Below are 56786 nucleotides of genomic sequence, written 5' to 3'. Positions count from 1 at the left end.
AAAATGTCAAGAATGTATTATTGGTAAACACTTTTCAACTTCGATTTTTTGGCGTATAATTAAATTATAGTCAAAGATAGTCAAAGTCAAAAGAAATCACAAACGTGCATGCGAATTGATTGAACAGACATCTTGAGCAAGACGTTCTTGTAAACTCTTTTGTTCAGGCATATTTCATTAAATGGATGACGTGTAGGAAGAAGGGAGTTTTTAAAAATGAGCAACATTTCAGATGTGATTGAAGCTTACCTTAAGAAAGTGTTACATGCGACAGGGAATCATGCAATTGAAATTAAACGAAGTGAAATTGCCGATCAATTCCAATGTGTACCATCACAGATTAATTATGTCATTAATACGAGATTTACAACGGAAAAAGGGTATATAGTGGAAAGTAAGCGCGGGGGCGGTGGATATATTCGAATAATGAGGGTAAAGCATAAAGATAAAGCAGATTTAATCGAAGAAATTATAAAAATGATAAACCCTCACGTATCACAACAAGCCGCTGTACATGTATTGGAACGGTTAAAGGAAGAGGAAATTATTACGAATCGTGAGGAGAAGCTTATTTTTAGTGCGATTGAACGATCGACTTTACCGTTTCCATTACCAGAACGTGATGAAATCCGTGCCCGAATTTTAACAGCAATGCTAAATACTTTAAAATATTACAGTTGACTCTTTGAGGAGGGGGAGAAGCGTGCGATGTCAAGAGTGTGAAGAACGACAAGCTACCGTTCACTTTAAACAAATTATTAACGGTGAGAAAAAGGAGTTCCACTTATGTGAGGTCTGTGCCCAAGAAAAGGGATACATGCAAATGCCGAATCAAGGTTCCAGCCTTCATGATTTATTGACCGGCTTGTTCAATTTTGATAGTGCTCCCTTAGGTGCCCAGACAGCTAGTACGCAACAATTAAAAGAATTGCAATGCCCTAGTTGTCAGTTAACCTTTTCTGCTTTTAAGGAGATGGGAAAGTTTGGCTGTGCAACGTGCTATGAAACTTTCTCTGGAAGAATTGATCCAATCATACGTCGAGTCCATGCAGGGAATGCGAAACATGCAGGGAAAATTCCTAAAAGAACAGGTGGCAGTATTCAAAAGAAACGTCAATTAGAGGAATATCGTGCTCAGCTGAAGAAATTAATAAGTGAGGAAGCGTTTGAGGATGCCGCTGTTCTAAGAGATAAAATAAAAGCATTAGAAAAAGAAGGACTAGACAAGAGGGAGGCAAGCGAAGAATGACGATGGAGCATTTTCTAAACGAAGCAATCAGTCCTTGGATGCGTGAAGAAGGTGCCGATAACGATATCGTTCTTAGCAGCCGTATTCGCTTGGCGCGGAACTTTGCAAACGTCACTTATCCGGTCCTCGGAAAAGAATCTGAACTAAAAAAAGTTCATGACTTTATGAAAGAGACGTATGATAAAACGTCATTCCAAGATTATAAGAACTTTCACTTTATCAATTTAAAAGACCTTTCGGAAATTCAAACGCAGATTCTTGTGGAAAAGCATTTGATCAGCCCTAATTTAGTCAGGTTTCCTGAGGCAGCAGTACTCATATCAGAGAATGAGCAAGTTTCGATTATGGTGAATGAGGAAGATCACCTTCGCATCCAGCTTTACTTGCCGGGAATGAAGCTTGCCGATGGTCTTGAAGAGGCGTTTGCTCTAGACGACTGGATAGAGGAAAGGATCGATTACGCCTTTGATGAGAAGTTTGGTTATTTAACGAGTTGTCCGACTAATGTCGGTACTGGGATGCGGGCGTCTGTGATGATGCACTTGCCAGCCCTTGTCATTACAAAACAATTGAACCGGATGATTCCTGCAATCAACCAGCTTGGTTTAGTAGTTCGGGGAATTTACGGGGAAGGCAGTGAGTCTCTAGGGAATATATTTCAAATTTCCAACCAAATCACCTTAGGTAAGTCAGAAAAGGATATCGTCCTTGATCTTGCAAGTGTAGTGAATCAACTGATTGAACAGGAGAGGCTTGCAAGAAATTATATTACGGAACAACTTGGAGTCAGCTTAGAAGACCGTGTTTTTAGATCGTATGGAATTCTTAAAAATGCACGGATCATTGAATCAAAGGAAGCATCGAAATGTATTTCTAATGTGCGCCTGGGCATAGACTTAGGTATTATTAAGAATACATCAAAGAATATTTTAAATGAACTCATGATTTTAACTCAACCAGGCTTCTTACAACATTATGCGAAAAGACGATTAACACCACGTGAACGTGATGTGTTTCGTGCTTCATTAATTAGGGAACGACTCGAAATGGAGAAATAGGAGGGACGCCATATGATGTTTGGGCGATTTACAGAAAGAGCGCAAAAAGTGCTTGCGCTATCACAAGAAGAGGCGGTACGTCTCGGTCATAATAATATTGGAACAGAACATATCTTGTTAGGCCTAGTCCGCGAAGGAGAAGGCATTGCAGCTAAAGCATTACAATCATTAGGTGTACAGGTGGAGAAAATCCAAGAAGAAGTAGAGAAATTGATTGGAGTCGGCAAACAACCGATGCAATCCATTCACTACACTCCTCGTGCGAAAAAGGTAGTAGAGTTATCTCAAGATGAAGCGAGGAAACTTGGTCACTCTTATGTTGGAACAGAACATATTTTACTCGGACTCATCCGTGAAGGTGAAGGAGTAGCAGCCAGAGTTCTCAATAACCTCGGAATAAGCCTAAATAAAGCCCGTCAGCAAGTTTTAAAACTTCTTGGGAGTAATGAGTCGCAAGCAGGGAGAAGAGGGCGTACAGGGCAGCAATCAAACGCGAGTACGCCGACGTTGGATTCGTTAGCCAGAGATCTAACCGTCAGTGCAAAAGAAGGGAAGATAGATCCTGTTATCGGGCGTGCAAAGGAAATTGAGCGTGTGATCCAAGTATTAAGCCGCCGGACAAAGAATAACCCTGTATTGATCGGTGAACCTGGGGTCGGTAAGACGGCAGTAGCTGAAGGGTTGGCCCAGCAGATTGTTGATAATGAAGTTCCAGAAACGTTAAGGGATAAACGTGTGATGACACTTGACATGGGAACAGTAGTTGCCGGTACAAAATATCGTGGTGAATTTGAGGATCGGTTAAAGAAAGTGATGGAGGAAATTCGTCAGGCGGGGAATATCATCCTTTTCATTGATGAATTGCATACATTGATTGGTGCTGGTGGAGCAGAAGGTGCCATTGACGCATCCAATATTCTAAAACCTTCACTTGCTCGGGGAGAGCTTCAGTGTATTGGAGCTACTACAATTGACGAGTATCGGAAGTACATTGAAAAGGATGCTGCCCTAGAACGCCGCTTCCAACCGATTCAAGTAGATGAGCCGACGGTAGAAGAAACAGTTCAGATCCTGGAAGGCCTTCGTGACCGTTATGAAGCACATCACCGAGTGACCATTACAGATGAGGCAATCGATGCCGCAGTTACTTTGTCTGACCGTTATATTACCGATCGTTTCTTACCAGATAAAGCAATTGATTTGATCGACGAAGCAGGTTCTAAAGTGCGTCTCCGCTCTTACACGATTCCACCGAACTTAAAAGAGTTGGAACAAAAACTTGAGGAAGTAAGAAAAGAGAAGGATGCGGCTGTACAGAGTCAAGAATTTGAGAAAGCAGCATCTTTACGAGACACCGAGCAGCGTTATCGTGAAGAATTGGAGAAAACCAAAAATGAATGGAAACAAAAACAAGGCCAAATGGACTCTGAGGTAACAGTTGAGGACATCGCGAGTGTCGTTTCCATCTGGACTGGTGTACCTGTCTCGAAATTGACGAAAGACGAAACTAATCGTCTCTTGAACATGGAAGAAATCCTCCATGAACGGGTGATTGGACAGGAAGAGGCAGTTAAAGCCATTTCTACTGCAATCCGTCGTGCCCGCTCTGGCTTGAAAGATCCTAAACGTCCGATCGGGTCATTCATTTTCCTAGGCCCTACAGGTGTAGGTAAAACAGAACTGGCAAGGGCGCTTGCCGAGGTTATGTTCGCTGATGAAGATGCCATGATACGTGTGGACATGTCCGAGTATATGGAAAGGCACTCTACTGCACGATTAGTCGGCTCACCTCCAGGTTATGTCGGGTATGATGAAGGTGGCCAATTGACGGAGAAAGTACGGAGAAAGCCATATTCGGTAGTTCTGCTTGATGAAGTGGAGAAGGCCCATCCAGAAGTATTCAATATTTTACTGCAAGTTTTGGAAGATGGACGTTTAACCGACTCTAAAGGCAGAACGGTCGATTTCCGAAACACAATTATTATAATGACTTCGAATGTTGGCGCGAGTGAATTGCGCAGAAATAAATTTGTTGGTTTCAACGTAGCTGATGAAAACCAACAGCATTCCGATATGAAATCAAAAGTAATGGATGAGTTGAAAAAAGCGTTCCGCCCAGAATTCTTAAACCGGATTGATGAGACAATCGTATTCCATTCCTTGGAGAAGAAGCATATGAAGGATATCGTGGTACTCATGCTTAAGGAATTGAAGGAGAGATTGGCAGATCAAGAAATTGAGCTCACGATGACAGATAAAGCAGTCGATAAAATTGCTAATGAAGGCTTTGACCCAGAGTATGGAGCGAGACCATTACGCCGTTCCATTCAGCAAAATATTGAAAATCTGCTTTCTGAAGAGTTATTAAAAGGAACGATTGAAAAAGGACAACAAGTAAAGATTGGTTTAAATAATAAAGGTGAATTTATCATCTTAAAGTAATCAACAAAAGCTAGAAGATTTATTTCTTCTAGCTTTTCCTGCAATTTTTCGTTTTTTGTGGCATAATTTAGGAAAAAAGTATCTAAATTGAAATTATTGTGTAACCTACAGAAGGTTAAAATCGTATACAATAAAGAAGGGACCGAATACGTTTGGCAAAGCGAAAGAATACATTTGTATGCCAGGACTGTGGCTACGAGTCACCGAAGTGGATGGGGAAATGTCCAGGCTGTGGTAATTGGAATACGATGGTTGAAGAAATTCAAGCATCTGCCCGTGGTGCCCGTCATGCTGGTGGTACGAGCCGCACAATCAGTAAACCAGAACGGATCACGCATCTTGAATCACAGAAAGAACCACGCATTACAACTGAGATGAGGGAATTTAACCGAGTGCTTGGTGGGGGAATCGTTCCAGGTTCACTTATATTAATTGGAGGAGACCCGGGAATCGGGAAGTCGACTTTGCTGTTGCAAATATCCGCTCAGCTTGCAAGGAAGCTTCGTGTCCTCTATATATCGGGAGAGGAATCAACGAGGCAGACGAAACTCCGTGCGGACCGTCTAGGTATTCAGGAAGAGGAACTCTATGTCCTCAGTGAAACAAATTTATATGATATTAGTCAGCAAATCGAGAAGCTGGAACCAGACCTTATCATCGTGGACTCTATTCAAACAATTTATCGTGAAGAAGTCACCAGTGCACCAGGTAGTGTCTCCCAGGTTCGGGAAAGTACCGGAGAATTGATGAAAATCGCAAAAACAAATAATATTGCTATTTTCATTGTTGGCCATGTGACAAAAGAGGGTGCGATTGCTGGTCCTAGGTTATTAGAGCATATGGTAGATACGGTTTTATATTTTGAAGGGGAACGCCATCATACGTATCGGATTTTACGCAGTGTTAAAAACCGTTTTGGAAGTACACATGAAATGGGTATTTTTGAAATGCGTGAGGAAGGACTGCGTGAGGTGATAAATGCCTCCGAAATATTTTTGGAAGAGCGGAAAGAAGGAACAGCCGGTTCCACAGTAGTTGCGTCCATGGAAGGGACTAGGCCAATCTTAGTTGAAATCCAAGCGTTGATTGCACCATCCAGTTTTGGAAATCCGAGGAGAATGGCTACTGGTATCGATTCAAACCGCGTGTCTTTAATAATGGCTGTATTGGAAAAACGAATGGGGTTCATGCTCCAGAACCAAGATGCTTATTTGAAGGTTGCAGGTGGAGTAAAACTAGACGAGCCGGCAATTGATTTAGCCATTGCACTTAGCATTGCATCCAGTTTTCGTGATCAGCCGACGGCATCGAAGGACATTTTTATTGGTGAGGTTGGGCTGACTGGAGAAATCAGAAGGGTATCCCGAATTGAACAACGGGTGCAAGAAGCGAGTAAGCTTGGTTTCGAGCGGGTTATTTGTCCAAAGAATAATTTGGAAGGCTGGACAATACCTAAAGACATTCAAGTGGTTGGTGTGTCGACTATTCAAGAAGCTTTTGAAGTGGGACTAGCAAGGTAATTTACACTTTTAATGAATTTTAAGGATTCGTCGTTATTCTATTCGTTAATGGTTATAAATAGTAAATAAAGGTAATAATAAACGTTAGGAGGTGAAAGTATGCTGAAAAAGGTTGTTCATATCTTTTTTATCGTCCTTGGTGGAACGATTGGGTATCTATATATTCCGGTTATCATAAATTTATTGAACCTAGATATGGACTTATTGAAAAATCCTTACCTTGGGATGGTTGTTGGTGCCCTTATTTTATTTTTACTCTCATACTTTATTGTTGATTATGTAGTGAATTTCTTCAAATGGATAGAAGAAGCTCTCATCAAACTACCTGCTATGGATTTGTTTTTTGGTAGTTTAGGGATGATCGTTGGACTTGTTATTTCTTACCTTGTTACGATGCCGCTACAAGATATCAACATTCAAGTAGTCTCTCAGGTGCTTCCAATCTTCATTACAATTATCCTAGGTTATTTAGGTTTTCGCGTAGGCTTCCGTCGTCGAGATGAGTTTTCCAATCTATTGCGGGCTGGTAAAAAAGAGAAGCCCAAAAATACAAATAGTGAAGATGCAGATGATGTGGTTCAAGATATACCGAAACCGAAGATTCTCGATACAAGTGTAATCATTGACGGCAGAATTGCCGATATTTGCAGTACGGGATTTTTAGAGGGGACACTGGTAATTCCTCAATTTGTTTTAGGTGAGTTGCAACATATCGCTGACTCCTCCGATGCATTGAAGAGGAACCGCGGCAGACGCGGGTTAGATGTCCTAAACCGTATTCAAAAGGAATTGCCGATTCAAGTAGAGATTTATGAAGGAGATTTTGAGGATATTGCTGAAGTAGACAGCAAGCTTATCAAACTCGCGAAGGTGACAAACGGAATCGTCGTTACAAATGATTTTAATTTAAACAAAGTATGTGATTTGCAGCGTGTGCCAGTTCTAAATATCAATGACTTGGCAAATGCGGTCAAACCTGTTGTCCTTCCTGGTGAAGAACTCGTAGTCCAAGTGATCAAGGACGGGAAAGAACAGAGACAGGGTATCGCATATTTGGATGATGGAACGATGATTGTTGTGGAAGAAGGTCGGGATTATATCGGCAAGACGATTGAGGTCATCATCACAAGTGTGCTGCAGACCTCAGCAGGCAGAATGATTTTTGCCAAACCAAAAACACTTGAAAAAGCACTGTAAAAAAGGTATAACTTATTATGGATAAGAGTTTAAAAGTGATAACACAAATTGTTATCACTTTTCTTGCATCAATCAACACAAAATCCAGTCGAGAGTAAAGCATTTCTGCTGGGTGGGCTGTTAATGTATAATTTAAGGCTATTTTTAGAAAAGAGGGGAAGCATCATGACGAATGAGGTTCGTGTTCGCTATGCACCAAGCCCGACAGGTCATTTGCATATTGGAAACGCTAGAACAGCATTATTTAATTACTTATTTGCCAAACATTACGGTGGAGACTTTATTATCCGTACAGAGGATACAGATGAAAAACGTAATGTTGAAGGTGGCGAAGAAAGCCAACTTCAATACCTGAAATGGCTGGGAATTGAATGGGAAGAAGGCCCAGATGTCGGTGGAGACTATGGTCCATACCGTCAGACAGAGCGTCTGGATATTTATCAAAAATATGTGGACGAGCTACTTGAGCGTGGGCTTGCTTATAAATGTTATATGACGGAAGAAGAACTGGAAAATGAACGTGAGGAACAAAAAGCAAAAGGCCAGGTTCCGAAGTATTCTGGTGCACATCGTGATTTGACGGAAGAGCAAATCGCAGCTTTTGAAGCGGAAGGAAGATTGCCTAGTATTCGTTTCCGTGTTCCGGATGATGTTACGTATACATTCAATGATCTTGTGCGGAAAGATATTACGTTTGAATCCAGTGACTTTGGTGACTGGGTCATTGTAAAGAAAAATGGCATCCCAACATATAACTTTGCGGTTGCTATTGATGATCATCTTATGAATATCACTCATGTTCTTCGGGGGGAAGAGCATATTTCAAATACACCAAAACAAATGATGATTTATGAAGCGTTTGGATGGACGCCGCCGAAGTATGGTCATATGACACTCATCTTAAATGAAAACCGTAAGAAATTAAGTAAGCGGGATGAACATATTCTGCAATTCATTGAGCAATACCGTAATCTTGGTTATTTGCCAGAAGCGATGTTCAACTTCATCAGTTTACTTGGTTGGTCTCCAGTTGGTGAAGAAGAGATTTTCGATAAAGCAACATTGATTGAGATTTTTGATCCAGAGAGATTATCCACATCTCCAGCAATCTTCGATCAGCAAAAATTAAAATGGATGAACAATGAGTATATTAAAAACTCAGAGTTGGATAAGGTCATTGACCTGGCTATGCCGTATTTAATTAAAGCTGGGAAGCTCTCAGAAGATATGGATGAAGAGCAAAGAAACTGGGCTGAAAAAGTCATTTCACTCTATCGCGAGCAGCTGCGCTATGGTGAAGAAATAATTGAATTGACGGAACTGTTCTTTACAGACGATATCACGTATGACGAAGCGGCTACGAATGTGTTGGAGGAAGAGCAGGTGCCGGAAGTCCTTTCGACTTTCAGAGATAAGTTAAGTCAATTGGATGATTTTACAGCTGATGAAATCAAGGCTCAAACAAAAGCAACTCAAAAAGAAACTGGCCATAAAGGTAAAAAATTATTCATGCCTATCCGTGTCGCAACGACCGGTCAAACACATGGCCCCGAACTGCCACTGGCAATTGAGCTTTTAGGTAAAGACGTCGTCATTACACGTCTTGATAAAGTGTTACAGGAGTTATCTTCAAACTAAAAAAACTTCTTTGATACGCTTACGCATAAGGCTTCACAAAATTTAAAAACTGTAATATAGTAATAATAAATATTGGAACGTTGAAGAGGAAAAGTAGGAAGTCTTTCGTTTATACAGAGAGAATCACCTTGGCTGCGAGTGATTTTAAGCGAAATTTCCGAAGTGCCCCTCGGAGTCTATCATGGAAACCTTAGTACATGATAGCGGTCCTCTACCGTTAACAAGAGCACGAGTTGGAAGGAAGTATATGTTTCTTTCAAACAGAGTGGAACCGCGCAAGGAAAATGCGTCTCTGTATTTGCAGAGGCGCATTTTTTTGTTGTTTTTTTGGGCAACTTGGAACGATCCTAAGAAAGGTGGTAACGGGTAATGGGTATTTTTAAACGCATGAAGGAAGATATGGATGTTGTGTTTGAACAGGACCCTGCTGCACGAACATATTTTGAGGTTTTCTTAACATATTCAGGCCTCCATGCTGTATGGTTTCACCGGATAGCCCATGCGTTTTATAATAAAAGATTATTTTTCCTCGCACGAGTCATTTCACAGGTTAGCCGATTCTTCACCGGAATTGAAATACATCCAGGTGCAAAGATAGGCAGACGGTTGTTCATTGACCATGGTATGGGCGTCGTGATCGGGGAGACATGTGAAATTGGTGATAATGTAACCATTTATCAGGGTGTGACCCTCGGTGGAACAGGAAAGGAAAAAGGCAAGCGACACCCGACGGTAAAAGATAATGCACTTATTTCTACAGGAGCAAAAGTATTAGGTTCCATCACCATTGGAGAAAATGCTAAAGTCGGGGGAGGCTCAGTTGTCCTTAAAGATGTTCCGGCAAACTCAACAGTCGTTGGGATTCCTGGAAAGGTTATTGTGCAAGATGGTGTGAGGGTGAAAGATTTAGATCATCATAAGTTGCCGGATCCAGTAGCTGATAAAATGAAGGAAATGCAAGAACAAATAGATGCACTTCAAGCTGAATTAGTGAAACTCAAGGAAAGGAGTCAGCTCCAGAATGTCGATTAAAATATATAATACGTTAACAAGAGAAAAAGAAGTATTCAACCCAATTGAAGAAGGTAAGGTAAGAATGTATGTTTGTGGGCCGACGGTTTATAACTACATTCACATTGGAAACGCCCGCCCGGCAATTGTATTTGATACTGTGAGACGCTATTTTGAATATAGAGGCTACGAAGTGAATTATGTACTTAATTTCACGGATGTCGATGATAAAATCATCAATGCCGCGAGGGAAAGCGGCGAGGATGTCCGCACATTGGCAAACCGTTTTATTGATGCCTATTTAGAGGATGTGCAAGCATTAGGTGTGAAGAAAGCGACCCATCATCCCCGGGTTACAGAAACGATGGATGATATCATCACCTTTATTCAAGGATTGATTGATAAAGGATATGCATATGAAGCAGCAGGTGATGTGTATTTTAAACCGCGTGCGTTTGAAGAGTATGGTAAGCTTTCGCAACAATCTATTGACGAGCTGCGTGCTGGGGCGCGGATTCAAGTCGGTGAAAGGAAAGATGACCCGCTGGACTTTGCGCTCTGGAAGAAAGCCAAAGACGGAGAAATCGCATGGAACTCACCTTGGGGTGAAGGAAGACCAGGCTGGCACATCGAGTGCTCAGCGATGGCAAAGAAATATCTTGGCGAAACGATTGATATTCATGCTGGCGGACAGGATTTAACGTTCCCGCACCATGAGAATGAAATAGCTCAATCCGAATCTTTAAACGAAAAGCCGTTTGCTAATTACTGGATGCATAATGGCTATATCAATATCGATAATGAAAAGATGTCCAAATCATTGGGGAACTTCGTGTTGACTAGAGAACTGATTGAGCAGCACGATCCTCAAGTATTACGATTCTTTATGCTAAGTGTGCATTACCGTAATCCGATCAACTTTACGGAAGAACTCCTGGAGAGTGCGAAAAACAGCTTGGATAGGATTAAGACCGCATATCATAACCTTGAACATCGGAAGCAAGCAAGCTTGAATCTTGTTGGCGACTCTGAGGAATGGCTATCCAAGATAGAGCAGTTCACATTGGATTTTGAAAAAGAAATGAATGATGATTTCAATACAGCAAATGCTATTTCTATACTGTTCGACCTTGCTAAAGAAGCAAATATTTATATCGGTAAAGAACAAACAGATAGCTCGGTACTCGAGACTTTCCAAACAGCAATCGCCAACCTCCTCCGTATTCTTGGTATAGAAGTGGAAGTGGAGCAGGAATTATTGGATGAAGAGATCGATGCACTGATTGAAGAAAGAAATGAAGCAAGAAAAAATAAAGACTATAAACGTGCAGATGAAATCAGAGACCTTCTAAAAGAAAAATCAATCATTTTAGAAGACACTGCACAGGGAGTTCGTTGGAAAAGAGGCTAAACATGAATGCGAAACAAATGAAGAGTTTAGCGCTCGCTTACATGGGTGATGCCATTTATGAAGTATATGTCAGGGAATATCTATTAAATTCAGGTCAGGTCAAGCCCCATTTGCTGCATCAACAAGCTGTCCGGTTTGTTTCAGCAAAGGGGCAGGCCACTGTCTTGCTCCACTGGCTGGATTCCGAGCTGCTTGATGAAGATGAGCGAAAAATCGTCGCTCGCGGCAGAAATGCAAAATCTGGATCTATACCAAAAAACAGTAGTGTACAAACCTATCGTTATAGCACAGCTTTTGAAGCTTTACTAGGCTACCACTATTTGGATAAGAATGAAGACAGGCTTCATGAATTGATGCAAGCTGCTGTAACTTTCATAGAAGAAGGGAAGAAAAGAGATGAGTGAAGAAATAATTATAGGCAAAAACCCAGTGATGGAGGCACTCTCCTCTGGACGTTCAGTAAATAAAGTATTTGTTTCTGAGCATTTGAACCCTAGTACTGTAAGCAAATTAAAGCAGCGTGCAAAAGAAGCTGGAACAATTGTACAGAAAGTACCGAAATCTAAGCTTGACTCGCTATCTGATGGGAATCATCAGGGGATTGTTGCATACGTTGCTTCTTATGATTATGGAACTCTTGATGATTTATTTGATCGTGCGGAACAAAAAGGGGAAGATCCTTTTTTTATTATATTGGACGAGTTGGAAGATCCGCATAATCTTGGTTCCATTCTGCGGACTGCAGATGCTACTGGAGTACATGGAGTCATTATTCCGAAGCGACGTTCAGTTGGACTTACCGCAACCGTCGCTAAAACCGCTGCTGGGGCAATTGAACATGTCCCTGTCGTTCGTGTGACAAATATCGCAAATACGATTGATGAACTAAAAGAGAAAAATATCTGGGTTGTTGGAACAGCTGGAGAAGCGACAGAAGATTACCGCAGACTGGACGGTACACTTCCGATTGCTGTTGTCATCGGAAATGAAGGTAAAGGAATATCCAGGCTCGTCAAGAAAAAATGCGACTGGACCGTAAGCATCCCGATGTCCGGAGAAGTGTCCTCACTCAATGCTTCGGTCGCATGCAGTTTATTACTATATGAGGTATACAGGAAGCGTAATCCGCTGGGTGAGAGCTGATGAACATTTTACTAGTAGATGGCTACAATATTATTGGCGATTGGGAAGAACTACAACGATTGCGAGATAAGGATATGGCAGCTGCTAGAGATCTGCTTATTGAACGGATGGCAGACTATCAAGCTTTCACAGATACAAAAGTCATTATTGTCTTTGATGCCCACGAAGCGCCAGGGAAGGAAAGTAAACTGAAGAAGTTTAAAGTTGAAGTCATCTACACGAAAGAGAACGAAACGGCTGATGAGCGGATTGAACGGTTGATCAAGAAGCTGAAAAATGTAAAAACTCAAGTCTATGTAGCGACTTCTGACTATACGGAGCAACGGACCATATTTGCCCAAGGTGCGTTAAGATTGTCTGCCCGCGAGCTGAAAGTGGAACTGCAAGATATGGAAAATGAAATTACTTTGCGTTTGAAGGAGCAAGAAAAAAAGCAACCTAAATCGAAAATTATCCTTGATCAAGAGATACTGGAGCGGTTTGAAAAGATGCGTAGGGGAGAAAATTGAGAAAATTTATCATTTTCATGTAAAAAACCGCTGGAAGATATTGACGAAAGCGCTATCTCTGCTATATAATAGCGTTTACAGCTAGCTTATCATATGGGAACGGGGGTAATTCTTGGTGGAGCTCAAGCAATTGGACACGGAATATTCAGGCTTACATATGCTTGATGATGAAGAACTCATTCATTTGATTCATCAAGAAGACAAACATGCGTTAGATTTTCTGATCAATAAATATCGCAACTTTGTCCAAGGGAAAGCGCAAGCCTACTTTTTGATTGGTGCCGATCGTGAGGATATCGTCCAAGAAGGTATGATCGGACTTTACAAAGCAATTCGAGATTATGATAAAGAAAAATTATCTTCATTCAAAGCTTTTGCCGAACTATGTATAACCCGTCAAATCATTACTGCTATCAAAACCGCAACAAGGCAAAAGCATACCCCGCTGAATTCCTATGTTTCATTGGACAAGCCAATTTTTGATGAAGAATCGGACCGGACTTTAATCGATGTAATCGCAGGTTCCATGTCAGTCGATCCTGAAAAATTATTGGTGAATCAAGAGAAACTCGTAGATATGGAGTTCAAATTGTCTGAATTATTAAGCGGATTTGAGAAGCAAGTGCTTCATCTTTATCTTGATGGTTGTTCTTATCAAGAGATATCAGCGAAGCTGGACCGTCATGTCAAGTCGGTTGATAATGCACTTCAGAGAGTCAAAAGAAAGCTGGAGCAATTGATCAAAGAAAATAAAATTAAAAGTTAAATCTCGGAGTGGCGTTGACACGAAAGGCAATGTCATGCTACATTATTAGTTGTAAAAATACCCTGTAAGTAGGGATGATAATATGAGTAAAAAGATAACTTTAGCGTGTGCTATTTGCTCAAGCAGAAATTATTCAACTAATAAAAATGTATCCACAACATCTACCAGATTAGAAGTGAAGAAATATTGTAAACACTGTGGGGAGCATACATTGCATCGAGAGACAAAGTAGCGCATCAGGTGGAGCTTGGGGGGTACAAGAATGTTTAAGTTCTTAAAAGACGTATCGCGAGAAATGAAAAAGGTAAGTTGGCCAACTGGTAAGGAACTAAGAAGTTATACCGTAATTGTTTTGAGCACTGTTATTTTAATGGCTATCTTCTTTTTCATAGTTGATTTAGGAATTTCATCGTTTCTAGAACTTTTTTGAATAATAATTTAGCATATATGCTATAATGAGAATGAATATAGTTACTTAAAAGAAAACCCGCACTAAGACGGGTTTTTCATATTGGAGCGAAACATGAAGCAGTCTGAGTATGGCACCATGTAAAAGGACAAACACCCCAATACGTCCCAAGGTGCTATCCGAGGTTTTTCGTTAATTTACTATAAAGGGAGGGAAGGGGCAAGAGTGTCCTGAGAGCATGGAGAAAAATTGGTATGTGGTCCATACGTACTCCGGTTATGAGAATAAAGTTAAGATCAATCTGGAGAAACGTGTTGAAACGATGGGGATGCAGGATAAAATCTTCCGCGTCATCGTTCCTGAAGATGAAGAAACAGAAATTAAAAACGGTAAGAAGAAAGTTGTAAAAAAGAAATCCTTTCCTGGTTATGTGCTGACAGAAATGGTCATGACAGATGATTCTTGGTATGTAGTGAGAAATACACCTGGAGTGACGGGATTCGTTGGTTCCAGCGGACACGGTACAAAACCTACTCCACTAATGCCTGACGAAGTTGAAGATGTATTAAGGCGAATGGGTGTCCAAGCGACGGAAGTTCAAGTTGACTTTGAAATCAAAGAAAACGTCCGAGTGAAGGAAGGTCCATTTGCCGACTTTGAGGGTACGATTGAAAACATCGATCTCGATAAGCAGAAAATTAAAGTTCATGTAAATATGTTCGGCAGAGAAACGCCGATTGAATTGGACTTTTCCCAAGTGGAAAAATTATAAAGCGTTTGGGCTCATTCCAGTCAATCTAAAGGTGCGAGAGCTTTATTATTTATAAAACCATATAAAAAAGATTGAATGAGACTTGCGTATTTATAAAATACATGGTAGAATTTCAATGTTATTTATGCGCTTCGTATTGAAGGTGTATAAAATGAGTGGGAGGGGAAAGCCCTAATACCACATCACGGACTTTAAGGAGGTGTGTCTCGTGGCGAATAAAGTAATCAAATTAGTGAAACTACAAATCCCAGCTGGAAAAGCTACTCCAGCACCACCAGTAGGACCAGCACTTGGTCAAGCAGGTATCAACATCATGGGATTCTGTAAAGAGTTCAACGCACGTACACAAGACCAAGCGGGTTTAATTATCCCTGTGGAAATTACGGTGTTTGAAGACCGTTCATTTACATTTATTACGAAAACTCCACCAGCAGCTGTTCTATTAAAGAAAGCAGCAGGAATTAATTCTGGTTCTGGTGAGCCTAACAAAACTAAAGTGGCTACAGTTAAACGTGATAAAGTAAAGGAAATCGCGGAAACTAAAATGCAGGATTTGAACGCAGCGGATGTTGAAGCAGCTATGCGTATGGTTGAAGGTACAGCCCGCAGTATGGGTATCACAATCGAAGACTAATTCGGTAACTGATTAGCTGTGGTCTCTTTGGAAGGACACAGCTAATCTAGTGCTCTTTGTTTTATATGACAAAGCGAGGACTTTTGCTGACTGCAAGTTAGAAAGGTTCTTTATGGTTTTACACGTGGGAGGTATAACCGTTAATACCACAATCGAGGAGGAAATATAAATGGCAAAAAGAGGTAAAAAGTATCAAGACGCTCAAAAGCTGATTGATCGTTCAAAAGCTTATGAAGCTGAAGAAGCTGTTTCCCTCGTTAAAGAAACTGCAAAAGCTAACTTTGACGAGACAGTGGAAGTGGCATTTCGTTTAGGAGTAGATCCAAAGAAAGCGGACCAACAAATCCGTGGCGCAATGGTTTTACCGCATGGCACTGGTAAAACACAACGCGTTCTAGTATTCGCTAAAGGTGAAAAAGCAAAAGAAGCAGAAGCTGCTGGAGCTGATTATGTAGGTGAAGCGGAATACATCGAGAAAATCAATCAAGGTTGGTTTGATTTTGATGTGATTGTTGCGACTCCAGACATGATGGCTGAAGTAGGTAAGCTGGGAAGAGTGCTTGGACCAAGAGGTCTAATGCCTAACCCGAAAACTGGAACAGTAACGTTTGAAGTAGAGAAAGCTGTCAACGATATTAAAGCTGGTCAAGTAGAATATCGTGTAGATAAGCAATCCAACGTTCATGTTCCTGTTGGAAAAGTTTCCTTTGAAACAGAAAAACTTGTTGAAAACCTTGAAGCGATCATTGAGCAGATCATTAAAGTTAAACCTCAAGCTTCAAAAGGAACTTACTTGAAGAATGTTTCCATTGCTTCTACAATGGGACCTGGAATCAAGCTTGACGTTTCTAATTACAAATAATAAAAAAAGCATTGACTTGAAAAAAGTCCTTTGATATAATGACTCTTGTTAAAAAGAATACATTATACCGTAGACAGCAGGTGCGCTCTGGCGCTTAATATCCCGCCGAGGTGTTTTATAAAAGCATTCTAAATTCGTGTTTAGATTGTATTATAAAGCTCTCATGTCTATGAGGGCTTTTTTTATAGACTTGATGCGTGGTAATGCTACGGGAACGGTATGATACAAGTAATTAGGAGGTGGAACAATGTCTAACGTGTTGGAACAAAAGAAACAAATTGTACAAGAAATTGCAGATAAGTTTACAGAAAGCCAAACATCAGTTGTAGTTGACTATCGTGGTCTTGACGTATCTCAAGTTACTGAATTACGTAAACAATTACGTGAAGAGGGAATTGAATTCCACGTTTACAAAAACACGATGACTCGCCGCGCAACAGAATCTGTTGAATTAGGTGAACTTAACGAAGTGTTGGTTGGCCCAACAGCAATTGCATTCAGTAAAGACGATGTCGTTGCCCCTGCTCGTATCCTTAACAACTTTGCTAAGGAGAATGAAGAGCTTGAAATTAAAGGTGGCGTAATCGAAGGAAAAGTAGCTAGCTTAGAGCAAATCAAAGAACTTGCAGACCTTCCAAACCACGAAGGTATGGTTTCTATGTTGCTCAGCGTACTACAAGCTCCAATCCGCAACTTCGCTTATGCTGTTAAGTCTGTTGCTGATCAAAAAGAAGAACAAGGCGCTTAATGCCAGAACGATATAAAATAAAAAATTAACTTAGGAGGATTTAAATCATGACTAAAGAAGAAATGATTAGTGCGATTAAAGAAATGTCCGTTTTAGAATTAAACGATTTAGTAAAAGCTATTGAGGAAGAGTTTGGCGTAACTGCTGCTGCTCCAGTTGCAGTTGCAGGCGGTGCTGCTGGTGGCGGTGCTGAAGCTGAGCAAACAGAATTTGACGTAATTCTTACTGGTGCTGGTGCATCTAAGATTAAAGTTGTTAAAGCTGTTCGTGAAATCACAGGTCTTGGACTTAAAGATGCAAAAGGTCTTGTTGACGAAGCTCCAAAACCAATTAAAGAAGGCGTATCTAAAGATGAAGCTGAAGAGATTAAATCTAAACTTGAAGAAGCTGGCGCTGAAGTAGAAGTTAAATAAGTTTAATAAATAAAAATAAAGAGCTCGTCGTTTATGTCGACGGGCTCTTGTTTCATAAAAGAAACTTCATCCGATGGAACTTCTCAGATTGTTCATTTTGCAAACTTCCTGGATAACGAAGTTTAAGTGAATCGGTATATGATATCCATGACTCTCTTGGAAATTTGTTTTCCTTACATAATAATAGGGTGTCAGGGCGGTTGTATATTAAGAGTTTATTCGATCTTCTCACATCAAATCACACTTCCTAAGGCGTCGTTATTACCTTCGCCTTAAGTAAACGATAAACGAAGTAGGTGTTCAAATGAATGAGCATTACTTTTCCGAAAAGCCCCAAACAGAAAGTTCACCAAGACATTTGCAAACTAAATTACGAGATAAAAATTATACATTTACGAGTGATACGAATGTTTTCTCCAAGGGGAAGATTGACTTTGGCTCACGGGTATTGATTGAAACATTCGAAGAGCCTGCGATCGATGGAGATTTTTTGGATCTAGGTTGCGGTTATGGACCGATTGGGATTTCACTTGCGGGAACATATCCGAATCGCCACGTCGTTTTAGCTGACGTGAACGAAAGAGCTCTCTCCTTAGCTGAAAAAAATGCAAATGCCAATCACGTGTCGAATGTTGAAGTGATTCGCAGCGACCGTTTTTCTAATTTGGAAGGCAGGAAGTTTGCGGCAGTTATCACTAATCCTCCGATCAGAGCGGGGAAAACAGTAGTGCATGGAATGTTTGAAGGTGCTAAAGAGGCTTTGGTGGAAAATGGTGAACTATGGGTGGTTATTCAAAAGAAACAAGGTGCGCCATCTGCACAGAAAAAAATCAACGAACTATTTGGTAATGTTGAGGTCGTTGATAAGAAAAAAGGCTATTTTATTTTAAGAGCACTTAAAATTTGACCTTATTCGGTCAATGTGGTAGCATATTATAATGCTACGATGGGCTCTGTTTGTCAAGCGTAAACCGCAAATAAATATCTAAAACGTATATTTTGCCGACAGACGGAGACAATGGAATAAGTATAATAGACAGATTGTTTAATGTTTCTTCATATAGTTTACCAAAATTTAATGGACTTGTACAACTGTATTTTCATATCCTTGGGAAATACAGTCGTATAACTCTTGAAGTTGTAAGCGATGAAGAATTTTGTTGTTTGTGCAAGTTATATACAAACGAGATTGGGCATCCGTCCAATTTCCGTTTTAAATAATAAAATAATTCCGTAGAGAATCCTCTACGAAACATAAGATCTTAAGGGGTGAAGCAGTTGACAGGACAACTAGTTCAATATGGCAAACACCGCCAGCGTAGAAGCTATGCACGTATCAGCGAAGTATTAGAGCTGCCAAATTTAATCGAAATTCAAACCGCTTCTTATGAATGGTTCATGGAAGAAGGGTTAAGGGAAATGTTTAGAGACATTTCTCCAATTGAGGATTTCACCGGTAACCTTTCATTAGAATTTGTAGATTATAGTTTGGGTGAGCCTAACTATCCTGTAGACGAATCAAAGGAAAGAGATGTAACCTATAATGCTCCCCTTCGCGTGAAGGTTCGTTTATTAAATAACGAAACTGGTGAAGTGAAGGAACAGGAAGTATTTATGGGTGATTTCCCATTGATGACTGATACAGGTACATTTATCATCAACGGAGCTGAGCGTGTAATTGTATCCCAGCTTGTACGTTCCCCAAGTGTGTACTTTAACCATAAAATCGATAAAAATGGTAAGCGCGGAGTTCAAGCAACCGTCATTCCGAACCGTGGCGCTTGGCTTGAATTCGAAACGGATGCAAAAGACGTTGCTTACGTGCGGATTGACCGTACACGTAAACTACCAATCACGGTATTACTACGTGCTTTAGGTTTCGGTACGGACCAAGAAATCATTGACCTTCTAGGTGATAATGAATACTTGAGAAACACCCTTGAAAAAGATAATACGGAAACAACAGAGAAAGCATTACTAGAGATATATGAACGGCTTCGTCCGGGTGAACCGCCAACTGTAGAAAATGCTAAAAATCTATTGATTTCACGTTTCTTTGATCCGAAGCGTTATGATTTAGCTCATGTTGGTCGTTATAAAATGAACAAAAAGCTGAATATCAAAAACCGTTTATTCAACCAAGTGTTAGCCGAAACGATTGCTGATCCTGAAACAGGTGAGGTTCTTGCGGAGAAAGGTGATCGTTTAGAGCGTAAATTACTAGATAAACTTATTCCTTTCTTGGAGAGGGAAGAAGAGAAGCTTGGCGAACATGTCATCTCTCTTCATGATGGAGTTTTAGAAGAGGATATCAGCCTTCAGTCCATTAAGATTATTGACCCTACAGACCCAGAAGGTGAGCGGGAGTTAACCATCATTGGAAATGGTGGCGTGGATAATGATGTAAAAAACATCACTCCAGCTGATATTTTGGCTTCCATCAGCTATTTCTTTAACTTGCTGCACAGAGTGGGCGATGTAGATGATATTGATCATTTAGGAAACCGTCGTTTACGTTCTGTTGGTGAACTGCTGCAAAACCAATTCCGAATCGGTCTATCTCGTATGGAACGCGTAGTACGTGAAAGAATGTCAATTCAAGACACTTCCAGCGTGACACCACAGCAATTAATCAATATACGTCCTGTTATTGCATCAATTAAGGAGTTCTTTGGTAGTTCGCAGTTATCCCAGTTCATGGATCAAACAAACCCATTGGGAGAACTCACGCATAAGCGTCGTTTATCTGCGCTTGGACCTGGAGGATTAACCCGTGAACGAGCTGGTTTTGAAGTACGTGACGTCCACTACTCTCACTATGGTCGTATGTGTCCGATTGAAACACCGGAAGGACCGAATATCGGTCTGATCAACTCCTTATCCAGTTATGCGAAAGTAAATAAATTTGGTTTCATTGAATCACCATATCGCCGTGTGGATCCGGAAACTGGTCAGGTGACGGACCAAATTGATTACCTTACAGCTGATGAGCAAGATAATTATATCGTTGCACAAGCAAACGCGCCTTTAGATGAGAATAATCGTTTTGCGAATGAAGAAGTAATTGCTCGTTTCCGTGAAGATAACATCGTTGTTTCACGAGACAAAGTGGATTATATGGACGTTTCACCGAAGCAGGTTGTCTCTGCGGCTACTGCATGTATTCCTTTCTTAGAGAATGACGACTCGAACCGTGCACTAATGGGTGCGAACATGCAGAAGCAGGCAGTTCCTTTATTGGTTCCAGAATCACCTATAGTTGGAACGGGAATGGAATATGTAAATGGTAAAGATTCCGGTGCTGCAGTTCTTTGCCGCCATGCAGGAATTGTTGAACGAGTAGAAGCGAAAGAAATTGTTGTCCGTCGCATCTCTGAAGTAGATGGGAAAGAAGTCGAAGGAGATACGGATGTTTACAAGTTACAGAAATTCCAACGTACAAACCAAGGAACATGTTATAACCAACGTCCAATCATTAAAGAAGGCGACCGTGTAGATAAGGGCGAAATCTTAGCAGATGGACCTTCCATGGAACTAGGAGAACTTGCTCTTGGTCGAAACGTATTGGTCGGTTTCATGACATGGGAAGGGTATAACTACGAGGATGCTATCATTATGAGTGAGCGTCTAGTGAAAGATGATGTATATACTTCCATTCATATTGAAGAATTTGAACTGGAAGCACGTGATACGAAACTTGGACCGGAAGAGATTACGAGAGATATTCCGAACGTTGGGGAAGAAGCGCTTAAAAACCTTGACGAAAATGGAATTATCCGTGTCGGAGCAGAAGTGAAAGATAGCGATATTCTTGTAGGAAAGGTAACACCAAAAGGGGTTACGGAATTATCTGCAGAAGAGCGTCTGCTTCATGCGATTTTCGGTGAAAAAGCTCGGGAAGTAAGAGATACTTCTTTACGTGTTCCTCATGGCGGTGGCGGTATTGTTCTTGACGTCCGTGTATTCAACCGCGAAGATGGCGATGAACTGTCTCCAGGGGTCAACCAGCTCGTCCGCGTTTATATCGTACAGAAACGTAAAATCTCTGAAGGAGATAAAATGGCTGGTCGTCACGGAAACAAAGGTGTTATTTCGAAGATTCTACCAGAAGAAGATATGCCGTTCATGCCAGACGGAACGCCGATCGACATTATGCTTAACCCACTAGGAGTTCCATCCCGTATGAACATCGGACAAGTGTTCGAGTTGCATCTCGGAATGGCAGCGAGACTCTTAGGAATTCACGTAGCATCTCCGGTATTTGACGGTGCTACGGAAGAGGATGTACATGAAACGTTACAAGAAGCTGGAATGGCTCCAGACGCCAAGACGGTCCTGTATGACGGAAGAACTGGAGAGCCATTCGATAACCGTGTATCTGTTGGTGTCATGTATATGCTTAAACTAGCTCACATGGTTGATGATAAATTGCATGCCCGTTCAACTGGTCCATACTCACTTGTTACTCAGCAGCCACTTGGTGGTAAAGCACAATTTGGTGGTCAGCGTTTTGGAGAGATGGAGGTTTGGGCGCTTGAAGCATACGGTGCAGCTTACACGCTTCAAGAAATCCTTACTGTCAAATCTGATGATACAGTTGGTCGTGTGAAGACTTATGAAGCGATTGTCAAAGGACATAACGTACCAGAACCAGGAGTTCCTGAATCATTCAAGGTACTTATCAAGGAACTACAGAGTTTAGGACTTGATGTTAAAATGCTGAACAGCCATGAAGAAGAAATCGATATGCGGGAACTTGAAGATGATGAAGTTCAGGCAGCATCGAAGCTCAACTTAGAAATTGAAGAGAACTAAATAGTGAATGCTATGCGCCCGTTCCGTGACGTATAGACTGGAATGGGCCGTGGCTGTTTTAGTTCGTATAGTATTCCTTAAAGATAAAATGAAGTGAGAATTGATAATGGGCGATCAATTCTCCTTCTCTTATATAATTACAGCACATAAATAAGGGAGGATTGCCCCTTGCTAGATGTAAATACGTTCGAATATATGAAAATAGGTTTAGCTTCTCCGGAGAAGATCCGTTCATGGTCTTACGGTGAAGTGAAAAAACCAGAAACCATCAACTACCGTACCTTAAAGCCTGAAAAAGACGGTCTGTTCTGTGAAAGAATTTTTGGACCGCAGAAAGATTGGGAATGTCATTGCGGAAAGTATAAACGAGTACGCTATAAAGGTGTAGTCTGTGACCGCTGTGGAGTAGAAGTGACGAAAGCGAAAGTGCGTCGTGAAAGAATGGGGCATATTGAATTGGCGGCTCCTGTATCTCATATTTGGTATTTCAAAGGAATCCCGAGTCGGATGGGGCTTGTTCTTGACATGTCACCACGTGCCTTAGAAGAGGTCATTTACTTTGCCGCATATATTGTTACGGATCCAGGTAATACACCGCTTGAAAAGAAACAACTTTTGTCTGAGAAAGAATATCGTGCTTATTACGATAAATATGGAAAATCCTTCCGTGCGGAAATGGGTGCTGAAGCGATCCGCAAGCTACTTCAAGATATTGACCTTGAAAAAGAAGTAAAGACTTTACGTGAAGAGTTGAAGACTGCCCAAGGTCAACGTAGAACACGTGCAATCAAGCGTCTTGAGGTAATGGAAGCTTTTCGTAATTCTGGTAACGAACCAAGCTGGATGGTATTAGATGTTCTTCCGGTCATTCCACCAGAAATTCGCCCAATGGTGCAGCTTGACGGTGGACGTTTTGCTACATCCGACTTAAATGATTTATACCGCCGGGTAATTAACCGTAATAACCGTCTGAAAAGACTATTAGATCTTGGTGCACCTAGTATTATCGTACAAAACGAGAAACGTATGCTCCAAGAGGCGGTTGATGCATTGATTGATAACGGACGTAGAGGTCGTCCAGTAACTGGTCCAGGTAACCGACCGTTAAAATCACTTTCTCATATGCTGAAAGGGAAACAGGGACGTTTCCGTCAAAACCTGCTAGGTAAGCGTGTGGACTACTCTGGTCGTTCTGTTATCGTTGTAGGTCCGAACCTCAAAATGTACCAATGTGGATTGCCAAGAGAAATGGCCCTTGAGTTATTCAAGCCGTTCATTATGAAAGAGCTGGTAGACAGAGGCCTAGCTCATAATATCAAATCCGCTAAGCGGAAAATTGAACGGGTCCATCCGGATGTATGGGATGTTCTCGAGGATGTTATTAAAGAGCATCCAGTACTATTAAACCGTGCACCTACTTTGCACCGTTTAGGAATTCAAGCCTTCGAACCAACTCTAGTGGATGGTCGGGCAATTCACTTGCATCCTCTAGTATGTACAGCATATAACGCTGACTTTGATGGTGACCAAATGGCGGTTCACGTACCGTTATCAGCAGAGGCGCAAGCTGAAGCAAGAATTCTTATGTTGGCAGCACAAAACATCCTAAACCCTAAAGATGGGAAACCGGTAGTTACTCCTTCCCAGGATATGGTTTTAGGTAACTATTATTTAACGTTAGAACGAGAAAATGCAATTGGTGAGGGAAGTGTCTTCAAAGACACCAATGAAGCATTAATCTCTTACTATACAGGAAATGTTCATCTCCATACGAGAGTTGCTGTTCATGCAGGAAGCTTAAACAATAAAACTTTCACAGAAGAACAAAACAGCAAATTATTAATCACAACTGTTGGTAAACTAATATTTAATGAGATTCTTCCAGACTCCTTCCCGTTTATTAACGAACCAACTAGAACGAATCTGGAAGACAAAACGCCAGATAAGTACTTTGTTGATCCGGGAACAGATGTAACAGAAGTCATTAAGAACGCCGAATTAATCAGACCGTTCAAGAAAGGTTTCTTAGGTGATATTATTGCTGAAGTCTTTAAACGCTTTAAGATCATCGAGACCTCTAAGATGCTTGACCGTATGAAAGATTTAGGGTTCAGATATTCGACTAAAGCTGGTATGACAGTTGGTATTTCCGATATTGTCGTTCTACCAGGTAAAGAGAAAATCTTAGATGAGGCCCAAGATAAAGTAGATAACGTCTTGAAACAATTCCGTCGTGGTCTTGTTACAGAAGAAGAGCGTTACGATCGTGTGATTTCTATCTGGACACAAGCAAAAGACACGATCCAAGATAAACTGATGGAGTCCCTAGACAATCGAAATCCAATCTTCATGATGAGTGACTCTGGAGCACGTGGTAACGCATCGAACTTTACTCAGTTAGCTGGAATGCGTGGACTTATGGCCGATCCTTCTGGTAAAATCATCGAGCTTCCGATTAAATCCAGCTTCCGTGAAGGGTTGACGGTACTAGAGTACTTTATCTCTACTCACGGAGCCCGTAAAGGACTTGCGGATACAGCGCTGAAGACTGCTGACTCTGGATACTTGACGAGACGTCTTGTAGACGTTGCCCAAGATGTCATCATTCGAGAAGAAGACTGTGGTACCGACCGTGGACTTCCGGTACGTGCTTTAGTTGACGGATCAGAAGTGATTGAGCCGCTTATCGATCGTTTGATTGGACGTACAGCATTCAATGAAATTGTCCATCCTGAAACTGGCGATGTCATTGTGAAGCATAACGAAATGATCCATGAAGATCAGGCGAAAGAGATTGTAAATGCCGGAATTGAAGAAGTTAACATTCGAACTGCCTTCACATGTAATACAAAACACGGCGTTTGCCAAAAATGTTATGGTCGAAACCTCGCTACTGGTTCAGACGTTGAAGTGGGAGAAGCGGTAGGGATTATTGCTGCCCAATCAATTGGAGAACCGGGTACTCAGTTGACAATGCGTACGTTCCATACAGGTGGGGTTGCCGGAGATGACATCACTCAAGGTTTACCGCGTATCCAAGAGCTATTTGAAGCTCGTAATCCTAAAGGGGAAGCGGTAATCACTGAAATTTCCGGAACGGTTCAAGAAATTAAAGAAGTAAAAGATAAATATGAAATTGTCATTCAAGGTTCTGTTGAACAGCGTACCTATCCGGTGCCATATAATGCAAGAATGCGAGTTGCAGAAGGCGACGAGGTAGAAGCCGGACAGGAGCTTACGGAAGGTTCAGTTGATCCAAAAGAGCTTCTGCGAGTTAAAGGTGTAGAAGGGGTTCAGGATTACTTGCTGCGTGAAGTTCAACGAGTTTACCGTATGCAAGGGGTAGAAATCGGTGACAAGCACGTTGAAGTAATGGTACGTCAAATGCTACGTAAAGTCCGTGTGGTTGACGCTGGTGATACAGATGCACTTCCAGGTTCATTGCTTGAATTGCATCAATTCAGGGATATCAACAAACCGGTACTTCTTAGCGGTGGCAACCCAGCAATCGGTAGACCGGTCTTGCTTGGAATTACGAAAGCATCTCTTGAAACAGATTCCTTCCTATCTGCAGCTTCCTTCCAAGAAACGACTCGTGTCTTGACGGATGCAGCGATAAAAGGTAAACGTGATGACTTGCTCGGACTAAAAGAGAACGTCATTATCGGTAAGCTTGTTCCAGCTGGTACTGGTATGCAACAATACCGGACAATCGAAACCGGATTGGATTTGCCTGAGATGGAAGAGGCTGTCGAAGAAACAGAAACAGTTAAGTAATATAATTGCCTGTCCGGCTCCACGTTGTTTTCTTAAGGAAACAACCTGTGAAGGTGATGCAATAGAACCTTTTCAGGAGCTGGACGCGGCATAATATATAAGGGTAAAAATAAATTTGGAAGCACCGTAAAATTAACAAATAAATTATTGACATTAAAAACTGAGGATGTTAATATATTCAAGGTGCTTCCAATTTATACTTGTTGCTTTGGAGGATGTAAGATGTCTTATGAAAAAGTGACAGAATTTAGATCTCGTCTAATTATTGGAATAAAGCAGACACAGAAAGCCATGAAAAATGGCGAAGTAAGTGAAGTTTTTATTGCTGATGATGCTGAAAAGCATATTACGCAAAAGGTAGCTAGTTTAGCTGAAGAGCTAGGAATACCTTGTCAGCGTGTGGATTCAATGAAGAAATTAGGTAAAGCTGCAGGTGTGGAAGTGAATGCTTCAACGGTTGCGGTCAAAAAATGATTTGGTGTAAAGAGCACCAAAGATTCTTTTTTACCTTCAAATGAACCACCTGGGTGTGTGGTATTACATCTAGCTTGTATATAGCTAGTTACAGCTTATTTTAATTCGAAAGAAGGGAGGAAAAACAAGATGCCTACAATTAACCAATTAATCCGTAAAGGACGTGTAAGCAAGCCTAAAAAGTCTGACTCTCCTGCACTTAACAGAGGATACAACAGCTTCAAAAAGCAGCTTACAAACCATAACTCTCCACAAAAACGTGGTGTATGTACACGTGTTGGTACATTAACTCCTAAAAAACCGAACTCAGCATTACGTAAATATGCGCGTGTTCGTTTATCTAATAACATGGAAGTTACTGCATACATCCCTGGTATTGGTCACAACCTACAAGAGCACAGTGTAGTTTTACTACGCGGTGGACGTGTAAAAGACCTTCCTGGGGTACGTTATCACATCGTTCGTGGTGCCCTTGACACTGCTGGTGTTGAAGGACGTATGCAAAGCCGTTCAAAATACGGTGCGAAGAAGCCAAAAGAAAACAAATAATCTCAGCATGAAAATAGACAAACAGGAAAGGAGGTAGACATATGCCACGTAAAGGACCAGTACCTAAGCGCGATGTCTTACCAGATCCGATTTACAATTCAAAATTAGTGACTCGTCTTATCAATCAAATTATGGTTGATGGTAAAAGAGGTATCGCACAAAAGATTCTATACAACGCATTCAATCTAGTTCAAGAACGCACTGGACAAGATCCAATGGAAGTTTTTGAGCAAGCAATGAAGAATGTAATGCCAGTACTTGAAGTACGTGCACGCCGTGTTGGTGGTTCAAACTACCAAGTGCCGGTTGAAGTTCGACCAGAACGCCGTCAAGCTTTGGGTCTACGTTACCTTGTTAACTACTCACGCCTACGCGGAGAGAAAACAATGGAAGATAGACTAGCAAACGAAATCATCGATGCTTCTAATAACACAGGTGCAGCTGTTAAGCGCCGTGAAGAAATGCATAAAATGGCTGAAGCGAATAAAGCATTCGCTCACTACCGTTGGTAAGATAAAACTAATAAAGCACTATAGGAAGGAGAAGAATACATGGCAAGAGAGTTCTCCTTGGAAAAGACGCGTAATATTGGGATTATGGCACATATTGATGCTGGTAAAACCACTACAACTGAGCGTATTCTTTTCTATACAGGACGTATTCATAAAGTTGGTGAAACTCACGAAGGTGCTTCTACGATGGACTGGATGGAGCAGGAGCAGGAGCGTGGAATCACGATCACATCTGCTGCTACTACAGCACAGTGGAAAAACCACCGTATCAACATCATTGATACTCCAGGACACGTAGACTTCACAGTAGAGGTTGAACGTTCACTCAGAGTACTTGATGGAGCGGTGACTGTTCTTGACGCACAATCTGGTGTTGAACCACAAACAGAAACAGTATGGCGCCAAGCTACTACTTATGGTGTACCAAGAATTGTATTCATTAACAAAATGGATAAAACGGGTGCAGACTTCTTATATGCTACAAACACATTAAGAGACCGTCTAGGTGCAAATGCACACCCTGTCCAAATGCCGATTGGCGCAGAGGATCAATTCGAAGGAATCATCGACTTAATCAATATGGAAGCTCACTTCTATAAAGATGATTTAGGAACAGTTGATGAGTCTGCTGAAATCCCTGCTGAATTGAAGGATCAAGCAGAAGAGCTTCGTGCAGAATTGATTGAAGCAGTTGCTGAAACTGATGAAGATCTAATGATGAAATATCTTGAAGGTGAAGAAATCTCGGTTGACGAATTGAAACAAGCAATTCGTAATGCAACACTTGCTGTAGATTTCTACCCAGTGTTCTGTGGTTCTGCTTTCAAGAACAAAGGTGTTCAGTTACTTCTTGACGGTGTACTTGATTATCTTCCAGCTCCAACAGATGTTGCTGCGATTGAAGGTATCGTACCTGGAAAAGAAGATGAAAAAGTTACTCGTGAGTCAGATGACAATGCACCATTTGCTGCATTGGCATTTAAAGTTATGACAGACCCGTTCGTTGGTAAACTAACGTTCTTCCGTGTTTACTCTGGTACACTAGAATCAGGTTCATACGTGAAAAACAGTGTGAAAGACAAACGTGAACGTGTTGGTCGTATCCTACAAATGCATGCGAACTCCCGTGAAGAGATTTCTATAGCTTATGCTGGTGAAATCGCTGCAGCGGTTGGTTTGAAAGATACAAGTACCGGTGACACTTTATGTGATGAAAAACACCCGGTAATCTTAGAATCAATGGAATTCCCAGAGCCGGTTATCTCGGTTGCGATCGAACCGAAGACAAAAGCCGACCAAGATAAAATGGGTACTGCTTTGGCTAAACTTGCTGAAGAAGATCCAACGTTCAAGACAGAAACGAACACAGAAACTGGTCAGACAATCATTTCTGGTATGGGTGAGCTTCACCTTGATGTTATCGTTGACCGTCTGAAACGTGAATTTAAAGTGGAAGCTAACGTAGGTGCTCCACAAGTTGCTTACCGTGAAACGTTCCGCCAGGCTGCTGAAGTTGAAGGTAAATTCATTCGTCAATCCGGTGGACGTGGACAATATGGACACGTTTGGATTAAGTTTGAACCTAACGAGGAAGGCGCAGGCTTTGAGTTCACAAACGCTATCGTTGGAGGGGTTGTTCCTCGTGAATACATTCCTTCAGTTGAGCAAGGTATCGAAGAAGCACTTGAAACTGGTGTACTAGCTGGATATCCATTAATCGATGTCAAAGCAACACTATATGATGGTAGCTACCACGATGTCGACTCTAACGAGATGGCATTTAAGATTGCGGCTTCAATGGCACTTAAAGCAGCTAAGAACAAATGTAACCCAGTACTGCTTGAGCCAATGATGCGTGTAGAAATCGTAATCCCTGAAGAATACATGGGAGATATCATGGGTGACGTTACATCACGCCGTGGACGTATTGAAGGAATGGAAGCTCGTGGAAATGCACAGCTTGTAAAAGCGTTCGTACCACTCTCTGAAATGTTTGGTTACGCAACAGCTTTACGTTCTAATACTCAAGGTCGTGGAACATATACAATGGTATTCGATCACTACGCAGAAGTACCTAAATCAATCTCAGAAGAAATTATTGAGAAAAACGCTGGACAATAATTGATTTTTTGAATGATTTAACGTATAACATTTAGTGAGGACTAGAGAATAATCAACTTATTATTCCTTAGTTAAAATAAATTATAATAACAGTTATTTATTTAAAGGAGGAACTATAAATGGCTAAAGAAAAATTCGACCGCTCCAAACAGCACGTTAACGTTGGAACTTTAGGACACGTTGACCATGGTAAAACTACGTTAACTGCTGCTATTACTACTGTAATGAACAAAGTATACGGTGGTGGAGACGCAAGAGGTTATGACCAAATTGATAACGCACCAGAAGAAAGAGAACGTGGAATCACAATCGCTACTTCTCACGTTGAGTACGAAACTGAAAACCGTCACTATGCACACGTTGACTGCCCAGGTCACGCGGACTATGTTAAAAACATGATCACTGGTGCTGCACAAATGGACGGTGCTATTCTAGTAGTATCTGCTGCTGATGGCCCAATGCCACAAACTCGTGAGCATATCCTACTTTCTCGTAACGTTGGAGTACCTGCTTTCGTAGTATTCCTAAACAAAGTTGACATGGTTGACGATGAAGAGTTACTAGAATTAGTAGAAATGGAAGTTCGTGACCTATTAACTGAATACGACTTCCCTGGTGATGACGTACCAGTAGTAGCAGGTTCTGCTCTTAAAGCACTTGAAGGTGTTGCAGAATACGAGGAAAAAATCGTTGAGCTTATGAAAGCTGTTGACGAATACGTTCCAACTCCAGAACGTCAAACTGACAAACCATTCATGATGCCTGTTGAGGATGTATTCTCTATTACAGGTCGTGGTACAGTTGCAACTGGACGTGTTGAGCGTGGACAAATCAAAGTTGGAGAAGAAGTTGAGATCATTGGTCTTAATGAAGCTCCTGGTAAAACAACTGTTACAGGTGTCGAGATGTTCCGTAAACTTCTTGACTATGCAGAAGCTGGAGACAACATCGGTGCGTTACTTCGTGGGGTAGCTCGTGAAGATATCAGCCGTGGTCAAGTTCTTGCAAAACCAGGAACTATCACTCCACACACAAACTTCAAAGCTGAAGTTTACGTATTATCAAAAGAAGAAGGTGGACGTCATACTCCATTCTTCTCTAACTACCGCCCACAGTTCTACTTCCGTACTACGGATGTAACTGGCGTAGTTCAACTTCCTGAAGGCGTAGAAATGGTTATGCCTGGGGACAACGTAGAAATGGTTGTAGAATTAATCTCACCAATCGCTATTGAAGAAGGAACTCGTTTTTCAATCCGTGAAGGTGGACGTACTGTAGGATCTGGTGTTGTAACATCAATCACTAAATAAGTTATACATCTTTATAAAAATGGGCAGCTAATTCTAGCTGCCTATTTTAATTTGCTATTCCTTCAAGATATAGTTTTCGGTGTCCTGCTAATAAGTCTATAAACTTAGATTCTACCCTAGAAGTCTTTGAATTTAGTGCTGTTAAATCGCCTATATGCAATTTCCCTCTAAAATATGCAAACTCACCTTGAAAAAGAGTAAAAAATCCCGAGAAAACCTTGCAATCCATAGAAAACATGCGTATAATATGTAGATGTGCAATTGATTCTTATCTAAGAAAAAGGTTGCAATGGCCAACAAATTCTTATATAATATTAATGTTGGTCTTAAAACGGCGATGAAGTGAAAGGTTGTTGGCACACCCGGCCGCTTTGCCATGGCGCTGTGTCAAGAAATTTTCATGGAGAATGTCTATAATAATATGGGCGAAGGAGGGAAAATGATGGCAAAAGAAAAAATCAGAATCCGTTTGAAAGCTTATGATCACCGAGTATTGGATCAATCCGCAGAAAAGATTGTTGCAACTGCAAAACGTTCTGGAGCAAATGTTTCTGGACCGATTCCATTACCGACAGAGAAGAATGTATATACAATCTTACGTGCGGTGCATAAATACAAGGATTCACGTGAGCAATTCGAAATGCGTACACATAAACGTCTAATCGATATTGTGAACCCAACACCAAAAACAGTGGACTCACTTATGAGACTAGATCTGCCAAGTGGTGTGGATATTGAAATTAAATTATAATATAAACGAAATATAGGAGGTGTAACGGATGACGAAAGGAATCTTAGGTCGCAAAATCGGCATGACTCAGTTATTCTCTGAGACTGGTGAGTTGATCCCAGTGACAGTGATTCAAGCTGAGCCGAACGTCGTATTGCAAAAAAGAACAAACGAAAATGATGGATATACAGCAATTCAATTAGGGTTTGCGGATAAGAAAGAACATCGTGCAAACAAAGCGGAAAAAGGACATGCTGAAAAAGCGAGCACTAGCCCTAAGCGCTACGTTCGTGAAATCCGCACCGAAAATATCGACGAGTATGAAGTAGGTCAAGAAATCAGTGTTGATATTTTCACAGCTGGAGAGAAAATTGATGTAACAGGAACTTCTAAAGGTAAAGGATTCCAAGGCTCTATTAAACGTCACGGCCAAGCTCGTGGACCAATGAGTCACGGTTCTCATTTTCATAGAAGCTCTGGGGCAATGGCTATGGCAGCTACTCCAGCACGTGTATTTAAAGGTAAAAAATTACCAGGACAAATGGGTAATGAACAAATTACAATTCAAAACCTTGAAGTAGTAAGTGTAGATGCAGAAAAGAATCTACTACTAGTTAAAGGCAATGTTCCAGGCGCGAAAAAATCCTATGTTAAAATTACTAGCGCATTAAAAGGAAATTAATCACTAAAAGAAGGGAGGATTTGTCATGCCAAAAGTAACATTGTTTAAGCAAGATGGAAGTAACGCAGGAGAAGTTGAATTAAACGAAGCGGTATTCGGTATCGAGCCAAACACTCATGTATTACACGAAGCAGTAGTAATGCAACGTGCATCATTACGCCAAGGTACACATGCAGTCAAAAACCGTTCTGCAGTTCGTGGCGGTGGTCGTAAACCATGGCGTCAAAAAGGAACAGGACGTGCACGTCAAGGTTCTATCCGGTCACCACAATGGGTTGGCGGTGGAGTAGTATTTGGTCCTACACCACGCAGCTACAGCTACAAGCTACCTAAAAAGGTGCGTCGTTTAGCGCTTAGATCTGCTTTATCTTCTAAAGTGAAAGAAGAAAACATCTTTGTTTTAGAGCAACTTGCATTGGATGCTCCAAAAACAAAAGAAATCATCAATTTACTAGATGCATTAAAAGTAGATGAGAAAGCATTAATTGTGACTGCTGATACTAATGAAACAATTGCTCGTTCAGCAAACAACCTTCAAACAGTTAAAGTATTGACTGTAGAGGAGTTGAACGTATTAGATATCTTAACGTATGACAAGTTAGTTATTACGAAAGATGCGGTCGAAAAAGCAGGGGAGGTGCTTGCATAATGAAAGATCCACGTGATATTATTAAGCGCCCTATCATTACTGAGCACAGTGCTGATTTAATGGCAGACAAGAAATATACTTTCGAAGTCGACCCTAAAGCAAACAGAACTGAAATCAAAAACGCTGTTGAAGTAATCTTCGGTGTAGAAGTAGAAAAAGTTAACACAATGAACCTAAAAGGTAAATTCAAGAGAATGGGACAATACGGAGGATTCCGCCCAAATCGTAAAAAAGCTATCGTTCAGCTTTCAGAAGACAGTAAAGATCTAGATTTCTTTGAAGGCTAAAATCAATTATTGAGAAGGAGGGAAAAAGATGGCGATCAAGAAGTTCAAACCAACTTCAAACGGTAGACGTAATATGTCTGTTTCAACATTTTCAGAGATTACTACGGATACCCCAGAAAAATCCTTGCTCGCTCCGCTTAGCAAACAAGCTGGACGTAATAACCAAGGTAAAATCACTACTCGTCATCACGGTGGCGGTCACAAGCGTCAATATCGTATCATCGATTTTAAACGTGACAAAGACGGAATACCAGGACGCGTTGCTACAATCGAATACGATCCGAACCGTACAGCAAACATTGCATTAATTAATTATGCAGATGGAGAAAAACGTTATATTCTAGCTCCTAAAGGTTTACAAGTAGGGCAAGAAATCGAATCAGGTACTGAAGCGGATATCAAAACAGGTAATGCTTTACCACTTGCAAACATCCCAGTAGGTACAGTTATTCATAACGTTGAATTAAAACCAGGACGTGGAGGACAACTCGCTCGTTCAGCTGGTTCAGAAGCACAAATCCTTGGACGTGAAGGTAAATACACACTTGTCCGCTTAGCATCTGGTGAAGTTCGCCTAATCTTGAGCTCATGCCGTGCAACAATCGGTCAAGTTGGAAACATCGAACATGAACTAATCCGTGTCGGTAAAGCTGGTCGTTCACGCTGGTTAGGCAAGCGCCCAACTGTACGTGGATCAGTTATGAACCCGAATGATCACCCACACGGTGGTGGTGAAGGACGCGCGCCAATCGGACGTAAATCACCAATGTCACCATGGGGTAAACCGACTCTTGGTTACAAGACTCGTACACGCAACAAGCCGTCTGACAAGTACATTGTTCGTAAACGTAAAAAATAACAAAATAAGACGGGAAACAGTTAGGCCCGTCTCTAAACTCTGGAAGGAGGTTTATCCATGGGTCGTAGTTTGAAAAAAGGACCTTTCGCTGATGACCATCTATTGAAAAAGGTTGATGCAATGAACGAAAGTGAAAAGAAACAAGTTATCAAAACTTGGTCTCGTCGTTCTACAATCTTCCCATCTTTCGTTGGTCTCACAATCGCAGTATATGATGGACGTAAACACGTTCCGGTTTATATCACAGAAGATATGGTTGGACATAAATTAGGTGAATTCGCGCCAACTCGTACGTATAGAGGACACGCTGGCGACGACAAGAAAACAAAACGCTAAAATGAGAGGAGGCTACTCGCATGCAAGCTAAAGCCATTGCAAAATCGGTTCGTATCGCTCCTCGTAAGGTACGTTTAGTCGTTGATCTGATTCGAGGAAAAAATGTTGGTGAAGCAATTGCAATTTTGAAACATACACAACGTGGTGCTTCTCCAGTCGTAGAAAAAGTATTGAAATCTGCTATCGCAAACGCAGAACACAACTACGAAATGGATACAGACAACTTGGTTGTTTCTGAAGCATATGTAAACGAAGGTGTAACGTTGAAACGTTTCCGTCCACGTGCACAAGGACGCGCAAGTCAAATTAACAAACGCACAAGCCACATTACAGTTGTGGTAACTGAAAAGAAGGAGGGGTAGTTAGTGGGTCAAAAAGTACATCCAACGGGTCTTCGCGTAGGAATCATTAAAGACTGGGAGTCAAGATGGTACGCTGGTAAAGACTATGCAGACTTACTACATGAGGATATTAAGATCAGAGAATATCTTGAGAACCGCTTAAAGACAGCCGCTGTTTCTTCTATCGAAATCGAGCGTGCAGCTAACCGTGTGAACATTACGATTCATACAGGTAAACCAGGTATGGTTATCGGAAAAGGCGGATCTGAAGTTGAAGCTCTAAGAAAAGCATTGAACAAATTAACTGGTAAAAGAGTTCATATCAATATCGTTGAAATCAAAAAGGTGGACTTGGACGCAAAATTGGTTGCTGACAGCATTGCACGTCAGTTAGAAAACCGTATTTCATTCCGTCGTGCTCAAAAGCAAGCAATCCAAAGAACAATGCGTACAGGAGCTAAAGGAATCAAAACTCAAGTATCTGGACGTCTAGGTGGAGCGGACATCGCGCGTGCAGAACACTACAGTGAAGGAACAGTACCACTACACACATTACGTGCCGACATCGACTATGGTACAGCAGAAGCTGATACTACTTACGGTAAACTTGGCGTAAAAGTGTGGATCTATCGTGGTGAAGTCCTTCCAACTAAAAAAGAAAAATAAGGAAGGGGGCACTTTATATGTTAATGCCTAAACGTGTAAAATATCGTAGACAACACCGTGGTAAAATGAGAGGTCAAGCGAAAGGCGGTACAACTGTTTCTTTCGGTGAATACGGCCTACAAGCTACAGAAGCTTCTTGGATTACAAGTCGTCAAATTGAAGCTGCCCGTATTGCAATGACACGTTACATGAAACGTGGCGGTAAAGTTTGGATTAAAATCTTCCCAGACAAACCATATACAGCTAAGCCTTTAGAGGTACGTATGGGTTCTGGTAAAGGTGCTCCAGAAGGCTGGGTAGCAGTAGTAAAACCAGGAAAAATTATGTTTGAAATCGCAGGAGTGGACGAAGCTGTAGCTCGTGAAGCGTTACGTCTAGCTGCTCATAAATTGCCTATTAAAACTAAGTTTGTAAAACGCGAAGAAATTGGTGGTGAAAGCAATGAAGGCTAAAGAAATAAGAGAATTAACCACTGCCGAAATTGAAGATAAAGTGAAATCACTAAAAGAAGAATTGTTTAATTTACGCTTCCAGCTTGCTACAGGTCAGTTGGAAAACACTGCACGTATCCGTGAAGTACGTAAATCGATCGCTCGTTTAAAAACAGTTGCTCGTCAACGTGAATTAACTGCAAATAACTGATCTCGAGAGAGGAGGTACTTAAGGTATGTCTGAACGTAATAATCGTAAAGTTTACACAGGCCGTGTTGTATCGGACAAAATGGACAAAACAATCACTGTTGTTGTTGAAACAAACAAAGTCCATAAATTATACGGAAAACGTGTAAAGTACTCCAAAAAGTTTAAGGCACATGATGAAAACAACCAAGCTAAAACTGGTGACATCGTGCGTATCATGGAAACTCGTCCACTATCTGCTACAAAACGTTTCCGCTTAGTGGAAATTGTAGAAGAAGCGGTCATTATATAATCAAAGTTGATTCGGAACAAATCCGAAGGGAGGTCACAGTGTTATGATTCAACAAGAAAGTCGTCTAAAAGTTGCTGATAACTCTGGTGCTCGTGAAGTGCAAACAATCAAAGTTTTAGGTGGATCAGGCCGTAAGACTGCCAATATCGGTGATGTAATTGTTTGCTCGGTGAAAAAAGCAACACCAGGAGGCGTTGTCAAAAAAGGTGACGTCGTTAAAGCGGTAATCGTTCGTTCTAAATCTGGTGCACGTCGTAAAGATGGTTCATACATTCGTTTTGATGAAAATGCTGCTGTAATTATCCGTGATGATCAGAGCCCAAGAGGTACTCGTATCTTTGGACCTGTCGCACGTGAATTACGTGATGCTAAATTCATGAAAATCGTATCTCTAGCTCCAGAAGTATTATAAGTGAATCTTATCCTTAAGGAGGTGCGTAAAGCATGCATGTAAAAAAAGGTGATAAAGTAAAAGTTCTATCCGGAAAAGACCGTGGTAAAACAGGTACAATCCTTGAATTATACCCGAAGAAAGACCGTGTACTTGTTGAAGGAGTCAATATGGTACAAAAACACGCAAAACCTTCTCAAGAAAACCCACAAGGTGGAATCTTAAACCAAGAAGCTGCAATTCACGTGTCTAACGTATTACCAATCGACCCTAAAACAGGTGAACCAACACGAGTTGGCTATGAAGTACGCGACGGTAAGAAAGTGCGTATTGCTAAAAAGTCCGGAGAAGCCTTAGATAAATAAGTTTGAAGTTGAAAGGAGGGCGCCATAATGAACCAATTAAAACAAAAATTTCAAGATGAAGTTACTCCATCTTTAATGAATAAATTTGACTATAAATCTGTCATGCAAGTACCAAAAGTTGAAAAGATCGTAATCAATATGGGTGTTGGTGACGCAGTACAAAACTCTAAAGCATTAGATAGTGCTGTTGAAGAATTATCCCTAATCTCTGGTCAAAAACCATTGATCACTCGTGCTAAGAAATCAATCGCTGGTTTCCGTTTACGTGAAGGAATGCCGATCGGCGCAAAGGTTACACTTCGCGGTGAACGTATGTATGAGTTCCTTCAAAAGTTGATTGCTGTTTCTCTTCCACGTGTACGTGACTTCCGTGGAATCTCAAAAAACGCTTTTGACGGTCGTGGAAACTACACATTAGGTGTAAAAGAACAACTAATTTTCCCGGAGATTAACTACGATAAAGTAAACAAAGTACGCGGACTGGATATCGTTATTGTTACAACTGCTAACACAGACGAAGAAGCGCGTGAGCTTTTATCAGAGTTAGGCATGCCTTTCCAAAAATAAGCTCTAGCATTAAGGAGGGAAATTTGTGGCTAAAAAATCAATGATTGCAAAACAACAACGTAAACAGAAGTACAAAGTTCAAGAATATACTCGCTGTGAACGTTGCGGACGTCCGCATTCTGTAATTCGTAAATTTAAACTTTGCCGTATTTGTTTCCGCGAACTTGCCTATAAAGGTCAAATTCCTGGTGTCAAAAAAGCAAGCTGGTAAACCCCAATCTGGGAAGGAGGTAATGATGAATGGTTATGACAGATCCAATCGCAGATATGCTTACTCGTATACGTAATGCGAATACTGTAAAACATGAAAAGTTGGAGCTTCCTGCTTCAAAAATGAAAAGAGAAATTGCTGATATCCTAAAACGTGAAGGATTCGTTAAGGATTATGAGTATATTGAAGATAACAAACAAGGTGTACTGCGTATTTTCTTGAAATACGGTAAAAACGAAGAAAAAGTAATCACTGGAATCAAACGTATCAGTAAACCTGGTTTACGTGTATATGCAAAAGCCGATGAAGTACCACGTGTATTGAACGGATTAGGAATTGCTATCGTGTCTACTTCAAAAGGTGTACTGTCTGATAAAGAAGCTCGCAGCCAACAAGTTGGTGGCGAAGTACTTGCATATGTTTGGTAATATTCTTTAACCCAAGGAGGTGCAGAAAATGTCTCGTATAGGATTAAAACCGATTGAAATTCCTCAAGGTGTAGAAGTGAAGTTTGATGGTAACCACGTTACTGTTAAAGGACCTAAAGGTGAACTTTCTAAACAAATCCATGAGGATATGAAAATTAACGTTGAAGATAATGTAATCACAATAGAACGTCCAAGTGATCATAAAGAACACCGTGCGTTACACGGAACAAGCCGTACTATGATCGCAAACATGATCGAAGGTGTAACTAACGGATTCCAAAAATCACTTGAAATCCAAGGGGTAGGTTACCGTGCACAAATGCAAGGTAAGAAACTAGTAGTGAATGCTGGTTATTCCCACCCTGTAGAAATCGATCCAATCGAAGGAATTGAAATCGAAGTTCCTAAGAACACAGAATTAACCGTTAAAGGTATCGATAAAGAGCTTGTTGGCGCAGTTGCTGCTAACATCCGTGCAATTCGTCCACCAGAACCTTACAAAGGTAAAGGTATTCGTTATGTTGGCGAACATGTACGCCGTAAAGAAGGTAAAACTGCTAAGTAAGATTAGTTAGGTATGAAAGGAGTGACCTAGATGATCACAAAACCGGACAGAAATGAAACGCGTAAGAGAAGACACGCGCGTGTACGCAAGTTTGTTACTGGAACTGCTGAACGTCCACGTCTAAACGTATATCGTTCAAATAAACATATTTATGCACAATTAATCGACGATGAGAATCGTGTTACGGTTTCTAGCGCTTCTACAAATGATAAAGACTTGAACATTACTAATGGTGGTAACGTTGAAGCTGCGAAATTAGTAGGAGAAGCAATTGCTAAACGTGCTATTGAGAAAGGCTTCAAGTCAGTTGTATTCGACCGTGGAGGCTATCTATATCATGGACGTGTAAAAGCTTTGGCTGAGGCTGCAAGAGAAGCAGGTCTCGAATTTTAATCGATAAAGGAGGTTACCATTTTAATGAATAATTCAATCGATCCAAACAAATTAGATTTAGAAGAACGTGTGGTATCGATCAACCGCGTTTCTAAAGTTGTTAAAGGTGGACGCCGTATGCGTTTTGCTGCATTGGTTGTTGTTGGCGACAAGAACGGTCATGTCGGTTTTGGTACAGGTAAAGCACAAGAAGTACCAGAAGCAATCAAAAAAGCAGTAGACAATGCGAAAAAGAATTTAATCCGTGTTCCACTTGTAGGTACTACAATTCCGCATGAAATCATTGGTGAATTCGGTTCTGGTAATGTACTGATGAAACCTGCTACAGAAGGTACTGGAGTTATCTCTGGTGGACCTGTCCGTGCGGTACTAGAGCTTGCTGGTGTTGGTGATATTCTTACTAAATCACTAGGAGCAAGCACTCCAATCAACGTGATTCGTGCAACAATCAATGGTTTAGAAAATCTTAAAACAGCAGAGGATGTAGCTAAACTACGTGGAAAGTCTGTTGAAGAACTGTTAGGATAAGGAGGGAAACAAAATGTCTAACAAATTAGAAATCACCCTCAAACGCAGTGTGATCGGCGGTACTCAAGTACAAAGAAAAACCGTTGAAGCACTAGGCTTAAAGAAAATCCGTCAATCAGTGGTACTTGAAGATACACCATCTGTTCGTGGTATGATTAATAAAGTATCCCACTTAGTAGACGTTAAAGACGCTTAAAGAAATTTTAACAAGAGGAGGTGCTCCGATGAAACTTCATGAACTAAAAGCGAATGAAGGTACTCGTAAAGAAAGAAACCGTGTAGGACGTGGAATGTCATCTGGAAATGGTAAAACTTCCGGACGTGGACATAAAGGTCAAAAAGCACGTTCAGGCGGTGGTGTTCGTCCAGGGTTCGAAGGTGGACAAATGCCTCTATTTCAACGTTTACCGAAGCGCGGCTTTACAAACATCAATCGTAAAGAGTATGCTATCGTTAATCTAGATAAACTCAACCAGTTTGAAGAAGGCACTGAAGTTACACCTGAGCTATTACTAGAAGTAGGTGTCGTAAGCAAATTAAATTCAGGTATTAAAATACTTGGTAATGGCGCGATCGATAAAAAGCTCACAGTAAAAGCTCATAAGTTCTCTCAAAGTGCGAAAGAAGCAATTGAGGCTGCGGGCGGTAAAACTGAGGTGATCTAATGTTTCGCACAATCTCCAACTTTTGGCGTGTTGCTGACATCAGACAGAAGATACTCTTTACATTAGCGATGTTGATTATTTTCCGTCTGGGCACATTTATTCCTGTACCGTTTACGGATAGAGCAGCACTCGACTTTATCACGAATCAACAAAATGTATTTGGATTCCTAAATACATTCGGTGGAGGAGCTTTACAAAACTTTTCTATTTTTGCGATGGGGATTATGCCTTACATTACTGCTTCCATTATTATGCAGCTATTGCAAATGGATGTTGTCCCTAAATTCACAGAGTGGAAAAAGCAAGGAGAAATGGGCCGTAAGAAAATAGCTCAAGTAACACGCTACTTTACTATAGTACTTGCGTTTATCCAGGCGATTGCCATGTCGGTAGGATTCAATGCGATGGCAGGCGGCCTATTGATTCAAGATCCTGGTTTTGTGAAATTCTTGGTTATAGCGCTCACCCTCACTGCAGGAACAGCATTCCTAATGTGGTTAGGTGAACAGATAACTGCACATGGAGTAGGTAATGGAATCTCCATCCTTATCTTTGCGGGTATCGTTGCAGCTGTACCAAATGGGGTTACCCAGCTAGTCAGTCAGTATTTCGTTAATGCTGGAGATGAGCTGTTCATTAACATTATTATTGTCACGATCATTTTACTTGTTGTAATTGCGGTAACGGTTGGCGTTATATACGTAAACCAAGCACTGCGTAAGATACCAATTCAATATGCGAAGAAATTGGTTAATCGTTCACCTGTAGGTGGTCAATCTACACACTTACCAATCAAGGTGAATGCAGCTGGAGTTATTCCAGTAATCTTTGCGAGTGCCTTCATGATGGCACCAACTACGATTGCTGGTTTCTACGAAGGAAATTCGGTTGCTAATACGATTTATAATATATTCCAATTTACAGAACCAATTGGAATGGTGATTTATGCAGCGTTGATTATCGCATTTACTTATTTCTATACATTTGTTCAAGTCAACCCAGAGCAAATGGCAGAGAACTTGCAAAAGCAAAGTGGATATATTCCGGGTATCCGACCTGGACATAACACGGAAATGTATCTCACTCGTGTGATTAAGCGGCTGACATTTGTAGGAGCGCTGTTCTTGGCAGCTGTTTCCATTCTACCGATTATCTTAGGAAGTGTTGCAAATCTGCCTCAATCCGTTCAGATTGGCGGAACAAGCTTACTAATCGTTGTAGGGGTTGCTTTGACAACAATGAAACAGTTGGAAGGACAATTAGTGAAGCGTCACTACAAAGGTTTTATTAAATAATTTCCTGCCAAAAGTGAAAAAGCGAGGGGAAACTATTGAATTTAATTTTAATGGGTCTACCTGGTGCTGGAAAAGGCACTCAGGCAGACAAAATAAAAGAAAAATACAACATCCCTCATATTTCTACAGGGGATATGTTCCGATCAGCAATTAAAGAAGGTACAGACCTCGGGAAAAAGGCAAAAGAATTCATGGATCAAGGAGCACTTGTTCCAGATGAAGTCACGATTGGAATTGTGAGAGAGCGTTTGATGAAGGATGACTGTAAGAACGGTTTTCTATTGGATGGTTTTCCGAGAACCATCGCACAAGCTGAAGCATTAGAAGAGCTTCTCACAGAATTAAACCAATCCATTGATTTTGTGTTGCATGTAGATGTTCCAGCAGAAAAATTAGTGGAGCGTTTATCCGGCCGACGAATTTGTCCGACTTGTGGAACAGCATATCATATCGTATTCAATCCTCCGAAAGAGGAAGGAATCTGCGATAAAGATGGTTCAACATTAACCCAACGCGATGATGATAAGCCTGAAACGGTGAAAAATCGTTTAGCCGTAAACCTTGAGCAAATGCAGCCTTTACTCGACTTTTACCAAGAGAAAGGGTATCTTGCACGAGTAAATGGAGACCAAGATATTGATGTTGTTTTCCAAGAGATTGAATCCAAGTTGGAAAACCTGGCTTAAGACGCTCAGAATAGGTGCAATTCTTTCTCTGTAAAGTTATAATGAAGGGCGTAGTAGCAACTGTTTAAAGTGTAACTTTATGCTTTATCCACGTTGTTCGCGATCGCACCGGTGTAGGTGAAATTCGTTCCTGTTTTTCTTGGATGTGAAACGGGCGAGTGCCAGTCGCAAGTGTTGTGGATGATCGGTACGTCTTATTAGCAGATGGAGAGTAAATCGAAGCCAATAAGCCGAAGAAGATACATTCTTCTAAAGAGAGCTTAAGGACTTATTATCTCCAGAAGTCCCAATAGCCTTCTAGAAACTGATTACGTCACAAACGGGAAATTGCTATTTCAATTTGCTTGGTCTTCAAGCGATGTGACTGATTTGAAGAAGGGAGACTAAAAACACGATGGCGAAAGATGATGTTATTGAAGTGGAAGGCACTGTAACGGAAACATTACCGAATGCAATGTTTCATGTTGAGCTTGAAAACGGGCATACCGTTTTAGCGCATGTATCTGGAAAAATTCGTATGCACTACATTCGAATCTTACCAGGTGACAAGGTTACAGTTGAACTTTCTCCGTATGATTTAACAAGAGGTCGAATTACGTACCGTTATAAATAATGCTCCGATATTAAAGGAGGTACTAAGGATGAAAGTAAGAGCATCTGTAAAACCAATTTGCGAAAAATGTAAAGTAATTAAGCGTAAAGGCAAAGTAATGGTAATTTGTGAAAATCCAAAGCATAAACAAAAACAAGGCTAAACAGGAGGTGCTAAAACAGTATGGCACGTATTGCAGGTATTGATATCCCACGTGACAAACGAGTAGTTATTTCCTTGACGTATATTTACGGAATTGGTAAATCAACTGCACAACAAGTCCTTAAAGAAGCAAACGTTTCTGAAGATACTCGCGTTCGCGATTTAACTGAAGACGAATTAGGACGTATCCGTAAAGCGATCGAGTCACTTACGATTGAAGGAGATCTTCGCCGTGAAGTTTCCCTTAACATCAAACGTCTAATGGAAATCGGTTCTTACCGTGGTTTACGTCATCGTCGTGGATTACCAGTTCGTGGTCAAAAAACGAAGAACAACTCTCGTACACGTAAAGGCCCACGTAAAACAATGGCTAACAAGAAGAAGTAATTTGAAAGGAGGATCATTTTAAATGGCTCGTAATACAAACACACGTAAACGTCGTGTCAAAAAGAATGTTGAGGCAGGTATCGCACATATCCGTTCTACATTCAACAACACGATTGTAACGATTACTGACCAAAAAGGTAATGCTATTTCTTGGAGTTCTGCTGGTGCATTAGGGTTCAAAGGTTCTCGTAAATCTACTCCTTTTGCAGCTCAAATGGCTGCTGAAACAGCTGCAAAAACAGCAGTAGAGAATGGTATGAAACACCTAGAAGTAACCGTTAAAGGACCAGGAGCAGGACGTGAAGCAGCAATTCGTTCACTTCAAGCAGCTGGCTTAGAAGTAACTGCAATTGTTGACGTAACACCGGTTCCTCATAATGGTTGTCGCCCACCGAAACGTCGTCGTGTATAATCCACTGCATTTGGTTACTAATAGAGCTAATTTGATAGCTTTTTAGTAAACATCGTATAGATTTTGTCACCCTGTCTATACTGGGTTATAATGGTAATATTATACTCTGCACGTTTTTTAGTAAACGATAGATAGGAATGTACGAAGGAAAGACAGGTAGTGCTGGAATTTGCGCGACTGCCTACTTGAGGAATTTCGGTTAGACTTTTGGTCTAACCGGGGTTTCGACGTTTTTAAGGAGGGTTTTATTTAATGATTGAAATTGAGAAACCAAAAATTGAAACGGTTGAAATTAGTGATGATGCTACATTTGGAAAATTCGTAGTTGAACCTCTTGAGCGTGGATATGGTGCCACTCTTGGAAACTCCTTGCGTCGTATTTTACTGTCCTCACTTCCGGGTGCTGCTGTTACTTCAGTTCAGATTGACGGTGCATTGCATGAATTTTCCACGATCGACGGCGTGGTAGAAGATGTGACTACTATCATCTTGAACTTAAAGAAGCTCGCACTTAAAATCTATTCTGATGAACCAAAGACATTGGAATTAGATATTCAGGGTAAAGCTAATGTGACTGCTGCAGATTTGACATATGACAGCGACGTTGAAGTGATGAATCCAGATCTTCACATTGCAACGGTTAACAGCAAGGGTCGCTTGTATATGAAAATGACTGCTGAACGCGGTCGTGGCTATCGCCCGGCTGAGGAAAACAAACATGAAGAACAACCAATTGGAGTCATTCCAGTAGATTCTATCTTTACACCAGTTGAGCGTGTGACCTACCAAGTAGAGAATACGCGTGTTGGGCAGATAGTTGACTATGATAAATTAACGCTTGAAGTAACGACTGACGGCAGTATTCGTCCAGAAGAAGCTGTTTCTTTAGGTGCAAAAGTTATTTCAGAGCATCTTAATATTTTCATCGGTTTGACAGATGAAGCTCAAAACGTTGAAATCATGGTGGAAAAAGAAGAAGATCAAAAAGAAAAAGTAATGGAAATGACGATTGAAGAACTCGATCTTTCTGTAAGATCATATAACTGCTTAAAGCGTGCTGGTATCAATACTGTTCAGGAACTTACAACAAAGACCGAAGAGGATATGATGAAAGTGCGTAACTTAGGTCGTAAATCATTGGATGAGGTTAAGAATAAACTTTCTGATCTCGGATTAGGTTTACGAAATGATGACTAAGCAGTCACCTTTAGATTGTAAAAAGGAGGGATAGTCCATGACTAGAAAGTTAGGACGTACCACAGATCATCGTATGGCACTACTTCGTAACCTTGCATCTGATTTAATTATTCATGAACGCCTCGAAGTAACAGAAGCAAAAGCGAAAGAGCTTAGATCTGTAGTCGATAAAATGATTACACTTGGCAAACGTGGTGATCTTCATGCACGTCGTCAAGCAGCAGCATTTCTTTATAACAAAGAAACAGAAGATGACAACTCAGTGATTCAAAAGCTTTTCGATGACGTTGCAAAACGTTATGAAGATAGACAAGGCGGCTATACACGTGTACTTAAACTCGGTGAGCGCCAAGGCGATGGAGCACCCATGGCAATCATTGAATTGGTTAAATAAAAAAAGGCAAGGGCAGGACGAAATCTCTCCTAAAGAGGTGAATCCAAGCCCTTTTTTTGTATAAAGAAGTAGAGTAGAGAGCGCTATTTTATGGCATACTTTGATTTTCGTGCTCATATTATTTTCAAGCCATAGAAGCCCTCTCAGTGCATGAATCGAATAAGAATCAGAGTGTTCATGTCCATAGAGGCCCTCTCAGTGCATGAATCGAATAAGAATCAGAGTGTTCATGTCCATAGAGGCCCTCTCAGTGCATGAATCGAAAAAGAATCAGAGTGTTCATGTTCATAGAGGCCCTCTCAGTGCATGAATCGAAAAAGAATTAGAGAGTTCGCGTTCATAGAAGCTCTCTCAGTGCATGAATCGAATGAGAATTAGATTGTTCGTGTTCATAGAGTCTCTCTCAGTGCACGAATCGAATAAAAGTTAGAGTATTCGTGTTCATAGAGGTCTTCTCAGTACACGAACGATATGAGAATCTGTGGCTTCGTTCCAATAGAATGATACACTATGCGAAACCTTCTTTTTTATTACAAACAGGGAGTTGTTTAGTGGAATCAGGCCAAGAATAATACAAGTTTCTCGGTTCACGAGAAGGAGCAGAGATTAGCAGAGAACGCTTCTAGTAAATTCGGGTCGAAAGATGAGATATTTAAATGATTCTCATCCTATCTTGTTATATACTATAACTTACATAGAAACGACCCACCGTAGAAGCGGGAGGAGGCACGAAAGATGAGAAAGGCTTTGATAGAATTCCGGAATGTTTCATTTCGGTATAGCGATACGAATCCTTGGGTTTTGAAAGATCTTTCATTCTCAATTTATGAAAATGAATTCGTGGCCATTATCGGGCACAATGGCTCGGGAAAATCGACTATTGCTAAATTAGTAAACGGTTTACTTTTTCCCCAAGAGGGAGAAATTTTAATAAATGGCGTTACTGTCAATGAGGAAACGATCTGGGATATCCGTCGTGAAGTTGGTATGGTGTTTCAGAATCCGGATAATCAGTTTGTTGGTGCTACTGTTCAAGATGATGTTGCCTTTGGTATGGAAAATCGTGGGATTCCCCGGGAAGAAATGATTAAAAGAATAGAGGATAATTTAGCTGCAGTCGGTATGCTGGATTATCGTTTAACTGAACCACATCGCCTTTCAGGTGGTCAAAAACAGCGGGTAGCAATCGCCGGTGTGTTGGCTATTTATCCTAAGGTGTTAATTCTGGATGAAGCTACCGCCATGCTTGATCCTAGAGGAAGAAAGGAAATTATGCAGACGGTGGCGAGCCTCAGCGAACAACAAGGGTTGTCACTAATTACGATTACACATGATTTGGCAGAAGTAGTACAAGCTGAACGGATAATTGTGATGAATCAAGGAGAAATATGGGCAGAAGCGACACCGAGAGAGATATTTTCCAAGCGCAATCAACTAAAAGAAATTGGGTTGGATGTTCCATTTGTAGCAATTTTGGCAGATGAGTTAAAACGGGCTGGGATAGAGCTTACGAAGGAACCTTTAAATCATGAGGAACTGTTGGAGGAATTATGGACATTACATTCAAAAACGTAACTTATATTTATCAAAAAAATTCTCCCTTTGAACATAAAGCGCTTGAAAATCTCTCATTCCATATTCCTTCAGGCACATTTGTAGCGATAATCGGTCATACAGGTTCTGGAAAATCAACGTTGATCCAACATTTGAATGGCTTAACTGTTCCAAGTGAAGGTGAAGTGCATATCGGCGATTTTAAACTGACGAATGATGAGAAGCCGAAAAATATGAAAGAGCTTCGAAGTAAAGTTGGGGTCGTATTCCAATATCCAGAACATCAACTGTTTGAAGAAACAATCGCAAAGGATATTGCTTTCGGTCCGCAAAATTTCGGTGTGTCGGAAGAGGAAATTGAAAGACGAACGAAAGAAGCATTACGTCAAGTACGATTATCTGAGGAACTCCTGGAACGTTCCCCCTTTGATTTAAGTGGTGGGCAAAAAAGGCGTGTGGCGATTGCGGGTGTCCTTGCAATCCAACCAGAAGTGCTCGTGCTTGATGAGCCGACAGCTGGTCTCGACCCACGTGGACAGAAGGAAATTATGGATATGTTTTATAACCTGCATCGGGAGGCTGGACTGACAACGATACTTGTCACACATAGCATGGATGATGCTTTGAAATATGCCGACCAAATATTGATTTTAAATAAAGGAACGAAATTCATGGAAGGTACACCAATTGACGTCTTCCGTCAAAAAGAAGCACTGCAAAGTGTGCAATTGGATGTGCCCGAAGTCGTTCAATTCCTGACAAGTTTTGAGGAAAAAATGGGCAAGCCGATAAACTTCTCGAATCAATCGATTGATGAAATTGCAACTTCCATCAGTGAGATTGTAAAAGGAGTGGAATAAAATGAATAACTCCTTGATTATCGGCCAATATGTACCAGGTAACTCATTTATCCACCGTCTAGATCCACGGACAAAAATAACAATAATATTTTTCTTTGTTTTTATCGTATTTTTTGCCAATAATGTACCGAGTTACGGCGTCTTGGTTCTCTTTGCGTTAACTTGTATGTTTACAAGCAAGATTCCAATTCGCTTTATTATGAAGGGTCTTACACCGGTATGGTTTCTCATAATCTTTACGTTTATTCTGCACTTAATCGTAACGAGAGAAGGAACAGTCCTATTTGAGTTAGGAATCTTTGAAATCTATTCAGGAGGACTTATCCAAGGTTTTGCAATTTCAATTCGTTTCTTTCTCTTAATACTTGTTACATCTTTATTAACACTAACGACGACACCAATTGAGATTACAGATGCAATTGAAGACATGCTTCATCCATTAAAAAGATTTAAGTTTCCTGTACATGAGCTTGCCTTGATGATGTCGATTTCTTTACGCTTCATCCCAACGTTGATGCAGGAAACAGATAAGATATCCAAGGCACAAGCTTCACGAGGGGTGGACTTTCGTACAGGCCCATTAAAAGAGCGGATCAAGGCCATTGTCCCATTGCTCGTTCCACTGTTTATCAGCGCATTTAAGCGTGCTGAAGAATTAGCGATGGCGATGGAGGCAAGAGGATATCAAGGCGGAGATAACCGTTCAAAACTGCGGGAATTGCAAATTACGAAGCTTGATATTTTCGGTTATATTATTTTTGTGCTTGTCATAGCTGTTTTATTTGTGACAAGGACCTACGGGTAGAGGTTATAATCCATGACTAGAATTAAATGTACTTTAGCTTATGACGGCTCGAATTTCTATGGTTTTCAGATTCAACCTGATAAGCGGACCGTCGCTGGTGAATTAGAACAGGCACTGAAAAAAATCCATAAAGGCGAATCTATCCGGATTCAAGGTTCAGGACGAACAGATACCGGCGTACATGCGGAAGGACAAGTCATTCATTTTGATTCCAAGCTCTCTTTGGGAGCGGATAACTGGAAGAAGGCATTAAATGCATTGCTTCCTGATGACATCTTCATCAAGGCCGCTGAAATCGTCTCAGAGGACTTTCATGCGCGTTTTAATGCTAAGATGAAGGAATACCACTATTATGTCCGTACAAGCCCTGAGCGCGACGTATTTAGCCGTAATTATGCCTATCATGTTCCTGAGCAGCTCAACCTGACAAAAATGCAAGATGCATGTGCATACTTGAAAGGTACCCATGATTTCACGACTTTTTCATCGGTGAAAGCAACGGTGCAAGGAAGTCGGGTTCGGACACTCTACACTGTAACGTGTGAAGAACATCCAAATGGGTTTCGCTTTGTTTTTATCGGTGATGGGTTTCTTTACAATATGGTCCGTATTCTTGTGAGCTTCCTGCTCGATGTAGGCAGAGGGAAATGGCAACCAGAAGAAACGCTGGAACTACTCGCTGCCAAAGATCGCACGAGGGTAGGAAAAACGATTGGACCAGAAGGTTTATACCTTGTACGGGTCGTTTATGAATAATTAGAAATTTGTATGAAAAAAAGACGGAAAAAATATAACCAAACCTTGACAAAGCACGCGGTTATGTTATATTATGATTTATGGCATTTTATTTCTAAACCATGATTAGCCCCGGAATCTAATTGTGTTTTTTAGAAACTTAAAATACAAAATATGAAACGTGATTTTATATATATATGGAGGGAAAAATACCATGCGCACAACATTCATGGCAAACGAAGCGAACATCGAACGTAAATGGCTTGTTGTTGATGCAGAAGGCAAACGTCTAGGTCGTCTTGCTAGTGAAGTTGCTTCTATCCTTCGCGGAAAGAACAAACCAACTTACACACCACATGCAGACACTGGTGACTATGTCATCGTAATCAACGCAGAAAAAATCGAACTATCAGGTAACAAAGAACAGGACAAAATGTATTACCGTCACTCAAACCACCCAGGTGGATTGAAAGAGAGTAATGCAGCAGAAATGCGTGCTAAGCACCCTGAACGCATGATCGAGCTTGCGGTTAAAGGCATGCTTCCAAAAGGTCCTTTAGGACGTAAAATGTACTCTAAATTACATGTTGTTGTCGGTCCAGAACATAAACATCAAGCACAAAAACCAGAAGTTTACGAGCTTCGTGGGTAATCAAAGGAGGTAAAATTCATTGGCACAAGTACAATACTACGGCACAGGACGTCGTAAAAAATCAACTGCTCGTGTACGTTTAGTACCAGGTTCAGGTAAAGTTACAATCAATGGTCGTGAAGCAAGTGACTATTTCCCATATGAAACACAACTTCTTATTCTAAACCAGCCATTGGCTGCTACAGAAACAGAAGGAACTTATGATGTGTTAGTTAATGTTCACGGTGGTGGATTCACTGGTCAAGCTGGTGCAATTCGTCACGGAATCGCTCGTGCGCTTTTACAAGCTGATCCAGAATATCGTGCTTCCCTAAAACGCGAAGGCTTCCTAACACGTGACCCTAGAATGAAAGAGCGTAAGAAATACGGTCTTAAAGGCGCTCGTCGTGCACCACAGTTCTCAAAACGTTAATATCGTTGGTATATCAACGTTTACAACCTCTTCCTGGGTATATTGGGAAGGGGTTTTTTTATGCTAAGAACTTGATTGAATACCCCTTGAATACCCTTCGCTTAAAAGTTGAGAAAATTATTGATTGTAGCTGTAGCTTTCTCATTCATTACATCTGAAACGTGTGTATAGACATTCATCGTTGTTTGGATATCTTTATGTCCCAAACGTGCCTGTGTAGCTTTTATTGGAACTCCGGCTTCACATAAATGAGAAGCGTGTGTATGTCGCAATCCGTGAACTGTAATCCTAGGCAAGTCAGTATGTTTGTTGAAAAAGCTGTATAGTGACTCATTTGGCGAAGCTAGACGGAGATATTTCATTACTCCTTCATCTTTATCAAAACGGGTAAATACAGGCACTTGTTCAGCACTATAAGGTATACCCAACAGTTCATATTCTTTTCTTTGGATATTTTGCCACTCTTGAAGCGTAGAGAGTGTGGGTTCGTTAAATTCAACTATCCTTCTCGAATTGATAGTCTTTGGTTGATGCAACGCTTGAATACCATCATATTGAGCAAGTGTTTTTCTAACAAAGACGGTTCGGTTGGTAAAATCAATATCTGACCAGTGTAATGCGAGAGCTTCGCCTTTTCTTAATCCAGTGACGGCCAACAGACGAAATAGCGTGTAATTTTTAAAGGTCATATCTTCTTTTGCTCTCTTTAAAAATTCTTGCAGTTCGTCTTTAGTGAAGAAATTCCCTTTCTCCTCATCTTCATCATAAAAGAGCTCACTATGCAATTTAGGAATTGTTACATATTCCATAGGGTTCCTCTGGATTAAACCATACTTCATAGCGTACTTAAACACGAGGTTTGCCTGAATTTTGTAATCATTAAATGTCTTTAATTCAGTTGCCCACTCATTGATTACTTTTTGACAATATAGGTTTGTGATATTAGCAATTTTTAAATGTCCGAACTTAGGCAGTATCCGTTTAAATTTGCTTTGAATAGCTTTAATGGTTGTTGGCTTTACCTCAAGCTTATGTTGTTTGATCCAAAGCTCATATACATCTCTAAATGTAAGTTCGTTAACACTACCAGGACCATCCTCATTTACTTCCAAACGAAGCTGAGCTAAAGCGATTTGGGCTTCTTTCCTAGATTTAAATCCTCTTCTAGTCGTTCTTTTCTTTTTCCCCGTGATTGGGTCAATACCAATATAAAAGTTGAACATATAGGCTTTTGAGCCGTCTTTCTTTTTGTATTCTTTAATATTTGCCAATTAATACCTTTCCTTTCCATACGCTGGCGGGCGATATGGGTAAAGGTAACATTAGTTAAAGTGAAAAAATATAGCTGTTTCTCCAGTTTCTTTGTCAAAATGAATGTCTTCAATATCAGGATATTTAAATTTTAAATAAGCAAAATTAGCGATTTTTTTATTATTACCTACTTTACCTTTTTTAAAGTTTTCCCAGCTAAGATCCTCTGGGTCAGCGTAGCTAATTGGGACATTTATACTTAATCCGAATATAGAACCTCGTTCAAACCCTTCCCAGTTAACATACGCTAAAGAAGGAGTCTCTTTGTTAGCAAAATCCATATTCCATAGTAGATCTGTAACGATTAAATAAGCCATAACATTGAGAGCAATTTTATTCTCATTTGGATTAAACTTAATACTTAAATCATGATTTGTATGTTCGGGCTTATAATCATCAAATGTGATGTGTAAATATGACTTTTCGTTCTTGCTGTTGACTTTGAAATATAAAACAGAAAAGGTAAAGTCATAAATTAATTCGGGTTCTCCACCACTTTCTAAATCAGCCCAGATTTGATAACGAAATGGTCTGCACTCATGGCTTTTTAAAGGAGTATAGTCATTTTCAATGCTTTTTACATGCATAGCGTACAAATCAGTTACTTCTTCTAACAAATCCGAGATTCCTACATTTGTGGCATTTAAAATTTTGTTTAACGTATCGTACTGAATTCCTTTACTTTTATTATTCACCATTAAACTAATAGTGTTTTTCGAGATACCAGTTCGTTCATGAAGTTCTGTGATTGATATTCCTTTATTATCTAGTATTTCTTTTAGCCTCATTCTAATCATTTTTACCACCTCCTTTTAAGAATATAATACCATATATAGTATAAAAAACAAACATATAGTATAAAATCATTGACATTATTTTTTGTAATGATACTATATGAAGTATAATAATACTATATGCAGTTAAAAGGAGGTGATTTCTATGCAAATGAATGTTCCAATACAATTATCCAATGATTTTATTGCTTCCTATGAAAAAGCTTTGTTGGAGATGACACAGCAAGTTGTAGAGAAAGTTCAATTGGATAGTGATTATAAGCCTTATATGAATAAGAAAGAAGCTGCACAGTACATTGGAGTTAGCTTTAATACCTTCCAAAAGCTAGAGAAAATGGGGCTTCCAATAATTGAAATTGATGGGATTCGTTTAGTAAGGAAGCAGGACATTGATGATTTCTTGGATGAACATAAAAACACAATGAAATAAGCACTATGCTGGCGGGCAATATGTGCAAAGGAAGGATAAGAGGAATTGGATTGTGGAAACAAAAAGTCTCCCGATGCTGCAACATCAGGAGACCCACATACACTCCATTTTGAAAGGAGATTCTTGATGGATATTTTGATACTTCAATTTTATAACATTCTAGGAGAGTTGGCAACGTCCCGGCGTAGGGGGTGCTGGGATTGACGGTCTACGAGGAATTCATGAAAGAGGTAGAAGGGTTTGGAATTCCAAGCCCTTTTTTCATGAAAGACAATAAGCTAATGCGACTAAATGAAAAAGATAATGAAGAAGAATTTATTAGCAGACAAATTCCCTATGTTACAAAGTGTTTTGACGACATAGAGAAAAACAATGTTCAGTATGAATTAAAATGGTTTAATGACGGCAAAGTGTACAGTGAAGTGGTTCCTGCAATTGCATTAGCAACGAAGCGAGAAGTGATTGCACTTGCAAACAAAGGGTTAAGTAGCAACGATCGAAATGCACGCCACCTAATTGAGTATTTCGATTTGTTTCTAGAAAAAAATAAACTGAAGCGTTCAGTGGTTGTCAGTCACCTGGGTTATGTGGGAAATCATTTTATTCATCCACTGATAGAGTCCAAGTTTCGCATTGTTCCACCTGATGAGGGAGAGATACAAAGGCTTAAAGCTATCAAGTGCAGTGGGACTGTTGAGGATTGGATAACAAATGTGTTGGAACCTCTTTATGATAATCCAAAGGCATTATTTCCTATTATGGCATCATTTGCTTCTGTACTCTTTAAGGAATTTGATTTAAGTCCAATTATTGTTGATATATCTGGTATTTCTTCAAGTGGTAAGACTACCGTTCAAAAGGTTTGTGCCAGTGTTTGGGGGAAGCCAAGTGGTTATATTAGTTCAATGCTTACAACGAAGGTAGCAATTGAGCGAATTGCTTCATTTCTCAATGCATTTCCCTTAATTCTTGACGATACAAATACAGCTCATGATAAAAAAGCATTACAACAGATCATTTACTTATTTGGTAATGGAACAGGGAAAATGCGGGGCAGTCTAGACGGCAGTCGGGGGACGAGCTCTTGGCAATCGGTATTTATCACTACAGGTGAAAATAACATTTTAGAATACACAAATTCACAAGGGAGTGCTGCACGAGTTATTCCGATCACAAACTTTAAGTTTATAAATAAAACTGCTGATTATTTTACTCTCTTGAATCAAAATGTAGAGCTATATTACGGAAGTATAGGGCTTGAGTTCATAAAACGCTGGGGGAATCATTCAGAGCGATTTAAAAGCAGATTTAAGGAGCTAACGAATCTATTTCAATCCAATACTAACAATAATATCATGCGTAGAATAGCCTTGCATTTTGCATTTATCGTATATGTCGCAGAAGTCTTAAATGAACTATTTAAAGACGAAGGTATGAAAATTCCAGTTAGCGATTTTAAAGATTTATTTAATGCTATATGCTCTGAAAATGACCATGTAGATCGAGCTAAGAATGTATTAATAGAGATACTTGAGGAGCTAGATGCCAATAGAAATCATATCTTTGCTGAATATGAATCGAATAGCGGCATTCACGCAATCTTTAATAAGAATGGGTTATATTTAACCATCGACTATATAAATAAGAGATTGGGAGAGGATGCAAAGCAGATAAGACAAGCGTGGATGAATCAACAGCTTACCCTTGAACAAAAGAATGGAAGGAAGATCGTCGATTATAAAGCTATAACTCATAAAAAGCAAAATTTCCGAGTTACTCAGGTAAATCCAGAGTTTATAGAAGAACAAGGTTTTAATTTTTCTAGAAACTATTTTTAACTTAAGATATTATAGTGTGTAATTTTGTAATTATGTAATTAAGAGTTATAAAGTCAGTCATTTGAGGGACAAAGCGATTACAAATTTAAATACAAAAAAGTTATTGCTAGAAAAAATACAAGAAAAATAGATGGGATTACAAGTGGAATTACTACTTGTAATCCTCCTTTTGTTCCGGTGAAACAGGATTTTGAATAAAATTACAAAATTACAAGTATTGTAGCGTAGCATAATATTTATAATCCAGATATCTATCATATTCCGATTAAATTAAAAATAATTCAAATACTTATGATAAAAAGGACTTACTTAATTAAGTAGTTCGGTGTAAACTGAATTTATAGAAATAATTGAAATGGAAGTTTGTGAAGAAATGTACTTACATTAACGGGGCAGTAGAGTTGTGTAAGGATCGAAACCTTTAACACTGGTGAAACGTATGTAATATTAATTGAAAAGAAAGTAGGAGACTCTATGTCAGCAAATAAGTGGCTTCTGGCATAATTACCACCTTCTCACACCGTAGCTGACTTTATTGGAAGTGTGGAGTTGCATATAAATAAAACAGGGTGGGGATTACAAATGGAAAAAAAAGAAGAGTACTTAGCTTTGCTTTCTAAAACATATGATGAAGCAGTAGAATATTTACTTAAAAAATATGGTGCAGCAAGAGATGATTTCTTCAGGGAACAATCATATGAACGATTCTTAAAAGGAGAAATAAAAAAAATTACAAAAGGGAAGTATTCGAGATCTGTCGAGGGGTTAGAGTGTCATCACATTGATGAAAATAAGTTTTTAAATATGACAAATGAGTCTTTTATAAAAGCTCAAAATATTGCTTTTAAATATCACAAAAAAGAAAGGTTAGTGTTTTGTGATATAGTTGAACATGCTATTCTGCATACTATAATTTCAAAAGAAACCGCGTTAGAATTTGGTATTCCAGGATATCAAGTTTTTTTACGTCCCAAAATAAAGGACTGGTATGTGGAAAAGATTATTCCTAAAAAAAGTAAATGGCATATTGCCTGTTACCATAGATCTTACATAACACCTGAAGACGCATATGAATTATTAGAAAATATGGACAGTATATTGTCTGTTGAACAAAAACGAATAAATCAAGAAGAGTTGGAAGAGAAAAAGATAATGATTCGGAAAGGCAATTTCAAAAACTTAAATAGTGATAGTTCTAGACATGAAATTGTTGGTGCATTGTATGATTTGAATAAAATGGGTGCTTCAGGGTATCTTCATGTATTTAATGATTTTGTATACTCTGAGAAATATAAAAAAAAGATCATCCAACCTGTAGAATTTGAGGATTTTGAAA

At 40.3% G+C, this 56786-nt stretch carries 68 protein-coding genes and 2 other annotated features; of the genes, 66 read left to right on the top strand and 2 right to left on the bottom strand.

The window, feature by feature from the left end; translation table 11 throughout:
- Window positions 1–216: 216 nt before the first annotated feature.
- The 63 genes from M3210_RS12370 to rpsI all read left to right on the top strand — a co-directional run bounded on the left by M3210_RS12370 (window position 217) and on the right by rpsI (window position 51077).
- Complete coding sequence (locus M3210_RS12370) at window positions 217–681, top strand: CtsR family transcriptional regulator (RefSeq protein WP_251514785.1); 465 nt, start codon at window positions 217–219, stop codon at window positions 679–681.
- Window positions 682–703: 22 nt separating this feature from the next.
- Window positions 704–1249 (top strand): protein-arginine kinase activator protein McsA, encoded by a 546-nt coding sequence (gene mcsA, locus M3210_RS12365; protein ID WP_251514784.1) that lies wholly within the window; start codon window positions 704–706, stop codon window positions 1247–1249.
- Window positions 1246–2307 carry a protein-arginine kinase McsB gene (gene mcsB, locus M3210_RS12360; protein ID WP_251514783.1) on the top strand — a complete coding sequence of 354 codons (1062 nt, stop codon included), beginning with the start codon at window positions 1246–1248 and terminating at the stop codon, window positions 2305–2307. The genes mcsA and mcsB overlap by 4 nt, the downstream gene beginning before the upstream one ends.
- Window positions 2308–2319: 12 nt before the next feature.
- Window positions 2320–4749, top strand: coding sequence for an ATP-dependent protease ATP-binding subunit ClpC (clpC, locus tag M3210_RS12355; protein ID WP_251514782.1), 2430 nt, complete (start codon window positions 2320–2322; stop codon window positions 4747–4749).
- Window positions 4750–4901: 152 nt separating this feature from the next.
- Window positions 4902–6269 carry a DNA repair protein RadA gene (radA, locus tag M3210_RS12350; protein ID WP_251514781.1) on the top strand — a complete coding sequence of 456 codons (1368 nt, stop codon included), beginning with the start codon at window positions 4902–4904 and terminating at the stop codon, window positions 6267–6269.
- Between the two features lie 99 nt (window positions 6270–6368).
- Window positions 6369–7466 carry a PIN/TRAM domain-containing protein gene (locus M3210_RS12345; RefSeq protein ID WP_251514780.1) on the top strand — a complete coding sequence of 366 codons (1098 nt, stop codon included), beginning with the start codon at window positions 6369–6371 and terminating at the stop codon, window positions 7464–7466.
- Between the two features lie 165 nt (window positions 7467–7631).
- Window positions 7632–9104: a glutamate--tRNA ligase gene (gene gltX / locus M3210_RS12340; protein WP_251514779.1), complete on the top strand. Its 1473-nt coding sequence runs from the start codon at window positions 7632–7634 to the stop codon at window positions 9102–9104.
- Between the two features lie 71 nt (window positions 9105–9175).
- Window positions 9176–9401, top strand: a binding site (T-box leader).
- Window positions 9402–9473: 72 nt separating this feature from the next.
- A complete protein-coding gene (gene cysE, locus M3210_RS12335; protein ID WP_251514778.1) occupies window positions 9474–10136 on the top strand; it encodes a serine O-acetyltransferase in 663 nt (220 codons plus the stop codon).
- Entirely contained in the window at window positions 10126–11526 is a 1401-nt protein-coding gene (gene cysS / locus M3210_RS12330; protein WP_251514777.1) for a cysteine--tRNA ligase, read from the top strand. The genes cysE and cysS overlap by 11 nt, the downstream gene beginning before the upstream one ends.
- A gap of 2 nt (window positions 11527–11528) precedes the next feature.
- Entirely contained in the window at window positions 11529–11930 is a 402-nt protein-coding gene (locus tag M3210_RS12325; protein ID WP_251514776.1) for a Mini-ribonuclease 3, read from the top strand.
- Complete coding sequence (gene rlmB / locus M3210_RS12320; RefSeq protein WP_251514775.1) at window positions 11923–12669, top strand: 23S rRNA (guanosine(2251)-2'-O)-methyltransferase RlmB; 747 nt, start codon at window positions 11923–11925, stop codon at window positions 12667–12669. The genes M3210_RS12325 and rlmB overlap by 8 nt, the downstream gene beginning before the upstream one ends.
- Complete coding sequence (locus M3210_RS12315; RefSeq protein WP_251514774.1) at window positions 12669–13178, top strand: NYN domain-containing protein; 510 nt, start codon at window positions 12669–12671, stop codon at window positions 13176–13178. The genes rlmB and M3210_RS12315 overlap by 1 nt, the downstream gene beginning before the upstream one ends.
- Window positions 13179–13290: 112 nt before the next feature.
- A complete protein-coding gene (sigH, locus tag M3210_RS12310) occupies window positions 13291–13944 on the top strand; it encodes an RNA polymerase sporulation sigma factor SigH (protein WP_285853751.1) in 654 nt (217 codons plus the stop codon).
- 82 nt (window positions 13945–14026) lie between these two features.
- On the top strand, window positions 14027–14176 hold the full coding sequence (gene rpmG / locus M3210_RS12305; RefSeq protein ID WP_251514773.1) for a 50S ribosomal protein L33: 150 nt from the start codon (window positions 14027–14029) through the stop codon (window positions 14174–14176).
- Window positions 14177–14206: 30 nt separating this feature from the next.
- On the top strand, window positions 14207–14374 hold the full coding sequence (gene secE, locus M3210_RS12300; protein WP_251514772.1) for a preprotein translocase subunit SecE: 168 nt from the start codon (window positions 14207–14209) through the stop codon (window positions 14372–14374).
- A 217-nt stretch (window positions 14375–14591) separates the two neighbouring features.
- The gene (gene nusG, locus M3210_RS12295) at window positions 14592–15125 is read left to right on the top strand and encodes a transcription termination/antitermination protein NusG (RefSeq protein WP_251514771.1); all 534 of its coding nucleotides are present in this window, start codon (window positions 14592–14594) and stop codon (window positions 15123–15125) included.
- 208 nt (window positions 15126–15333) lie between these two features.
- Complete coding sequence (rplK, locus tag M3210_RS12290; RefSeq protein ID WP_251514769.1) at window positions 15334–15759, top strand: 50S ribosomal protein L11; 426 nt, start codon at window positions 15334–15336, stop codon at window positions 15757–15759.
- A gap of 169 nt (window positions 15760–15928) precedes the next feature.
- Entirely contained in the window at window positions 15929–16621 is a 693-nt protein-coding gene (gene rplA, locus M3210_RS12285; protein WP_251514768.1) for a 50S ribosomal protein L1, read from the top strand.
- Window positions 16622–16670: 49 nt separating this feature from the next.
- Window positions 16671–16813: a sequence feature (ribosomal protein L10 leader region), on the top strand.
- 55 nt (window positions 16814–16868) lie between these two features.
- Entirely contained in the window at window positions 16869–17369 is a 501-nt protein-coding gene (gene rplJ / locus M3210_RS12280; RefSeq protein WP_251514767.1) for a 50S ribosomal protein L10, read from the top strand.
- A gap of 47 nt (window positions 17370–17416) precedes the next feature.
- Complete coding sequence (gene rplL, locus M3210_RS12275) at window positions 17417–17782, top strand: 50S ribosomal protein L7/L12 (protein ID WP_251514766.1); 366 nt, start codon at window positions 17417–17419, stop codon at window positions 17780–17782.
- Between the two features lie 304 nt (window positions 17783–18086).
- Complete coding sequence (locus M3210_RS12270; RefSeq protein WP_251514765.1) at window positions 18087–18689, top strand: class I SAM-dependent methyltransferase; 603 nt, start codon at window positions 18087–18089, stop codon at window positions 18687–18689.
- A 371-nt stretch (window positions 18690–19060) separates the two neighbouring features.
- A complete protein-coding gene (rpoB, locus tag M3210_RS12265) occupies window positions 19061–22597 on the top strand; it encodes a DNA-directed RNA polymerase subunit beta (RefSeq protein ID WP_251514764.1) in 3537 nt (1178 codons plus the stop codon).
- A 168-nt stretch (window positions 22598–22765) separates the two neighbouring features.
- Complete coding sequence (rpoC, locus tag M3210_RS12260) at window positions 22766–26374, top strand: DNA-directed RNA polymerase subunit beta' (protein ID WP_251514763.1); 3609 nt, start codon at window positions 22766–22768, stop codon at window positions 26372–26374.
- A gap of 222 nt (window positions 26375–26596) precedes the next feature.
- Complete coding sequence (locus tag M3210_RS12255; protein WP_251514762.1) at window positions 26597–26848, top strand: ribosomal L7Ae/L30e/S12e/Gadd45 family protein; 252 nt, start codon at window positions 26597–26599, stop codon at window positions 26846–26848.
- Between the two features lie 129 nt (window positions 26849–26977).
- Entirely contained in the window at window positions 26978–27397 is a 420-nt protein-coding gene (rpsL, locus tag M3210_RS12250) for a 30S ribosomal protein S12 (RefSeq protein WP_251514761.1), read from the top strand.
- Between the two features lie 41 nt (window positions 27398–27438).
- The gene (gene rpsG / locus M3210_RS12245) at window positions 27439–27909 is read left to right on the top strand and encodes a 30S ribosomal protein S7 (protein ID WP_251514760.1); all 471 of its coding nucleotides are present in this window, start codon (window positions 27439–27441) and stop codon (window positions 27907–27909) included.
- Between the two features lie 39 nt (window positions 27910–27948).
- Window positions 27949–30030 (top strand): elongation factor G, encoded by a 2082-nt coding sequence (gene fusA, locus M3210_RS12240; RefSeq protein ID WP_251514759.1) that lies wholly within the window; start codon window positions 27949–27951, stop codon window positions 30028–30030.
- A 119-nt stretch (window positions 30031–30149) separates the two neighbouring features.
- Window positions 30150–31340, top strand: a complete 1191-nt coding sequence (tuf, locus tag M3210_RS12235; RefSeq protein WP_251514758.1) for an elongation factor Tu — start codon at window positions 30150–30152, stop codon at window positions 31338–31340.
- 442 nt (window positions 31341–31782) lie between these two features.
- Complete coding sequence (gene rpsJ, locus M3210_RS12230; protein ID WP_251514757.1) at window positions 31783–32091, top strand: 30S ribosomal protein S10; 309 nt, start codon at window positions 31783–31785, stop codon at window positions 32089–32091.
- A 28-nt stretch (window positions 32092–32119) separates the two neighbouring features.
- Complete coding sequence (gene rplC / locus M3210_RS12225; protein ID WP_251514756.1) at window positions 32120–32752, top strand: 50S ribosomal protein L3; 633 nt, start codon at window positions 32120–32122, stop codon at window positions 32750–32752.
- Window positions 32753–32777: 25 nt separating this feature from the next.
- The gene (rplD, locus tag M3210_RS12220) at window positions 32778–33401 is read left to right on the top strand and encodes a 50S ribosomal protein L4 (protein WP_251514755.1); all 624 of its coding nucleotides are present in this window, start codon (window positions 32778–32780) and stop codon (window positions 33399–33401) included.
- Window positions 33401–33688 carry a 50S ribosomal protein L23 gene (gene rplW / locus M3210_RS12215; protein ID WP_251514754.1) on the top strand — a complete coding sequence of 96 codons (288 nt, stop codon included), beginning with the start codon at window positions 33401–33403 and terminating at the stop codon, window positions 33686–33688. Before rplD ends, rplW begins: the two co-directional genes overlap by 1 nt.
- 28 nt (window positions 33689–33716) lie before the next feature.
- Window positions 33717–34547, top strand: a complete 831-nt coding sequence (gene rplB, locus M3210_RS12210; RefSeq protein ID WP_251514753.1) for a 50S ribosomal protein L2 — start codon at window positions 33717–33719, stop codon at window positions 34545–34547.
- Between the two features lie 57 nt (window positions 34548–34604).
- Window positions 34605–34883 (top strand): 30S ribosomal protein S19, encoded by a 279-nt coding sequence (rpsS, locus tag M3210_RS12205; protein ID WP_251514752.1) that lies wholly within the window; start codon window positions 34605–34607, stop codon window positions 34881–34883.
- 20 nt (window positions 34884–34903) lie between these two features.
- Complete coding sequence (gene rplV / locus M3210_RS12200) at window positions 34904–35245, top strand: 50S ribosomal protein L22 (protein ID WP_251514751.1); 342 nt, start codon at window positions 34904–34906, stop codon at window positions 35243–35245.
- Window positions 35246–35248: 3 nt separating this feature from the next.
- Window positions 35249–35890, top strand: a complete 642-nt coding sequence (gene rpsC / locus M3210_RS12195) for a 30S ribosomal protein S3 (protein ID WP_251514750.1) — start codon at window positions 35249–35251, stop codon at window positions 35888–35890.
- 17 nt (window positions 35891–35907) lie between these two features.
- Complete coding sequence (rplP, locus tag M3210_RS12190) at window positions 35908–36342, top strand: 50S ribosomal protein L16 (protein ID WP_251514749.1); 435 nt, start codon at window positions 35908–35910, stop codon at window positions 36340–36342.
- Window positions 36332–36532 (top strand): 50S ribosomal protein L29, encoded by a 201-nt coding sequence (gene rpmC, locus M3210_RS12185; protein WP_251514787.1) that lies wholly within the window; start codon window positions 36332–36334, stop codon window positions 36530–36532. Before rplP ends, rpmC begins: the two co-directional genes overlap by 11 nt.
- A 25-nt stretch (window positions 36533–36557) precedes the next feature.
- Window positions 36558–36821 carry a 30S ribosomal protein S17 gene (gene rpsQ, locus M3210_RS12180; RefSeq protein ID WP_251514748.1) on the top strand — a complete coding sequence of 88 codons (264 nt, stop codon included), beginning with the start codon at window positions 36558–36560 and terminating at the stop codon, window positions 36819–36821.
- Window positions 36822–36864: 43 nt separating this feature from the next.
- The gene (rplN, locus tag M3210_RS12175) at window positions 36865–37233 is read left to right on the top strand and encodes a 50S ribosomal protein L14 (protein WP_251514747.1); all 369 of its coding nucleotides are present in this window, start codon (window positions 36865–36867) and stop codon (window positions 37231–37233) included.
- A gap of 32 nt (window positions 37234–37265) precedes the next feature.
- Entirely contained in the window at window positions 37266–37577 is a 312-nt protein-coding gene (gene rplX / locus M3210_RS12170; protein ID WP_251514746.1) for a 50S ribosomal protein L24, read from the top strand.
- Between the two features lie 27 nt (window positions 37578–37604).
- Complete coding sequence (gene rplE, locus M3210_RS12165; protein ID WP_251514745.1) at window positions 37605–38144, top strand: 50S ribosomal protein L5; 540 nt, start codon at window positions 37605–37607, stop codon at window positions 38142–38144.
- 25 nt (window positions 38145–38169) lie between these two features.
- Entirely contained in the window at window positions 38170–38355 is a 186-nt protein-coding gene (gene rpsN / locus M3210_RS12160; protein WP_206269980.1) for a 30S ribosomal protein S14, read from the top strand.
- Between the two features lie 29 nt (window positions 38356–38384).
- Window positions 38385–38783: a 30S ribosomal protein S8 gene (gene rpsH / locus M3210_RS12155; protein WP_251514744.1), complete on the top strand. Its 399-nt coding sequence runs from the start codon at window positions 38385–38387 to the stop codon at window positions 38781–38783.
- 28 nt (window positions 38784–38811) lie between these two features.
- Complete coding sequence (gene rplF, locus M3210_RS12150) at window positions 38812–39348, top strand: 50S ribosomal protein L6 (protein ID WP_251514743.1); 537 nt, start codon at window positions 38812–38814, stop codon at window positions 39346–39348.
- A 30-nt stretch (window positions 39349–39378) separates the two neighbouring features.
- Window positions 39379–39741 (top strand): 50S ribosomal protein L18, encoded by a 363-nt coding sequence (rplR, locus tag M3210_RS12145; protein ID WP_251514742.1) that lies wholly within the window; start codon window positions 39379–39381, stop codon window positions 39739–39741.
- 24 nt (window positions 39742–39765) lie between these two features.
- The gene (rpsE, locus tag M3210_RS12140; protein ID WP_251514741.1) at window positions 39766–40269 is read left to right on the top strand and encodes a 30S ribosomal protein S5; all 504 of its coding nucleotides are present in this window, start codon (window positions 39766–39768) and stop codon (window positions 40267–40269) included.
- Between the two features lie 13 nt (window positions 40270–40282).
- Complete coding sequence (gene rpmD, locus M3210_RS12135; RefSeq protein ID WP_251514740.1) at window positions 40283–40465, top strand: 50S ribosomal protein L30; 183 nt, start codon at window positions 40283–40285, stop codon at window positions 40463–40465.
- A 28-nt stretch (window positions 40466–40493) separates the two neighbouring features.
- Window positions 40494–40934: a 50S ribosomal protein L15 gene (rplO, locus tag M3210_RS12130; RefSeq protein ID WP_251514739.1), complete on the top strand. Its 441-nt coding sequence runs from the start codon at window positions 40494–40496 to the stop codon at window positions 40932–40934.
- Entirely contained in the window at window positions 40934–42229 is a 1296-nt protein-coding gene (secY, locus tag M3210_RS12125; RefSeq protein ID WP_251514738.1) for a preprotein translocase subunit SecY, read from the top strand. The genes rplO and secY overlap by 1 nt, the downstream gene beginning before the upstream one ends.
- A gap of 35 nt (window positions 42230–42264) precedes the next feature.
- Window positions 42265–42915, top strand: coding sequence for an adenylate kinase (locus tag M3210_RS12120; RefSeq protein WP_251514736.1), 651 nt, complete (start codon window positions 42265–42267; stop codon window positions 42913–42915).
- A gap of 394 nt (window positions 42916–43309) precedes the next feature.
- Window positions 43310–43528 carry a translation initiation factor IF-1 gene (infA, locus tag M3210_RS12115; protein ID WP_156857249.1) on the top strand — a complete coding sequence of 73 codons (219 nt, stop codon included), beginning with the start codon at window positions 43310–43312 and terminating at the stop codon, window positions 43526–43528.
- Between the two features lie 28 nt (window positions 43529–43556).
- Window positions 43557–43670, top strand: coding sequence for a 50S ribosomal protein L36 (rpmJ, locus tag M3210_RS12110; protein WP_010095733.1), 114 nt, complete (start codon window positions 43557–43559; stop codon window positions 43668–43670).
- 20 nt (window positions 43671–43690) lie between these two features.
- Window positions 43691–44056 carry a 30S ribosomal protein S13 gene (rpsM, locus tag M3210_RS12105; RefSeq protein ID WP_251514733.1) on the top strand — a complete coding sequence of 122 codons (366 nt, stop codon included), beginning with the start codon at window positions 43691–43693 and terminating at the stop codon, window positions 44054–44056.
- Between the two features lie 22 nt (window positions 44057–44078).
- Complete coding sequence (gene rpsK, locus M3210_RS12100) at window positions 44079–44468, top strand: 30S ribosomal protein S11 (protein ID WP_251514731.1); 390 nt, start codon at window positions 44079–44081, stop codon at window positions 44466–44468.
- Between the two features lie 252 nt (window positions 44469–44720).
- Complete coding sequence (locus M3210_RS12095; RefSeq protein WP_251514728.1) at window positions 44721–45665, top strand: DNA-directed RNA polymerase subunit alpha; 945 nt, start codon at window positions 44721–44723, stop codon at window positions 45663–45665.
- A gap of 37 nt (window positions 45666–45702) precedes the next feature.
- A complete protein-coding gene (gene rplQ / locus M3210_RS12090; RefSeq protein ID WP_251514726.1) occupies window positions 45703–46059 on the top strand; it encodes a 50S ribosomal protein L17 in 357 nt (118 codons plus the stop codon).
- Window positions 46060–46794: 735 nt separating this feature from the next.
- Window positions 46795–47634, top strand: a complete 840-nt coding sequence (locus tag M3210_RS12085; RefSeq protein WP_251514724.1) for an energy-coupling factor ABC transporter ATP-binding protein — start codon at window positions 46795–46797, stop codon at window positions 47632–47634.
- Window positions 47610–48473: an energy-coupling factor ABC transporter ATP-binding protein gene (locus M3210_RS12080; protein ID WP_251514721.1), complete on the top strand. Its 864-nt coding sequence runs from the start codon at window positions 47610–47612 to the stop codon at window positions 48471–48473. Before M3210_RS12085 ends, M3210_RS12080 begins: the two co-directional genes overlap by 25 nt.
- 1 nt (window position 48474) lies before the next feature.
- Window positions 48475–49278 (top strand): energy-coupling factor transporter transmembrane component T family protein, encoded by an 804-nt coding sequence (locus M3210_RS12075; protein WP_251514719.1) that lies wholly within the window; start codon window positions 48475–48477, stop codon window positions 49276–49278.
- Between the two features lie 12 nt (window positions 49279–49290).
- Complete coding sequence (truA, locus tag M3210_RS12070) at window positions 49291–50034, top strand: tRNA pseudouridine(38-40) synthase TruA (RefSeq protein WP_251514717.1); 744 nt, start codon at window positions 49291–49293, stop codon at window positions 50032–50034.
- A 193-nt stretch (window positions 50035–50227) separates the two neighbouring features.
- The gene (gene rplM, locus M3210_RS12065) at window positions 50228–50665 is read left to right on the top strand and encodes a 50S ribosomal protein L13 (RefSeq protein ID WP_251514715.1); all 438 of its coding nucleotides are present in this window, start codon (window positions 50228–50230) and stop codon (window positions 50663–50665) included.
- A 19-nt stretch (window positions 50666–50684) separates the two neighbouring features.
- Window positions 50685–51077 (top strand): 30S ribosomal protein S9, encoded by a 393-nt coding sequence (rpsI, locus tag M3210_RS12060; RefSeq protein WP_251514713.1) that lies wholly within the window; start codon window positions 50685–50687, stop codon window positions 51075–51077.
- Window positions 51078–51178: 101 nt separating this feature from the next.
- On the opposite strand, the gene M3210_RS12055 is transcribed toward rpsI, so the two are convergent.
- Together M3210_RS12055 and M3210_RS12050 are read right to left on the bottom strand one after the other, a co-directional pair.
- Window positions 51179–52348 (bottom strand): site-specific integrase, encoded by a 1170-nt coding sequence (locus M3210_RS12055; RefSeq protein WP_251514711.1) that lies wholly within the window; start codon window positions 52346–52348, stop codon window positions 51179–51181.
- Window positions 52349–52399: 51 nt separating this feature from the next.
- Window positions 52400–53185 (bottom strand): helix-turn-helix domain-containing protein, encoded by a 786-nt coding sequence (locus M3210_RS12050; RefSeq protein ID WP_251514709.1) that lies wholly within the window; start codon window positions 53183–53185, stop codon window positions 52400–52402.
- A 142-nt stretch (window positions 53186–53327) separates the two neighbouring features.
- Here M3210_RS12050 and M3210_RS12045 point away from each other — a divergent pair, with 142 nt between their 5' ends.
- The 3 genes from M3210_RS12045 to M3210_RS12035 all read left to right on the top strand — a co-directional run.
- A complete protein-coding gene (locus M3210_RS12045) occupies window positions 53328–53612 on the top strand; it encodes a helix-turn-helix domain-containing protein (RefSeq protein WP_251514706.1) in 285 nt (94 codons plus the stop codon).
- 221 nt (window positions 53613–53833) lie between these two features.
- Window positions 53834–55450, top strand: coding sequence for a DUF927 domain-containing protein (locus M3210_RS12040; RefSeq protein ID WP_251514704.1), 1617 nt, complete (start codon window positions 53834–53836; stop codon window positions 55448–55450).
- 582 nt (window positions 55451–56032) lie between these two features.
- A partial coding sequence (locus M3210_RS12035) for an SAV1803-related protein (protein WP_251514702.1) occupies window positions 56033–56786 on the top strand: 754 nt, incomplete at its 3' end.

Origin of the sequence: Oceanobacillus luteolus, assembly GCF_023715655.1 — a bacterium.
GTDB lineage: Bacteria > Bacillota > Bacilli > Bacillales > Amphibacillaceae > Oceanobacillus > Oceanobacillus luteolus.
The sequence above is the reverse complement of the archived record's forward strand: the minus strand, read 5'-3'. Positions and strand labels throughout refer to the sequence as shown.

Excerpts from the sequence above, each read along its gene's own strand:
- M3210_RS12370 (WP_251514785.1), top strand. The coding sequence starts at position 217 with ATGAGCAACATTTCAGATGTGATTGAAGCTTACCTTAAGAAAGTGTTA.
- mcsB (WP_251514783.1), top strand. The coding sequence starts at position 1,246 with ATGACGATGGAGCATTTTCTAAACGAAGCAATCAGTCCTTGGATGCGT.
- clpC (WP_251514782.1), top strand. The coding sequence starts at position 2,320 with ATGATGTTTGGGCGATTTACAGAAAGAGCGCAAAAAGTGCTTGCGCTA.
- M3210_RS12345 (WP_251514780.1), top strand. The coding sequence starts at position 6,369 with ATGCTGAAAAAGGTTGTTCATATCTTTTTTATCGTCCTTGGTGGAACG.
- gltX (WP_251514779.1), top strand. The coding sequence starts at position 7,632 with ATGACGAATGAGGTTCGTGTTCGCTATGCACCAAGCCCGACAGGTCAT.
- cysE (WP_251514778.1), top strand. The coding sequence starts at position 9,474 with ATGGGTATTTTTAAACGCATGAAGGAAGATATGGATGTTGTGTTTGAA.
- cysS (WP_251514777.1), top strand. The coding sequence starts at position 10,126 with ATGTCGATTAAAATATATAATACGTTAACAAGAGAAAAAGAAGTATTC.
- M3210_RS12325 (WP_251514776.1), top strand. The coding sequence starts at position 11,529 with ATGAATGCGAAACAAATGAAGAGTTTAGCGCTCGCTTACATGGGTGAT.
- rlmB (WP_251514775.1), top strand. The coding sequence starts at position 11,923 with ATGAGTGAAGAAATAATTATAGGCAAAAACCCAGTGATGGAGGCACTC.
- M3210_RS12315 (WP_251514774.1), top strand. The coding sequence starts at position 12,669 with ATGAACATTTTACTAGTAGATGGCTACAATATTATTGGCGATTGGGAA.
- rpmG (WP_251514773.1), top strand. The coding sequence starts at position 14,027 with ATGAGTAAAAAGATAACTTTAGCGTGTGCTATTTGCTCAAGCAGAAAT.
- secE (WP_251514772.1), top strand. The coding sequence starts at position 14,207 with ATGTTTAAGTTCTTAAAAGACGTATCGCGAGAAATGAAAAAGGTAAGT.
- nusG (WP_251514771.1), top strand. The coding sequence starts at position 14,592 with ATGGAGAAAAATTGGTATGTGGTCCATACGTACTCCGGTTATGAGAAT.
- rplA (WP_251514768.1), top strand. The coding sequence starts at position 15,929 with ATGGCAAAAAGAGGTAAAAAGTATCAAGACGCTCAAAAGCTGATTGAT.
- rplJ (WP_251514767.1), top strand. The coding sequence starts at position 16,869 with ATGTCTAACGTGTTGGAACAAAAGAAACAAATTGTACAAGAAATTGCA.
- rplL (WP_251514766.1), top strand. The coding sequence starts at position 17,417 with ATGACTAAAGAAGAAATGATTAGTGCGATTAAAGAAATGTCCGTTTTA.
- M3210_RS12270 (WP_251514765.1), top strand. The coding sequence starts at position 18,087 with ATGAATGAGCATTACTTTTCCGAAAAGCCCCAAACAGAAAGTTCACCA.
- M3210_RS12255 (WP_251514762.1), top strand. The coding sequence starts at position 26,597 with ATGTCTTATGAAAAAGTGACAGAATTTAGATCTCGTCTAATTATTGGA.
- rpsL (WP_251514761.1), top strand. The coding sequence starts at position 26,978 with ATGCCTACAATTAACCAATTAATCCGTAAAGGACGTGTAAGCAAGCCT.
- rpsG (WP_251514760.1), top strand. The coding sequence starts at position 27,439 with ATGCCACGTAAAGGACCAGTACCTAAGCGCGATGTCTTACCAGATCCG.
- fusA (WP_251514759.1), top strand. The coding sequence starts at position 27,949 with ATGGCAAGAGAGTTCTCCTTGGAAAAGACGCGTAATATTGGGATTATG.
- tuf (WP_251514758.1), top strand. The coding sequence starts at position 30,150 with ATGGCTAAAGAAAAATTCGACCGCTCCAAACAGCACGTTAACGTTGGA.
- rpsJ (WP_251514757.1), top strand. The coding sequence starts at position 31,783 with ATGGCAAAAGAAAAAATCAGAATCCGTTTGAAAGCTTATGATCACCGA.
- rplC (WP_251514756.1), top strand. The coding sequence starts at position 32,120 with ATGACGAAAGGAATCTTAGGTCGCAAAATCGGCATGACTCAGTTATTC.
- rplD (WP_251514755.1), top strand. The coding sequence starts at position 32,778 with ATGCCAAAAGTAACATTGTTTAAGCAAGATGGAAGTAACGCAGGAGAA.
- rplW (WP_251514754.1), top strand. The coding sequence starts at position 33,401 with ATGAAAGATCCACGTGATATTATTAAGCGCCCTATCATTACTGAGCAC.
- rplB (WP_251514753.1), top strand. The coding sequence starts at position 33,717 with ATGGCGATCAAGAAGTTCAAACCAACTTCAAACGGTAGACGTAATATG.
- rpsS (WP_251514752.1), top strand. The coding sequence starts at position 34,605 with ATGGGTCGTAGTTTGAAAAAAGGACCTTTCGCTGATGACCATCTATTG.
- rplV (WP_251514751.1), top strand. The coding sequence starts at position 34,904 with ATGCAAGCTAAAGCCATTGCAAAATCGGTTCGTATCGCTCCTCGTAAG.
- rplP (WP_251514749.1), top strand. The coding sequence starts at position 35,908 with ATGTTAATGCCTAAACGTGTAAAATATCGTAGACAACACCGTGGTAAA.
- rpmC (WP_251514787.1), top strand. The coding sequence starts at position 36,332 with ATGAAGGCTAAAGAAATAAGAGAATTAACCACTGCCGAAATTGAAGAT.
- rpsQ (WP_251514748.1), top strand. The coding sequence starts at position 36,558 with ATGTCTGAACGTAATAATCGTAAAGTTTACACAGGCCGTGTTGTATCG.
- rplN (WP_251514747.1), top strand. The coding sequence starts at position 36,865 with ATGATTCAACAAGAAAGTCGTCTAAAAGTTGCTGATAACTCTGGTGCT.
- rplX (WP_251514746.1), top strand. The coding sequence starts at position 37,266 with ATGCATGTAAAAAAAGGTGATAAAGTAAAAGTTCTATCCGGAAAAGAC.
- rplE (WP_251514745.1), top strand. The coding sequence starts at position 37,605 with ATGAACCAATTAAAACAAAAATTTCAAGATGAAGTTACTCCATCTTTA.
- rpsH (WP_251514744.1), top strand. The coding sequence starts at position 38,385 with ATGGTTATGACAGATCCAATCGCAGATATGCTTACTCGTATACGTAAT.
- rplF (WP_251514743.1), top strand. The coding sequence starts at position 38,812 with ATGTCTCGTATAGGATTAAAACCGATTGAAATTCCTCAAGGTGTAGAA.
- rplR (WP_251514742.1), top strand. The coding sequence starts at position 39,379 with ATGATCACAAAACCGGACAGAAATGAAACGCGTAAGAGAAGACACGCG.
- rpsE (WP_251514741.1), top strand. The coding sequence starts at position 39,766 with ATGAATAATTCAATCGATCCAAACAAATTAGATTTAGAAGAACGTGTG.
- rpmD (WP_251514740.1), top strand. The coding sequence starts at position 40,283 with ATGTCTAACAAATTAGAAATCACCCTCAAACGCAGTGTGATCGGCGGT.
- rplO (WP_251514739.1), top strand. The coding sequence starts at position 40,494 with ATGAAACTTCATGAACTAAAAGCGAATGAAGGTACTCGTAAAGAAAGA.
- secY (WP_251514738.1), top strand. The coding sequence starts at position 40,934 with ATGTTTCGCACAATCTCCAACTTTTGGCGTGTTGCTGACATCAGACAG.
- infA (WP_156857249.1), top strand. The coding sequence starts at position 43,310 with ATGGCGAAAGATGATGTTATTGAAGTGGAAGGCACTGTAACGGAAACA.
- rpmJ (WP_010095733.1), top strand. The coding sequence starts at position 43,557 with ATGAAAGTAAGAGCATCTGTAAAACCAATTTGCGAAAAATGTAAAGTA.
- rpsM (WP_251514733.1), top strand. The coding sequence starts at position 43,691 with ATGGCACGTATTGCAGGTATTGATATCCCACGTGACAAACGAGTAGTT.
- rpsK (WP_251514731.1), top strand. The coding sequence starts at position 44,079 with ATGGCTCGTAATACAAACACACGTAAACGTCGTGTCAAAAAGAATGTT.
- M3210_RS12095 (WP_251514728.1), top strand. The coding sequence starts at position 44,721 with ATGATTGAAATTGAGAAACCAAAAATTGAAACGGTTGAAATTAGTGAT.
- rplQ (WP_251514726.1), top strand. The coding sequence starts at position 45,703 with ATGACTAGAAAGTTAGGACGTACCACAGATCATCGTATGGCACTACTT.
- M3210_RS12085 (WP_251514724.1), top strand. The coding sequence starts at position 46,795 with ATGAGAAAGGCTTTGATAGAATTCCGGAATGTTTCATTTCGGTATAGC.
- M3210_RS12080 (WP_251514721.1), top strand. The coding sequence starts at position 47,610 with ATGGACATTACATTCAAAAACGTAACTTATATTTATCAAAAAAATTCT.
- M3210_RS12075 (WP_251514719.1), top strand. The coding sequence starts at position 48,475 with ATGAATAACTCCTTGATTATCGGCCAATATGTACCAGGTAACTCATTT.
- truA (WP_251514717.1), top strand. The coding sequence starts at position 49,291 with ATGACTAGAATTAAATGTACTTTAGCTTATGACGGCTCGAATTTCTAT.
- rplM (WP_251514715.1), top strand. The coding sequence starts at position 50,228 with ATGCGCACAACATTCATGGCAAACGAAGCGAACATCGAACGTAAATGG.
- M3210_RS12050 (WP_251514709.1), bottom strand. The coding sequence starts at position 53,185 with ATGATTAGAATGAGGCTAAAAGAAATACTAGATAATAAAGGAATATCA.
- M3210_RS12045 (WP_251514706.1), top strand. The coding sequence starts at position 53,328 with ATGCAAATGAATGTTCCAATACAATTATCCAATGATTTTATTGCTTCC.
- M3210_RS12040 (WP_251514704.1), top strand. The coding sequence starts at position 53,834 with ATGAAAGAGGTAGAAGGGTTTGGAATTCCAAGCCCTTTTTTCATGAAA.